The sequence below is a fragment of the Alkanindiges illinoisensis genome (assembly GCF_004377485.1).
In the GTDB taxonomy this organism is placed as follows: Bacteria; Pseudomonadota; Gammaproteobacteria; order Pseudomonadales; family Moraxellaceae; genus Alkanindiges; species Alkanindiges illinoisensis_A.
The window spans coordinates 115344-172607 of the sequence record NZ_SNTY01000025.1 but is presented as its reverse complement, the minus strand read 5'-3'; the positions used below and the strand labels follow the sequence as shown (position 1 = coordinate 172607).

Here is a 57264-nt window from a genome sequence, read left to right as displayed (position 1 = left end):
GCTATGGCGCACAATTTCCAGTTCTTCACCATCTTCTTCAATCACAACCCGTGAAATATGCGCGTTCTTGGGCTTGATGTCGTCTGGCAGTTCTACACTATCCAGCTTGGTACGGCCAAACACATCTTCCTGTGCGGTGGTGCGTAGCTGGTTCCATTTATCCAGATCATGCACAAAACGCTGGGCGAAAATAAAACTGCCTTCATAAAATTCGCCACTGGCTTCTGGCAACAATGCCACCTCAGCACGGTCATCGGCCATTTGCGGATTTTCTGTGCCATCAATAAAACCAGTTAAGTCGCGGTTGTCGATATAGCGGAAACTGGTGATTTCATCCACCACCTCGACGTCATTCCGAATGCCCTGCAAGGCAGCCTGCGCCAGAATAAAGCAAATGTCAGCACGCTCGCTGGCAATATGAATAAAAATATCCGCAGGAACAACCGGCATGTCAAAGGCCGCACCAGTAATGTCTTGCAACTGGCTAAAGTTGGGTGGCATTTTGTCATGCAGCTGTGCCCAAAGTTCAGGGCCAAAAGCAATGGCTGTTTTGATGTTCTGGTGAGTGTGCTGGGTCAGCAAGCGGTCACGGGTATCCAGAAAATGCTGGAGCTGGGCCTTAATACGTGCCACATCCAGTTGCTTGGTTTTAATCACCAGAAAGCGGGCATGAACCGAAGGTAAGGGTAAAATTACCGATTGTGCTGGCATGGCAGGCAGAGCTCCTGATGGCAAAAATAACAGCTTTAACGATCACAGTTTTAAAAATAGCAGGTGTTAAGCAAACCAGTAATTAAACGGGCTATCGTTGATCTGGTCTATTCTGGTTATTAGTCTATTCAGCTAAAGAACATAATAAAAGCTCTGTAGCAGCCTGCACTTAATAAAAGTTTGCTTTCCAAAAGAGTATGAAATAGTCCGGTTTTTGACTTAAAGCGGCTTTAGATAGCGCAGGGTTTTTTGTCCCAGAAAAATCAGGGCAAAGCAGGCTGCCATGCACAAAACAATGGCAAGGCCAGTTGAGCTATTGAGCCAGACACTACCCCATAATCCGCTGGCAATGCCGACTTGCGCCCAGACAAAGGCCCACAGCACCATTTGCCTGGGTGAATGCGCCAGCAGGCGGGCGGTCAGTGCCGGAATAATCAGCAAGGCGCCCATCAGTAGTGAACCCACAGCACGCAGCGCCAACACAGTAAACAGTGCCAGTAATAGCATAAAAATCAAGCGTTGCAGGCCAGCCCTGGCACCTTCACTGGTGGCAATATCAGCATCGGTAACCAGCCGCAATTGCACACGCCAATTATACAGCAGTATCACTACCCCAGCCACTACGGCAACTGTTAGCGCCGGAATGTCTGGCCAGTCCAGTGCCAGCAAGTCCCCAAATAAATAGCTGAGCAATTCTGGCCGTAGGGTAGGCAGGTACTGGATAAGCAGCAGGCCACCACACAGCAGCGCCGAGGAACAAAGCGCCAGCAGGGCATCACTGGGCAGGCGCGAATCATGCAGCACCCACAAAATGGCTACCAATAAAAGCGATAGGCAACCTACCCCAAACCATAGCGGCAAACCCAGTAAGGCAGCCATGGCAATCCCCAGTAAAGTGCCATGCGCCATGGTATCGGCAAAAAATGCCATGCGGCGCCACAACATCAAACAGCCCAGTGGTGCCGTTAGAAATGCCAGCAAGCTACCCATCACCCAGGCTGGTGCCAGTAAAATCAGCCAGTCCATTTAATGTTTGTCCATTTTATAGCTCAGGTTCCGGGTGGATATGTGGTGTATTGCCACACTGATTATGAGTAACTTCACCATGTACGCAGTGATCGTGGTGATGCTGGTAAATCATGCGCTGGCTACCAAACAGTTCCTGATAGGCCGGATGCTGCTGGATATCACTGGGCGTGCCACTACAGCAAATATGGTGATTTAGGCACACCACGCGCTGGGTGCCCTGCATCACCCACTGCAAATCATGCGACACCATCAGTACCGCACAGCCATAGCGCTCAGGCAGGGTGCGCACATAGGCATATAATTCGCTTTCCGACTGGATATCCAGACCCTGCATCGGTTCATCCAGCACCAGTAGCTGTGGGCTTTGCAGCAGGGCACGTGCCAGCAAGACCCGTTGCCGCTCACCGCCGGACAATTGTTGCACCTGACGCTTGAGTAAATGGACAATCCCGGTTTCGCCAATAATCTGCTGTAAAAAATCTGGTTGGCAATGGGAAACTTCCAGCAAATCCATCACCCGCAATGGCAGGCTGGTAGAAGGATTAAAGCGCTGCGGCACATAGCCAATTTTAAGTCCGGGCTTGCGCTGAAGCTGGCCTGCATTAATACGCTGAATACCCAAAATCACCTTCACCAGCGTCGACTTGCCTGCACCATTGGGACCAATCAGGCTCACAATTTCCTGTGGCGCAATCTCAAGGTCCACTTGTTTAAGTACTGAACGCTGCTCAAACTGCACTGAAATATGGCTAAGCTGGATGAGGAATGAGGTAGGGCTAGTCATGACTGGCAATTCTGGCATAGTCCAGCAATTTCAATCATGCTGTGCTGAGCGGTAAAACCACCACTGGCTGCCACCTGAGCCAGACTATCCATTAAAGGGCTGGCTGAGGTTTCCTGCACCTGATGGCAGTTCTGGCAAATCAGGAATGCCGCCTGATGCCCGGCACGCGGATGACAGCAGGGAATATAGGCATTAATGGATGCCAGCCGATGAATAAAGCCCTGTTCCAGCAAAAATTCCAGTGTACGGTAAACCGTAGGTGGTGCTGCCGGACGCTCATTATCACGCTTCATTTTGGCCAAAAGGTCATAAGCACCAATGGGGGCACTGGCCAGCAGGATCAGTTCCAGCACCTCACGCCGTAACGGGGTCAGGCGTGATCCTGAACTCACACAGGCCTGCTCAGCTTCCAGCAATCGTTGCGCAACAGCCTGCTGGCTATGGGCGGTCTGATGAACACCATGCAGTGCATCATCATGCGGATGGGAACAGCTGGTCATGGGTGCCTCCTTAAGGCAGCGCGGCAGATCAAAGCCAGTCATGAGGAAAAGCGTATGCGCATAAGCCGGTTGCAAGCATGAAGCCTCTATAAAAAGATTTCACGCGATCAAACGGCAGTTGCTTTTTTAGTAAACGTAATAGTATAACATGCTACCCTTTAATTCACTATGATTTCACAGCCTTATACCTGATGCACAGTCAGCAGGCCGCTTTGAGGAAGATATGCGCTTTTTTGTTATTGCCGCACTGGCTTTAGGGATACTGGTTTTAGGAATAACCACCCTAGGCTTAAATCACGCCAATGCGGCAAGTCGGCCACCTTCAGGGCAGGTTCATGCCGCTGCTGTCTCTGGCATGGTCGTGAGTACCCATCCATTATATCTGATTGCAAAGGCAGTTACCCAAGGTATTGAAGAGCCAGTATTACTCTTACCGCCCAACCAATCCGGCCATGATGTACAGTTGCGGCCTGCTGATCGTCAGCGCTTAAAGCAAGCCAATTTTGTGCTGTGGTTTGGCGCACAATATGAAACCCCGTTGGCAGCAGTGCTAAAAGATCAGCCTAATGCCATTGCGCTGTTTGACCTAAAAGCCTTTAAGCGCCTGCCACTTCGTGATCCACAGGGTAAGGTTTTTGCCAGTTCACTGGACCCGCATTTGTGGCTAGACCCTGCTAACGCCGTTGGAATTGCGCATGCCATTGCGACAGTACGTGCCCGGCAATTCCCGCAATATGCCAGCCGCTACCAGCACAATGCCCAGATGTTTAGCCAGCGTCTTATGGCTCAGGCCAGCCAGTATCAGTCATCAGACGCCAAGCCATACTGGGCTTACCACGATGCCTATCAGTATCTGGAACGCAGTTTGAACCTGAATTTCAAGGGTAGCCTGACGGTTGAACATGATTTGCCGCCCACCATTCGCCAGCTGGCGTGGCTGCAACAACAGCGTCCCAAGCCAAAAAATGGTGCAGCTTACCCCATGTGCCTGCTGGCAGAAGGTCATGCAGACCCGGCTACACTCAAGCGGCTGCAACCTGTTAAAGTGCAAACTATTGATGAAATTATGAGTGGAGAACAAGATTTTGTGGCTGGCTGGCAGAAACTGGCACAAGATATAGTAGCCTGTACCGAACCTTAAGCTAATCTTAAATCGGGAAATAAAAGCTGGTCTTTTCGCCTATCGGATTCATACTAAAATACAATGCTTGCTGGCATGGAACTGATTGCATGTTTGGGTTTGCACCACTATAATGCTCGCGCTTAAAAGTATTGTGGTCAAATTTTGACAGGTTCTGCTGCAATTTTGGGATGCAGAACAGGCCATTGCGTATTCAACCGTAGCCAGAAGATTCATTATGCATCAGCCAAAGCGCCTATCCAATATGCATAGTATGCTGGTTGATCGACGTCTGGCGCGCGGCCTGACCATCGCACAGGCGGTTGTAATACCCATTTCATCATTGCTGGCCTATTTTATTGCAGGCTGGGTTGCGGCCCGAAGTGCAGGACTGGGTGCCTTGCTTTGCTGGCTAGGCAGTGCCTATTTTGCCTGGCAGGCTTTCCGTCAGGGTGGCGCTCAGGCCTCCAAGCAGATACTAGGCGCAATGTATAAAGGAATGATAGGTAAGTTTGTTATTGTTATTGTTGGTTTTATTATCGTCTTTCGCAGTGTTTCACCTTTGTCAATGCCCGCCCTGTTCGGTGGCTTTGTGATGGTACAGGTTATGGCATGGCTGTATCCGTTGTGGACTGCACGGCAGCGGCCAAACAATTAGCCGAATCCTGATTCGGTAATCCTGTTCAGTCATCTGGACGGATTGTGGTTGAAGTGTAATGAGAGATTCTTTGATGGGTAACGGGATGAAAAGCAGCACGCGTCATCCGTTAACTACCTTAATCCAGCTTTGCTATTAGTAGTTTTTAGATATTGGTTCGTTTTTAATAATTGGGTGCGATTTATGGCTGAAGAACACGCCTTGACTTCGACAGAGTACATCAAGCATCACTTGACTAACTGGACCTATGGCAAAATGCCGGACGGTACATGGAAAGTGGCTGAAAATGGTACTGAAGCACAGCAAATGGGCTTTAATGCCATCCATCTGGATTCCATGCTGTGGTCTGTCACGCTTGGAATTATTTTTTGCCTGATGTTCTGGCTGGCTGCACGCCGTGCCAATACTGGTGTACCAGGCAAATTCCAGTCTGCCATTGAAATGGTCATCGAATTTGTGGATACCAGCGTGCGGGAAACCTTTCATGGTAAATCCCGTCTGATTGCACCACTGGCACTGACCATTTTCGTCTGGATTTTGCTGATGAACACCATGGACTTGATTCCAGTGGACTTCATTCCGCAACTGGCTGCCATGGTAGGTTCCAATGTATTTGGCATGGACCCGCACCATGTGTATTTCAAAGTGGTGCCAACCACTGATCCGAACATTACACTGGGTATGTCACTGTCTGTGTTTGCGCTGATTATCTTCTATAGCCTGCGCGAAAAAGGTATTGGTGGCTTTGTGGGTGAACTGGCATTAAACCCGTTCAATCCTAAAAACCCGGTATTAAAAGTGATCTTTATTCCAATCAACCTGATTCTGGAACTGGTGACTTTTCTGGCACGTCCGATATCACTGGCACTGCGACTGTTCGGTAACATGTATGCCGGCGAGCTGATCTTTATTCTGATCGCGCTGCTGCCATTCTGGATTCAGTGGGCGCTGTCTGTGCCCTGGGCAATTTTCCACATTCTGGTTATTACCCTGCAAGCCTTTATTTTTATGATGCTGACCATTGTTTACTTAAGCATGGCAAGCGAAAAGCATTAATGTTCAGTACCCGGTTCTAATGGGCCGGGTACTTTGTATGCTGTTTTAATGAATCATCTGTTTTTGTTATAAACCTAACCTTTGAGGTATTACACATGGAACTCGTAGTTGGTCTAACCGCTATCGCAGCAGCTCTTCTGATCGCTTTTGGTGCTTTAGGTACTGCTATTGGCTTTGGTCTGCTGGGCGGCCGTTTCCTGGAATCTGTTGCTCGTCAACCAGAACTGGCTCCACAATTACAAACTCGCATGTTCCTGATTGCTGGTTTGCTTGATGCGGTACCAATGATTGGTGTGGGTATTGGTCTGTTCCTGATTTTTGCTAATCCGTTCATCGATCAACTGAGAACTGCGGTTGGTGGTTAATTCTTAATTCCCAAATTCATCATTGAGGAATTGCAATGAATATCAACCTCACATTAATTGGCCAAGCCATTGCATTTGCGATGTTTGTCGCATTTTGCATGAAGTTTGTCTGGCCACCACTGATCGCAGCGATTAGTGACCGTCAGCGCAAGATTGCTGATGGATTAAATGCGGCTGAGCGTGCCAAAGCTGATCTTGCCAATGCACAGGCGCAGGTCAAGCAGGAACTGGACGCCGCAAAAGCACAGGCAGCTCAACTCATTGAGCAGGCTAACCGTCGTGCTGCCCAACTGGTTGAAGAAGCGCGTACTCAGGCAGCAGCCGAAGGTGAGCGTATTCGTCAGCAGTCACGTGAAGCAGTCGATCAGGAAATCAATCAGGCGCGTGAACAGCTTCGCGGGCAGGTTGCTGCCTTGGCAGTGGCTGGTGCCGAGAAGATTCTTAAAGCCCAGGTTGATGAACAAGCCCATGCTGCCATGTTAAATCAACTGGCTGCAGAACTATAAGCGAGAAGACTCATGGCTGAACTCTTGACGTTAGCACGGCCTTATGCCAAAGCGGCTTTTGGCTATGCATCTGAACAGGGTATGGCAGACAACTGGTCTACCGTGCTGCAACTGCTAAGTGCAATGGTTCAAGATGAAGCATTTTCCGCTTATTTGAATCGCCCTGAGCTGACCCCTGAACAACAGGTGAAGATCATTGTAGACACCAATACGGCGCTACAGGATCAATCAGTGTCCAACTTTATTACTTTGCTGGCACAAAATGATCGTTTAAACCTGTTGCCAGAAATTGCTCTTGAGTTTGAGCAGCTAAAGGCACAAAACCAGAATCAGACTGATGTTACCATCGAATCTGCATTTCCATTAACGGATGAGCAAAAGCAACTGCTGGTTGACCGTTTGTCAAAACGCTTTAACAGCAGCATTGATGCCACCGTAACTGTAAACCCTGCGTTGATTGCAGGGGTGGTGATTCGTGCCGGTGATCAGGTGATTGATGATTCTGCCCAGGCTAAGCTGGAAAAAATGCGAACTCGTTTAACCGCGTAATGGTGTAACCATAACGGTTAGGCAGAACTTAAAAAATATTGAGGTATAGCGCAAATGCAACAACTGAATCCATCCGAGATCAGTGCGCTCATTAAACAGCGTATCAGCGATCTGGACACCAGCGCGACCGCCAAGAATGAAGGTACCATCGTCATGGTATCCGATGGTATCGTGCGTATTCACGGTCTGGCTGATGCCATGTACGGTGAGATGATCGAATTTGACGGCGGCTTATACGGTATGGCACTGAACTTGGAACAAGATTCAGTCGGTGCTGTCGTATTGGGCAACTACTTAAGCCTGCAAGAAGGCCAGAAAGTTCGCTGTACCGGTCGTGTACTTGAAGTTCCAGTAGGCCCTGAATTATTGGGTCGCGTTGTCGATGCACTGGGTAACCCGATTGACGGCAAAGGCCCAATCAATGCCCAGGTTAATGATGCTGTTGAAAAGGTTGCACCTGGTGTAATCTGGCGTCAAAGCGTTGATCAGCCTGTACAAACTGGCTATAAGTCAGTCGATACCATGATTCCGGTAGGTCGTGGCCAGCGCGAGCTGATCATTGGTGACCGCCAGACTGGTAAAACTGCCATGGCGATTGACGCGATTATTGCCCAGAAAGATTCTGGCATTAAGTGCGTGTATGTGGCGATTGGTCAGAAGCAATCAACCATTGCTAACGTGGTACGCAAACTGGAAGAATCCGGTGCGCTGGCCTACACCACTGTAGTTGCGGCCTCTGCCTCTGAACCTGCTGCCATGCAGTTCCTGGCACCTTACTCTGGTTGTACCATGGGTGAGTACTTCCGTGACCGCGGTGAAGATGCACTGATTGTATATGATGACCTGTCCAAGCAGGCAGTGGCGTATCGCCAGATTTCCCTGCTGCTGCGTCGTCCACCAGGCCGTGAAGCATATCCAGGTGACGTATTCTATCTGCACTCCCGTCTGCTGGAGCGTGCATCCCGTGTTTCTGCTGCCTATGTTGAGAAATTCACCAATGGCGCAGTGACTGGCCAGACTGGTTCCCTGACTGCATTGCCAATCATCGAAACCCAGGCGGGTGACGTATCTGCATTCGTACCCACCAACGTGATTTCGATTACCGATGGTCAGATCTTCCTGGAATCCTCACTGTTTAACGCGGGCGTACGTCCTGCAGTAAACGCGGGTATTTCGGTATCCCGTGTGGGTGGTGCTGCACAAACCAAGATTATCAAAAAGCTGTCCGGTGGTATCCGTACCGCACTGGCACAGTATCGTGAACTGGCGGCATTCGCGCAGTTTGCATCAGATCTTGATGAAGCAACCCGCAAGCAGCTGGAGCATGGTCAGCGCGTCACCGAGCTGATGAAGCAAAAGCAGTATGCGCCGTTCTCCATTGCTGATCAGGCCGTTTCCATTTATGCCTCTAACGAAGGCTATCTGGCTGATGTTCCTGTCAACAAGATTGGTGACTTTGAAGAAGCCCTGCTGGCTTATATGCGCTCTCAACACAGTGCATTAATGGACGAGATTGATCGTACAGCCAACTTTAATGGCGACATTGAAGCAGGCTTGAAGCAAGGTATTGAAAGCTTCAAAGCAACTCAGGCTTATTAATCTTCAAGGTTTATCCTGAATGTTAATCCCTGATTCACGGATCACATTTGGAAGGTTTAGGGTTTGCCTGAATATTCCAAATAACAGGTTAAGCGTATGGCAAGTTTAAAAGAAATTCGCGCCAAGGTAGCCAGTATTAAAAGCACGCAAAAAATTACGCGTGCCATGCAACTCGTGGCTGCCAGTAAAATGCGTCGTGCGCAGGAGCGTATGTCGCAAGGCCGTCCTTATGCCGAAAATATGCGCCGTGTGATTGCCCATTTAGTGCAAGCAAATCCTGAATACAAGCATCATTATATGGTTGAGCGTCCGGTAAAACGCGTTGGCTATATTATTGTTTCCTCAGATCGTGGACTGGCAGGTGGTTTGAATATCAACCTGTTCAAGCGTGTGATCCAACACGTGAAGACCCAGCAGGAACAATCGATTGATGTTCAATTTGCATTAATTGGTCAAAAAGCGGTTACGTTTTTCAAGAATTATGGCGGCAAGGTGCTGGGTGCAACCACGCAAGTGGGCGATGCGCCAGGCATGGAACAGTTGACCGGGTCTGTGCAAGTGATGCTGGATGCCTTTGATCGCGGCGAAATCGACCGTGTTTATCTGGTTTCCAACAAGTTCATCAATGCCATGACCCAAAAGCCCCAGATTGATCAGTTGGTACCATTGGCCGCAAGCAGCGAAGGCGAACAGCTCAATCGCAGCTATGGCTGGGACTATCTGTATGAGCCAGAAGCCAATGTATTACTGAATGGCTTACTGGTGCGTTACATTGAGTCCATGGTGTATCAGGGCGTGGTAGAGAACATTGCTTCCGAGCAGGCTGCCCGTATGATTGCCATGAAGGCAGCAACTGATAATGCGGGCGAGCTGATCAAGAGCTTGCAACTTATTTATAACAAGCTGCGTCAAGCCGCGATTACCCGGGAAATTTCCGAAATCGTTGGCGGTGCCGCTGCCGTTTAACATTTTTAATTTGAATTGAGGAGACAGCAATGAGTAGCGGTCGTATCGTTCAGATCATCGGCGCGGTAATCGACGTCGAGTTCGAGCGCAATAGCGTTCCGAAGATCTATGACGCTTTGCATGTTGACAATACTGAAACAACGCTGGAAGTTCAGCAGCAGCTGGGTGACGGGATTGTTCGTACCATCGCCATGGGTTCTACTGAAGGCCTAAAGCGCGGTCTGCCTGTCACCAGCACCAATGGCCCAATCTCTGTACCAGTAGGTACAGGTACACTGGGTCGCATCATGGACGTGTTAGGCCGTCCCATTGATGAAGCCGGTCCGGTTGAAACCCAAACCACTTGGGCCATTCACCGTGAAGCGCCAAGCTATGCTGAACAAGCAGGTTCTACCGAACTACTGGCAACTGGTATCAAGGTCATTGACTTGCTTTGTCCATTTGCTAAAGGCGGTAAGGTTGGTCTGTTCGGTGGTGCGGGTGTCGGTAAAACCGTAAACATGATGGAACTGATTAATAACATCGCTAAAGTATACAGTGGTTACTCTGTATTCGCTGGTGTTGGTGAGCGTACCCGTGAAGGTAACGACTTCTATCACGAGATGAAAGATTCTAACGTGGTAGATAAAGTGGCAATGGTTTATGGCCAGATGAATGAGCCACCAGGCAACCGTCTGCGTGTTGCGCTGACTGGTCTGACCATGGCGGAATACTTCCGTGATGAAAAGGACGAAAACGGCAAGGGTCGTGACGTATTGCTGTTCGTAGACAATATTTACCGTTACACCTTAGCAGGGACTGAAGTATCTGCATTGCTGGGCCGTATGCCATCTGCGGTAGGTTACCAGCCAACACTGGCCGAAGAAATGGGCGTTCTGCAAGAGCGTATTACGTCGACCAAAACTGGTTCTATTACCTCAGTACAAGCCGTTTATGTACCAGCGGATGACTTGACCGATCCATCACCAGCCACCACCTTTGCTCACTTGGATGCAACTGTGGTACTGAGCCGTGATATTGCTTCCTTAGGTATTTACCCTGCGGTAGATCCACTGGATTCAACTTCACGTCAGCTGGATCCAAACGTGGTTGGTGAAGAGCACTATACAGTTGCCCGTGGTGTACAAACCGTACTGCAACGCTATAAAGAGCTGAAAGACATCATCGCGATTCTGGGTATGGACGAGTTGGCTGAAGAAGACAAGCTGGTTGTATACCGTGCGCGTAAGATTCAACGCTTCCTGTCACAGCCATTTAACGTGGCTGAAGTATTTACTGGCCAGAAAGGCAAAATCGTACCATTGAAAGACACCATTAGTGGCTTTAAAGGTATTCTGGCTGGTGAATACGATCACTTGCCAGAACAGGCGTTCTACATGGTTGGTGGTATTGAAGAAGCAATTGCCAAAGCCGAGAAACTCTAAGTAACGCTCAGTGAAGGAGATGATCTCATGGCAGTAATGCAATGTGATGTAGTAAGCGTGAAGGAATCCATCTACTCAGGTGCGGTGTCCATGCTTATTGCAAAAGGTGCAGGCGGCGAGCTGGGTATTTTGCCCGGTCACGCGCCACTGGTCACCTTGCTTCAACCAGGCCCAATTCGTGTTCAGCTGGAAAACGGTACAGAAGAAGTGATCTATGTATCGGGTGGTGTGCTTGAGGTACAACCGCATGTGGTAACCGTCTTGGCGGATACAGCAGTGCGTGCCGGTGACCTTGATGAAGCTGCCATTCTGGAAGCGCGTAAACAGGCTGAAACTCTGCTGGAAAACCAGCGTGGTGAGCTGGATACTGGTGCGGCAATGGCTGCACTGGCTGAAACCGCCGCCCAGCTGGAAACCCTGCGCAAGCTGAAAAACCGTGCTTAATGAGCAAGGGTTAGCAAGACATTGTCTTACCTGGGCGCAAGGCAAGCAGCTATGCTGCAAGTGGCGAGGATGAAACTAGATTTCATTTAGCAAGGTTCCAATAAAAAACCGTCTTTAATAAGGCGGTTTTTTTATATTTGTTTTTTATTAAAATCGACTCGGCCAGCCCATTAAGTCATTAGTATTTGGCGGCTTAGTGCAAGACAGTATGTTGTAAATTAAAAATTCTAGCTCAGGAGACTACTTATATCATGCATTCAAATTTACCATCAGGCATCAACCAGCAATGGCTGGCAAGCGAAGCCGGCCCTGCAATTGAAGTGTTAGTGATTAAAAATTCATGGTGTGATGCAGTGATTGCCTGTCAGGGTGCACAGGTGTTGCACTATCAGCCAAAACAAAAATTGCCTATCCTGTGGTTGTCCGACACTAACCAATTTCAGCGCGGGAAAGCCATTCGAGGTGGAATTCCATTGTGCTTTCCATGGTTTGGCAAGCATCCACATCAACCGGATTTGCCATCACATGGCTTTGCCCGCCAAATGGAATGGCAGTTGCAGCAAGCCAGTGAAAATATACAAGGCCATCACTTGAGCTTTGTACTCAAGGACAATGCGGCCACTAGGCTATTATGGGATTATGGCTTTGAAGCAACCATGGATATTCATCTGGGTAATCAGCTTGAAATCAACTTCCAGGTTCACAATACGGATTGTCAGCCGTTTGAGTTTGGGTTTGCCTGGCATAGTTATTTTGCGATTCAGGACATTAACCAGACTCAGGTACATGGCCTGGAGCAGCTTGCATTCCTCGATCAGCTGTCACCAGATGGGGGTTATAGCCATGTTGAAACTCAGCCCATCCGTTTTTCTTCAGAAACAGACCGGATTTATCAGCAGGCCGGTGGTCATTATGAAATTAGCTCAGGGCAGGAATCCCCCATTTACATTGATGCACCTGAGTGTAGCAGTGTGGTGGTGTGGAATCCGTGGGCAGAAAAAGCGCATCGTTTGGGGGATATACCGGGCGATAGCTGGAAACATATGCTTTGCGTCGAGTGCGGAAAGCTTGACAAGGCCAACGTGCTTTTAGAACCGGGTCAAACGGTGTCTTATCAGCTGGTTTTATCGCGCTAAAAAGCGGGCAGAGTGGTCTGACAGATTTAATTCAGTTCACAAACTCTTGTGTACAAGATAACGCAGCCTCACAAGTTTGTATCATAAGACGTTCAAATTGATTACTTGCAACAAACGCATTTATTTTAAACTTTAAGGCAATTTACACGCTAAAACGCTCAAGTGTTCATGTTTAAAATTTTATTGCTGGTAATCATTATGCTCACTAGTTCTTCACAGACAGCTATAGCCGAAGATAATGGCAACACCACGCTTTGCACAGCGCAAAAGCTACAGGAAGTTTTGCAGCCTGCCACCACAGAACAGCCCAGCGTTTATATTGATTGCTCACTCACGCTGCCAAAGAATGCAAAAATTACCAAGCAGCTTGTTTTTGCTGGTGGGCGTGCAGCCAATATTGTATTCGAGGGTAATGGTGCAGAAATTAGAGCGGCGTATGCCAAGCCCTCGGTACTTATTACTTCAAAACAAGATCAAAACACTTGGCAAGTACCAAATCATATCACCATTAAAAATATTCAAGTTATGGGCTCATTACGCATTCATGGTATGGCTGAAAATGGACAGGGAGAGTTGCTAAAGCAGTCTTCTCATCAGGCAGGACACACTGAGCGCGCACAGCAGGCAGCGCCCCATCACATTGTTTTAGACAACCTTAGCCTGATTGGTGGTCAACATAATATGATGTATCTTGCGCCTGGCGTGCATCATGTCACGTTAAAAAATAGCCAGTTTATGGGGCAAACAGCTGGCCTTGCATTGTATCTGGATGCGGAAAGTAGCCACAATACCATTGAGAACAACACATTTAAGGTGCAAACCAAAGCACGTGAACTGATTGCGGTGGATGGTTCTGCACATAATACAATTCGCCATAATCGTTTTATAGACCCTCATCACGGAGCCATTTATTTGTACCGCAACTGTGGGGAAGGGGGCACGGTACGTCATCAGGCTTCGCATCATAACCAGATTATCCAGAACCAGTTTGAGCTATCGATGAGCAGCAAACTGCCTCTAATTTGGCTGGCTTCCAGAAACGGAGAGCGCAATTATTGTAGTGCCGACAGCGGCTATGCGTTTGGCAGTAGTACTAATGATAAAGATTTAGCTAAAAATAATCAGGTGAGCCATAATCGTTTTAATTTAAAAAATATCCCTAAATTCTATCGGTGGGTAATGAAAGTTGATGACCGATTAATTAAGGTTAGTGCGCAGCCAAATGAAATCAGCTCAAACCAGATAGTTGATTAAAAAATAAAATCTTAAACATGCAAAATAGCCAGTGGAGCATCAGTTTCCACTGGCCAGTAGGCTTTATCAGTATTGCGCTAAAAGCAAATTACTTTGCCAGTTCAGCTTCTATTGCCTCAACAATACGCGGATCATCTGCTGTGATATCGGGTGCAAAACGCGCAACCACCTCACCTTGTTTATTCACTAAAAATTTCTCAAAATTCCATAGCACTTCAGGCGCTTCAGTGGTTTCAATCGATAAGCCTTTTAGCCGTTCACGCATAGAACCTTCACCAGTGGTCTGCGGCTGGGCTTTGGTGAGCTGGGCATATAGCGGATGCTGGTCGTCGCCCGTCACTGAAATTTTGGAAAACAGTGTAAAATGCACATCATAGTTCAGGCTGCAAAAGCTGCTGATTTCTTCATCAGTACCCGGTTCTTGGCCTTTAAAGTTATTGGCTGGAAAACCCAGAATTTCCAGACCATCATCTTTTTTAGCCTGATACAGTTTTTCCAGTCCTTCATACTGGGCTGTTAAGCCGCATTTGGATGCTGTGTTAACAATCAGCAGTACCTTGCCAGCATACTGGTTCAGGTTAATGGTTTCACCTTTAATAGTTTTTACCGGAATATCATAAATGGATTGAGACATCAGGGTTCCTTTTAAGAGTGTGGTGGGACATTAAAGTAAAGATTAAGATTGTTCAGGTTTTAAGGCATGTGACATGAGTGCCACCATGTGCTGAACCTGATGACGCAATTGATCAAGTTGTTTAACTGATAGTTGAAGCTGACTGGCCAGCGTTTCGGGAATAATAGCGGCTTGCTGCTTAAGGGCATGACCTTGTTGGGTGAGGGTAATGAGTACCCGGCGTTCATCCTGAGGATTACGCTGGCGGTCAACCAGCCCATTGGCCGCCAGCCGCTTGAGCAATGGGGTTAGTGTGCCACTGTCCAGAAATAGTTTTTGCCCCAGCTCGCCCACCGTGCAGGGCGAGGTTTCCCACAAAACCAGCATCACCAGATATTGTGGGTAGGTCAGGTTAAACTGTGTCAGCACCGGACGATAAAGCCGGTTCAGCAAATTTGATGCGGCATATAGCGGAAAACATACTTGCCGATCTAGTGATAACAAATCTTCACCTGCCAATGAGGGTTCAGTCTGATCAGATTTGCTATTCAAGGACGATGCAGGATTAGCCATGATAAAAGAATTTTTGAGTTTTAATGATTGTATTGCTAAAAATTAAATTTTGCACAATATAATTTTATTGTTTTGTAAAACGCTTTTTCAGTTTAAAAGTTAATTTATAAGATTAAAAATGCAAAGTGAAAAAATTTAGTTTGATTAATAATGCCTGCGTAACTGGCTGGGACTTTTTCCAGTCATGCGCTGGAACATGCCAATAAATGCCGACGATGATTGATAGCCCAGATAGCATGCAATGCTTTTTATGCTGTGCTGTTTGTCCAGCAGGTCAATGGCAAGCAGTAGTTTGGCCCGGCTGCGCCATTCGTTCAGGCTCATGCCCAGTTCCTGCTGGCTTAAACGCAACAAATGACGCTCGGAAAGCCCTGCAAGTTCAGCACATTGTTGCAGGGTAACCAGACTGGCTGGTTGTTGCTGGATTTGCTGTAACACAGGTTCTAGTTTGGCATGATAAGACCATGGCAGATAATGGTCATAGCAGCGCGCCTGCTGAATCTGGTCAATAAGCACCTGGGCAAGGCGCTGGTCAGCCGGGGTTTCGGGCCGACGAATGTCACGCCTGATAAATTCATGCACAATGCTGAGTAGTATTGGACTAATTTCAATGAGTTTGATGCCCGTTGGCAACACAGCACAATATTCCTGCGCAATCACCAGCGTGATATAGCAGGTATTGGCCTGACTATGTGCACTATGGGCTGTATTGGGCGGCAACCAGATGGCATATTGCGGCGGCGAAATATAATTAGTATTTTCAGCGTGTAGGTTGATTACACCATACAGGGCAAAATTCAGCTCACCCCACGGCACACAATGCGCTTCAATCACGGCATTTTGTGCATACTGGTGAATGATGCAATCGACATGAATGGGCGGCTGGCGGTTATAGCTCATGGCAGATGCCGTTCAAATAGTAGTGGTCAACCATAAGAATTTCCAAAAAGTGTTGCAATATACCTGATTAATAACTGCAATTTAAAACTACCTTTAAAACGTGAGCTTTAAGGCAAACTGTCCGAAATTCAGTATCAATGTCTGCTTTGAGGGATATTGTGAAAATATGACCTTCGCTAAACTATGAACAGGCGTTAATCACAGGAACAGCACCATGGCTTCATCACATTCCGCATCCAGCCAATCGCCAAACCAGCATGCTTATGTGTATTTGGTGCCGCTGGCTGCGGTAGTGATCTGGTCAGTGAATGTGATTGTCACCAAGCTGGCAGTAGGAGCAATTTCTGCACTGAGTATCAGTTTTTATCGCTGGGTGCTGGCGTTTGTGCTGCTGAGTCCATTTGTATTGCCAAAGGTGTGGCGGCAGCGGCAACTGATCTGGCCTTATCTGCCTAAACTGGCGATACTGGGTTTGCTGGGCATGCTGATGTATCAGGGTCTGGCTTATGAAGCAGCCCATACCACGTCTGCCACCAACATTGGCATTTTAAATGCCATGATTCCACTATTTACCATTGCCATTGCAGCAGTGTTGCTGCGTGAAAAACCCACGCTATTTGCCATTATGGGTGGGATTATTTCGCTAACCGGGATCATAGTGCTCATTGCCAAGGGCAACTTGCCGAACATCATTAGTGGGCATTTAAGCAGTTTCCATCTGGGCGATTTGCTCATGCTGCTGGCGGTGTTTTGCTATGCGGCTTACGGCGTATTTACCCGCTTATGGCAACTGCCGCTGGATTTGCTCACCAATATTTATCTGCAAATTGGCTTTGGCATGCTGTTTCATATTCCGTTTGTGCTGTATGACGGATTTTCACCCATTACTGCGCAAAATATCTGGCTAGTGCTGTACGCAGGAACTTTGCCATCGCTGGTAGCACCATTGGTCTGGGTAAAGTCTATCCAGCTCATTGGCCCAAGCCGCACCAGTATTTTTATTAACCTCACGCCCTTATTAACAGCAACCATTGCCGTGTTTTACCTAAATGAACACTGGTTTAGCTATCACAGCATGGGCGCGCTGATGATTCTTGGTGGGGTGATCATGGCGCAACTCGGCGCTGCCCGCAAGAACACGCCCTAAAGTTACTCACAAGAAGTAAAAGTTGATGAATAGGACAAATTCAGATGGCTATTGGCTTAAGCATTGCCAATGGGCTGCTGGCTTAAAAAATGGCAGGTTTAGACCACAACCAATTGCTGGCCTGCAAAACTAACAATTTGCCCGCGCGTAATTTTGCAACGCTTGCGGGTTTCGATCTGACCGTCTACGTTAACCAAACCTTGTTCAATGGCAGTTTTTGCCGCGCCGCCGCTGTCACACCAACCCTCTATTTTTAGCAGGTCACACAAGGCCACGTAGGGATGATCTTCAAGATTAAACTGGTTCATATGAGGTGCCTGAGAATAATAAAGGTGGCGCTGTCTGGTTGAGGCTTTTGAGCAGTGGACTGTACAATAACGCGCGGCGTGCCATCAGCATTGAGATAATATTTAGGCCCTAGAGAAGTCATAATCAGCCGGGCATCAAATTCTTCACCCTTTTGCGAGGCCGTATTGGAGCACTTGATAGTATAGCTCACTTCCACGGGATCAAGGTTATACACCACGCCTTCATAAAATGGATCATTCCAGCCGGGGCCATACCAGCCATTGCCATAATAAGGCCAGCGTGCACGGTGAGGGCCATGCCATAACGGGCCAGCCCAGCCGGGAAAGGCATTGGGATAAACCACTGCCCGACGACTAGGGGCTGACTTGCCTTGATCCAGAACCATAAAGTAGCGGTAACCCGCATCCATTGTGGTTTTGGCAGCCTTGAGCAGCGCAATTTCCTCAGCAGTGGCCGCACTCATGTCCGGGTCACCGGTAAAACGAACCCGGTAAATGGCCGTGTTCAGCTGATATTGCTCAAACTGACCTAGACTGGCAAAGCTGCGGGGCTGGGAAGGTGCCATGACACAACCGCTCAGCAGCAAGGCTGCCAAACCGGACACAGCAAGGTTAATGAAAATGGCACGCATAGGTAAGCTCCCAGCCAGTGAACAAGTTTTACCGCAGGCTTAATGTCCACAATAAGGGATGATGCGCCTGGCATCAGCACATTATAAAGCAACGCAGCGCAGCAGAGAAAACCAGGCTGTATAAGCAGTGTAGGAAATGCTTCACAATGGCTTCATTGTTGCATGCCCGGAAAAAATTGAGTTAAAACGAACTGTTAGGCTGTTTTAAAAACTCCAGTTCTTCAGGGGTAGAGGTTCTGCCCAGCACGGCGTTCCGATGCGGATAACGGCCAAAACGGTCAATAATGGCTTTATGCAGTTTTTCAAATTTTAGGTTGTTTTCAATGCCCAGTTGAGTAAACAAATCCAGTGCTTTTTCATGGATAAGCCGCGATTCACTGTGCATGAATGGCATATACAAAAATGAACGCTGCACCGGACTGAGCTGTTGGTCGGCACCGTGTGCAATGGCTTCCTGTGCCAGCGCCAGCGCCATGGGATCGCATGCAAAGGCAGCCGCCTGATCTCGATAGAGGTTACGGGAAAACTGATCAAGCACAATGATTTCAGCCAGACGGCCTTCGCTACTGCTGCGCCATGCATAAGCTTCTGCAGCGGCAACATGGGCATGCCATTTACCAAATTGCTGCTGAATTTGCTGGTCAAATCGCTCATCTTTTTCAAACCATTGAGCTGGGGTGCTCTGTTCAAACCAGAAGTTTAAAACCTGCTGCGGCGTCATGGAATATTCCCATTCATTCAATGAAGTCCTTACTGTAAAGGACAAAGCGGGCAAAAAACGAGCTTAAATCCGTATCCATGATGAAAAAGTCAAAAAAAAGCTATTTTTTTCATATCAAAAATCATGCGTTTTCAGCCAATAAAGGGCAAAATCGCTATGTCTTGCTTTGCAGCATCCTTGAGCCTGCAAAGTAATGTTGCTGGCCAAGTGAGTAAAATGAATGCGTAACCCGGACTTGTTAACCCAGTTTAAACTACCCGCGTGGTTAACACCTGATCACTTGTCAGGCATGCAACGTGGCATTGAAAAAGAATCGCTGCGTATGCAGGCCAATGGTTTTTTGTCGCAAACCGATCATCCTGCGGCACTGGGTTCGGCATTAACCCACCCGCATATCACCACTGATTATTCAGAAGCCCTGATTGAGCTGATTACGCCACCGGTAAGCCATCCGCAACAGGCACTGGATTTTTTGCGCCAGCTGCATGTGGTGGTACAGCAAAACCTGCCAGAAGGCGAAACCCTGTGGCCATTGTCCATGCCCTGTATGCTGGACAAGGATGAAAACAATATTCCACTGGCCCGATACGGGTCCTCGAATCTAGGTCAGTTTAAAACCCTGTACCGCCGTGGCCTTGGCATCCGTTATGGACGCCGCATGCAAACCATTGCCGGGGTCCATTACAATGTATCATTCCCTGACCAGCTTTTTACGGCATGGCAGCAACAGAGCAGTACCGCGCCTGAATTGCAGCAGTTGAGTTTGCAGGATTATCGCAGTGAGCGTTATTTTGGCCTGATCCGTAATTTCCTGCGGCTGGCGCCACTGGTGGTATATTTACTGGGTGCCAGCCCCTCGGTGTGTGCCTGCTTTTTATCAGGCCGCCAGCATCACCTGCAACCACTGGTGAGCGGCACCATGTACCTGCCAGAAGCCACGGCCCTGCGTATGGGGCGGCTAGGCTACCAGAACAGTGCACAGCGCGGCCTGGGCATTCACTATAACAACATGCAGGATTATATCCGCGGCATTGAACAGGCCATTCATACGCCGTATCAGGCCTTTAGTGAACTGGGGCTGGATGATGAAAACGGTGAGCCGCTGCAAATCAATGATCATGTGCTGCAAATTGAAAATGAATACTACAGCCCAATCCGGCCCAAGCAAATTCCCCAGTCTGGCGAAACACCCGCACAGGCCCTCAAAAACCGTGGTGTGGCCTATATTGAACTGCGCGCGGTGGATATTAACCCGTATAGCGACATTGGGATTGATTTAACCAGCGCCTGTTTCCTGGAAGTGGTGGCGTTATATGCTTTATTGCAGGAGAGCCCGGCGATTGATGACAGCGAGCAGGACTGTATTGATCATAACCTGATTAAAGTGGTGGATCAGGGCCGTAATGTGAACCTGAGCCTGAATACCCCGGATGGAGAATATCTGTTTAAGCCGTGGGCGCACCAGCAACTGGAACACATGCAGGCTATTGCCCGCATGCTGGATGAAGCAACGGCACAGCCTATTTATCAGGCAGCGCTACAGGTGATGAGCAAGCGCCTTGAGCATGTCGAACATACGCTATCTGCCCAGGTGCTTAGTGATACCGTGACTGCGGGCGGCTCATGGCGCTTTGGTCATGCACTGGCCAGCCGTTATGCCAGCCAGCAGCGTGAACAGCAATTGCAACCTGAACAACAGCAATATTTTGACCAGATTGCCGAGCAGTCGTGGCAGGCACAACAGACATTGGAACAGCAGGATCAGGGCGACTTTAAAACTTATCTTGCGCCTTATCGCCAGAATCATGCAGTATCAGCAACATCGCCCAAGGAGCATGTTTAATGAGGTTAACCTACCGTGTGGTCAGTCTGATCCTGTTTCTGGCCAGTGTGGCTGGTATGGCATTTGCCCTGTATTTGCAGCACTATCAAATGCTGGAGCCTTGCCCGCTGTGCATTTTTCAGCGCGTTGGCCTGATGGGCATGGGACTGGTTTCACTGATTGCCTTTATCCACAATCCGGCAAAACGCTGGGTACGCCGTAGCTATGCACTGTTATCCACGCTGTCGATTAGCTGGTCATTTGCGGTGGCAGCACGTCATGTCTGGCTGCAACACCTGCCCCCGGAAGATGTGCCTGCCTGTGGGCCGGGCCTTGATTACTGGCTCGATACCTTTCCATTACGGGATGTGGTGCAAAAGGTACTGCATGGTTCGGGCGAGTGTGCCGCCATTGACTGGACGTTTCTGGGGCAATCGCTGCCGACCTGGGCGCTGGTATTTTTTAGCGCATTATTATTGCTGAACCTGTGGCAATTGGTGCGTCGTTAATCACAGGCGCTGTTGCCGGACTAAGGGACACAAAACCCTGAAATTAAAAAGGACGCCTGATGCGTCCTTTTTTAGTGGTTTTTTAGCAAAAATTTAGCGTGTGCCTAGGCCACACCTAATCCACAATGGTTTCGATGCGCTGGCTTGGATCGCGCACCTGACTGGCATCCGGATACAGCCAGGCAATAATTTGCTCACGTACCCGCGGATGATGCTGAATTTCAAAATGGTTTAGACCATAAAATACCGCTTTATGATCTTCTGGCACTTTCAGGCGGAATTGCGGATGCGGATGGTCACCCAGTGCACTTTTCACGCTCACCAGATAATCACCAATGGCTTCTAGGGTCTTGGAGCTTGACGATTCACGTTCCAGCGTTCCGGCAATCAAATAAGTATTTACGCGGGAAGGTAGCGGTGCAGGCTTGCGGCAATCGTCCATCTGGCCGATCTTGGCATCCAGATGTTCCCAGTCATCATCACGCACACTGCCATGACGCAGGTCAATAATTCCGGCACTACGCATATTGGCGAGCTGCGCCAGTACACTGGCAAATGGCACCTTGCCGATTTTTTCCTGAAACATAAAGCCCAGGCGTTCCAGTACCGCACCCTGATGCGGTGAACCAATGCACACCAGATTTTCAACGTAGTTAATCCAGTTATAGGCACTTTGCTTGCCATAAAACAGCGCACTACGTGACACCAGACCACCCATGCTATGACCAATCAGGTCAATGGTGGTAATACGCGGATTACGTTTGATCAGGTCTTCCAGCACATTGGAAAACGAACGGCCATTGGAGGAAATACGGCGTCCGGTGTTGTAATTCAAATACAGCACATTGGCCTGCTGCTGGTGATACAGGATATGTTCACCCAGTCCGCTGCTTTCACCCGGTGCCCAGCTTAAGTGGTTCATGCACAGGCCATGTACCAGAATAATCACCCGTCCCGAAAGTTCGCCGCGCTGCAACTGGCCATAACGGTCATACAGCACCATGGGCAGAGCCAGCGGGTTATGGCTGTTCAGCATGTAATCGCCCAGCACACCATTGAGTGCATTCGCTACAAAATGCATGAGCGGGGTTAAGGGTTTTTCATGCAATACCGGGAAATAACGGTTCAGTCCGCGCAAGCTGATGGCAAGACCTTTACCATATTGTTGCATGACACGCTGGCTAAGGTTATACACCCGCTTGGTAATGCCGTTATCCCAGATAAAATTCGCTTGCCGTGTGGTTAAGGAAAAATATTGCAGGAAAATTTCACGGTGGATTTCTTGCACAAGCTCGGCCACACCACTCACACTTGACGTGGCCAGCTGTGACAAACCTTCCAGAAAATCGGCCTGTGACGGAGGACTACGGTCAAACTTGCAGTAGTTTTCATGAAGTGGGGTTAAGCTGGGCATGATGCGGCATCCTCCGTTTATTCGCTAAATCGACTTTATTCCTGTGCGATTAAGCAGTGGGTCACAGTTGGGTGACATAGCTATTACAAGCTGTTACATGATGTTTACTCTTGATTACTAAAGGTGTCAATATCTACTTTAGTACAATAATTGGCCAAAATGCTCATTCTGGCTTATTTTCAAAGCAGTTTAGCCAATTGCCTGTTTTTTACACTAAAATGTCTACTGCTACCTATATCCTGAAATAGTTGAGTAATGCGTTAAAAAATGTGTGAAAACCAAAGGACTTAGTGACGAAAAAGTAATTTTGTTACATAACTTAAGTGTAACTTAGGCAGAATAGCCTCTTGTTATACGCTTTACACAGAACGTATCAGACTTGCGCATAACTTTAACATGCGTACAATTTAGCCCCGATTTGATGTGATTGCCGGATAAGCCATTCTTATGCAACTGATTTATATTCATGGACTCAATAGCAATGCCGCATCTGCCAAGGGTCAAATGCTGGAAGACTGGTGCAGAACCCACCGACCAGAAATCAGGGTGGTTCGACCCGACCTGAATCTGCCCCCACAGCAGGTCATGCAACTGCTGGATGAGGCCATTGCTCAGGATCCCCACACCGGTTTGGTGGGCAGCAGCCTCGGTGGCTTTTATGCGACAGCTTGCGTCGCAAAGCATGCGGTGCGGGCTGTTCTTGTTAATCCATCTGTGCGACCATTTGAACGGTTCAAACGGTTCTTTGCGCAGGGTGAAACCGAGCACCATACTGAAACTGGCTGGGTCGTGACGCCAGACCAGCTGGAAGACCTAAAGGCACTGTATCAGCCTGTACCTGCCAGCCCGGATAGAATTCTGGTGCTGCTCAAGCAGGGGGATGAAGTACTGGATTACCGCGAGGCTGAAAGTTATTTCAGTCAGGATGAGGCCCAGAGTGCGCTGATTGTAGAGCCGGGCGGTGACCATTTTATGCATGATATGGACAGTAAAATTCCGCTCATTATTAATTTCTTGTTTGATCGCTGATGGCGTGATTCATTCTCAGGCGGCCCACCGCATGCAAGGCGCAAAGTACCAACTGGCTATTTTTGATTTTGATGGCACGCTGGCCAATTCATTTCCATTTTTTGCCAGTGTGTTTAACGAGCTGGCTGAGCAGTATCGTTTCAAAAAAATTGAAATGCACGAGATTGAAACTTTGCGTCATGCCACGCCACGCCAGATTATGCAGCATGTTGAAATGGCAGCCTGGAAATTGCCGCTGGTATCACGCGGCTTTATCCGGCGTATGCGGCGCAATGCGCACCAGATTGAACTGTTTGAACACATTAGTGACAGCTTGAAGTTTCTGGCTAGCTCAGGTGTGCGGCTGGCCATTGTGTCATCCAATTCGCGAGAAAACGTGGCTGCCATTTTAGGGGCTGAACTGTTTGCCCTGTTTGGTCAGGTGCATTGCGGTATGTCGATTTTCGGCAAGACTGCGCATTTGAAAAAGGTTTTAAGGAAAACCGGTATTGCAGCCCAGCATGCCATTTATATTGGTGATCAGGAAACCGATGCCGAGGCAGCAGCACAGGCCAACATGGCATTTGGTGCAGTGAGCTGGGGCTATGGCAGTATGCAGGCTCTGCGTCAGCATGACCGCGTGCTGGAGTTTGTGACGGGTCATGATTTGCGCCAGCTTGCTTGAGGCATAAACTGCCATACAGGCACTCATGTTCATTCAAATGTTTATCCAAAAGACAGCTTGCGCATTCATGAGCAGGCCTGAGCTTTGGATGTGTTATTAATTTAATGCTGTATGTTTTAGTTGATATTAATAGTTTTTTTCGTCATTTGTTTTTGCTTGAATCCTGTGCTTTGCGTCGATGGTTAAATAAGAAATAGACACACAGTGGCTATAGCATTTTAGTGGTCTGCCAGCGTAAAACCTTGGATGAAAGAAAACAGTTAATCAATGACTTTGTAATGGGAAGTGAATAACGTGAGTCAATATACTGCGCAGTCGCTAGAGGTATTGTCCGGCCTTGATCCGGTGCGCCGTCGCCCCGGCATGTACACCGATACTTCACGCCCCAATCATTTGGCGCAGGAAGTCATCGATAATGCGGTGGATGAAGCACTGGCGGGCCATGCCAATGAAGTAACCGTGGTGGTATACAAGGATGGCTCGCTGTCTGTACAGGACAATGGCCGTGGCATGCCGGTAGATATTCACCCGGAATATGGCCAGAGCGGCATTGAGATTATCCTGACCCGGCTACATGCGGGCGGCAAGTTTTCTACTGATAATTACCAGTTTTCCGGTGGCTTGCACGGTGTAGGTATTTCAGTGGTGAATGCTCTGTCCACGCGGGTGGAAGTACAGGTGCAACGGCAAGGCAATTTATATAGCATGGCGTTTGCACAGGGCGTGCCGCTGGACGGGCTTAAGGTACAGGAAAAAGCCGTGCCTAAGCGCCAAACGGGAACGATGGTGCGTTTCTGGCCAGAAGCCAAATATTTTGACACTCCCAAATTCTCGCTGCGCGCACTTAAGCATGCCTTAAAGGCCAAGGCTGTGCTGTCGGCTGGCTTAAAGGTGAGTTTTCATGATGAAGACAGCGGTGAAACCCTGGTCTGGCAGTTTGAAAATGGCCTGCTGGACTATTTAAAGGATGAGCTGGATGGCCGGGAAATTATTCCGGCTGATCCTTTTGTGGCTATAGCTAGCGTAGAGCGGGCACATTGTGAATTTGCCATTTGCTGGAATGCCGAGGGTGGCGACACCGTACAAGAAAGCTATGTCAACCTGATTCCCACGGCGCAAGGCGGCACGCATGTCAATGGCTTGCGCTCCGGCATTGCTGATGCACTACGCGAGTTTTGCGAGCTGCGCAACCTGTTACCGCGCAATTTAAAGCTGGCCGCTGATGACGTGTGGGACGGGGTGAATTTTATCCTGTCGCTCAAGTTTCAGGAGCCGCAGTTTTCCGGGCAAACCAAGGAGCGCCTGTCCAGCCGTGAAGCCGCAGGCATTGTGCAAAATATTTCCAAAGATGCCTTTTCATTATGGCTTAACCAGAATCCCGAAGTGGCAACACAACTGGCCGAGCTGGCGATTGACCGGGCAGGCCGCCGTTTAAAGGCCGCCAAAAAGGTTGAGCGCAAGAAAATTGCTTCCGGGCCTGCACTTCCCGGCAAACTGGCGGATTGTGCCGGGGCTACCCGTGAGGAAACCGAGCTGTTTCTGGTAGAAGGCGATTCGGCAGGCGGGAGTGCCAAGCAGGCACGTAACCGTAATTTTCAGGCCATCATGCCGCTACGGGGCAAGATTTTAAACACCTGGGAAGTATCGTCTGATGAGGTACTGGCCTCGCAGGAAGTGCATGATATTGCCATTGCCATTGGGGTTGATCCGGGCAGTGATGACCTGTCTGAGCTGCGCTATGGCAAAATTTGCATTCTGGCCGATGCAGATTCAGATGGCTTGCATATTGCCACGCTGCTGTGTGCCTTGTTTGTACGGCATTTTCCAGCACTGGTGGAAGAAGGACATTTGTTTGTGGCCATGCCTCCCTTGTACCGGATTGATGCGGGCAAAGAAGTGCATTATGCACTCGATGATGCAGAGCTTGAGCAAATCCTCAAGAAGATCAAGAGCCGCGGTACACCGCAAATTACCCGCTTTAAGGGTCTGGGTGAAATGAACCCGTTGCAACTGCGCGAAACCACCATGGATCCAAACACCCGCCGTCTGGTACAACTGGATCTGGATGATAGTCATCATACGGCCGGGCTACTGGACAAGCTGCTGGCCAAGAAACGGGCTGCGGATCGTAAGGTTTGGCTGGAAGAAAAAGGTAATCTGGCCGATGTGGCAGCCTTATAAGCTGTTTTAAATTGTCCGTAAAACCCCATTATCCCATTGTTGTGTCTGCTAGCCGGGTACAATAATGGGATGTATTAAACTTCAAGATATCATCATGTTTGCTCTTCATAATAACTCATCAAAATTTTGCTTAAGTTGGGACATTATTCTTAATTTTTCCTTAGTTCTGCCTCAATAAATTTTATATTTTATAAAGGTGTGCTTAATGTTCGTTAATTTGTTTCAAATGGTGAAATTCATCTAAATCCCGCTGGTGGTCCTGTTTTTCCATGCTATCTTCAAAGTGTTCTCGTATTAAAACGAACAAGGGCCTTGGTTATTGTCTGCTCAAAAAGAATGTGCGCGTGAATGCTTTCCAGCCGTTTTTATTAGGATGCTGGTATGTTCAGCAGTTCTTTGCCCATTATGGTGCAGGGCAGTCGAGCCAAAAACTTAGCGTCTTGATAGTCAGGCGTATAATGCAAGTGAGGAACCTTAGATTATGAATATTGAAGTTCGTACAGATAACCATATTGAAGGCACAGCACGAATGATTGATTATGTGCGTGACCAGCTTAAAAGCGAATTTAGTCGCTACAGTGAACGAGTAACCCATATTGAAGTGCATTTTAGTGATGAAAATGCCGACAAAGGGGGCGATCAGGACAAGCGTTGTGCTATTGAGGCACGTGCGGCTGGCCTAAAACCCATGGCAGTGACCAATAAGGCCTCCAGCCTTGATCTGGCACTCGATGGCGCCATTGAAAAACTGCATCACATGTTTGAGCATAGCCTGGACAAGCTCAACGACCATCGCCATGAAACCCGGCCAAACTGGGAAGAACTGGTGCCAGAGCAGGAATAAGCTGTACAAAAGCCCGTCAAATCATGTCGGGCTTTTTTGTCAGAGAGGCCCGAGCCTGTTAAGCTGTCGCTATAATATCTGGATCGAGAAACCATGTTAAATCCACAGCAAAAAGCATTATTACAAGCCATTGATGAACTGGACGTTGCCCAGGTGCAGCAATTGTTACAGCAGGTTGATCCCAATTTCGTTGATGAAGAAGCGGGGCCTCCTGTGTCCAAACTATGCGATCAGTTGTTTCGCTGGTGGGAAAATATCTGCGATGCACATGAGGCGAACCATCCGCTGAGCGAAGCAGAAAAACAGGCACAGCTAAAGCCGTATATTGATATTTTGCAGGCGCTAATTGCAGCAGGCGCTAATTTGCATTTGTGGGATAGCGAGGAGTTGTATGGCCCGCTATGGGATGCCGCCAGTGCCGCTTGTGAACCAGTGGTTAAAATCCTGCTGGCGCATGAGGTTGATCCAAACACCCGGGATGATGAAGGCCTGACCATTTTGTCATCCATCAGCGACCTGTTTTTTGACTGCGACTTTGACCAGATTGACTGGGCGGATGCGCTACCGGAAGAACGCGCTACGCTTGAGCTGTTACGCAGTCATGGTGCCAAAATGAGCAAGGAACTGGCCAGTTAAGGTTGCCATAGCCGTGCTATCCGTGCGAGAAACAGCATGAATAGTGCCTGGCTGGGTCTCATTATTCCCCTATGGTGCATTTTGCTGTTTATTGGCTACTTTGGAATTATGCGTGCGATATTTGAGTCCAGTGAGTTACCAAAAATATCGCCTGAATTAACTGAAATATATAAGAATTCCTTGATTGGAAGAAATGGCGACAACAGTGTGCAGTTTCTACTAATTCTGGTCGCTGTTCCAATTGTTTGCCTGGGATTTAGTGCCGGTTATTTTCAGTCTAAAACCACAGATCCGGGTTTGCGCTGGTTTGGCCATGTTCTCGGTGTTTTAAATCTAATCTTGCTCTGGGCGTTATTTCGATATCTAACGTCCAGCAAGCTTGTTTGACAGATACAGGATAAGGCAAATAGGAAAGCTTAATTTCATTTGCTAACTGTCCTTAATCTTAAGGTTATCAATAAACTATGACTAGTTTTGTGCAAAACGCGACAGAAAACCGTTCAGTTGCCGAGTTTACTGAACAGGCGTATCTCAATTATGCCATGTACGTGATTATGGATCGCGCACTGCCGCATATTTCTGATGGCCTAAAGCCAGTGCAGCGCCGCATTGTGTATGCCATGAGCGAACTTGGCTTAAAAAGCAGTGGCAAGCCCAAAAAATCAGCACGCACGGTTGGCGATGTACTGGGCAAGTATCACCCGCATGGCGACAGTGCCTGCTATGAAGCCATGGTGCTGATGGCACAGCCGTTTAGCTATCGCTATCCATTAATTAGCGGGCAGGGTAACTGGGGTTCGCCGGATGATCCAAAATCCTTTGCAGCCATGCGTTATACCGAAGCCAAGCTGTCGGCTTACAGCGAAGTATTGCTCAGTGAACTGGGCCAGGGTACCGTAGAGTGGCAGGACAATTTTGATGGTTCAATGAAAGAACCAGTCACCCTGCCAGCGCGTTTGCCGAATATTTTATTGAATGGTACCACTGGTATTGCAGTAGGCATGGCCACTGACATCCCGCCGCACAACCTGCGTGAAGTGGTTAAAGGCACCATTGCCTTACTCAAGAATCCTGAATTGACCGATAAAAAGCTGGCTGGGTTTATTCCGGGGCCGGACTTGCCCACACAGGCTGAAATTGTGTCCAGTCCGGATGAGTTGCTTAAAATTCAAACCACAGGCCGTGGCAGCTATCGCATGCGTGCTGTATACCACGTGGATAAAGGCGAGATCATTATTACGGCACTGCCTTATCAGGTGTCCGGCAACAAGATTCTGACCCAGATTGCCGACCAGATGCAGGCCAAAAAACTGCCATTGGTCACCGATTTACGTGATGAATCTGACCATGAAAACCCAACCCGGCTGTTGATTGAGCTGCGCTCCAACCGCGTGGATGCCGATGCGGTGATGAACCATTTGTTTGCGACTACCGATCTGGAAAGCAGCTACCGGGTAAACCTGAACATGATCGGGCAGGATGGTCGCCCGCAGGTGAAGTCCATTCGTGAAATTCTGCTGGAGTGGCTGGCAATCCGGCAGGATACGGTGAAGCGCCGTCTGCGTTTCCAGCTGGATAAAATTGAGCGCCGCCTGCACATTCTGGCTGGTCTTTTAATTGCCTATCTGGATATTGATACAGTAATCAAGATTATCCGTGAAGAAGACAAGCCCAAGCCGGTACTGATGCAGCATTTTGGGATTGATGAAATTCAGGCCGAAGCCATTCTGGAGCTGAAGCTGCGCCATTTGGCCCGTCTTGAGGAAATGGAAATCCGCCGCGAGCAGGATGAGCTGTCTGCTCAGGCCAGCAAAATCCGTGAGCAACTGGAAAACCCGGAATCGTTGAAATTACTGATTATTGACGAATTGCAGGCCGATGCCAAAATGCATGGGGATGAGCGCTGTTCACCGATTGTGCAACGTGAGGAAGCTACCGCTCTCAAGGAAAGTGACCTGATTCCTGCCGAAGCCATTACCGTGGTGTTGTCGCAAGCCGGCTGGATTCGTGCCGCCAAAGGTGACATTGATGCAACGAACCTGAATTACCGTGCTGGTGACCAGTATCTGGCGCACTGTGCAGGCAAGTCCAACCAGCGGGTATTTTTGCTGGACAGTACCGGACGTAGCTATGCAGTGGCTGCCAGCACCTTGCCATCAGCGCGCAGTCTGGGTGAACCGCTCACCACGCGGCTAAATCCACCCGCAGGTAGCCGTTTTATAGACCTGATCATGGGTGAGGAAACGCAATCCATTATTCTGGCCAGCAGTCAGGGCTACGGATTTGCCAGCAGCATTGCCAATCTGGACACCAATGCCAAGGCCGGCAAGGCGCTGGTGAACCTGAGTGATGACAGTGAACTGTTGCCATTACTTGAGGTACCTGCGCAGGCAGACCAGCTGGCCGTGCTGTCATCCAGTGGCCGTCTGCTGATTTTTGCACTGGCGGATTTACCTGTCATGAGCAAGGGCAAAGGCAATAAACTGATTGCACTGGAGGCCGGAGAGCGCGTACAAACCATGGTGGTCTTGAATGCCCAAAGCAGCCTTGCCATTGAAGCCGGTTCACGCACCCTGACGCTAAAGGGAGCAGATTTGGCGCACTATGTGGGCAAGCGTGGTTTGCGTGGTCATTTGCTGCCGCGAGGCTACCAAAAAGTTGCTGGCATGCGTACAATTTGGCCGTAAGAGGGGTAAGGGGCGCAGGCCCCTTTAATCTGTTGAAACAGGAAAATATTAACAGGAGCTTAAGCCAGCCAGTTGTGGTCAAAACATTTCTTGACTAATTGGCACTAACTTGGTTTAACCCTAATTAAATATCTTATGATAACCTTAGCCTAAGCTAGTGATAACCGATGCATACAGGAGCGTTTTTCAACATGGATCATATTTGGTACAAGACGTACAAAACGGCAGGTATTCCAGAACAAATCGTTATGCCGGCAAATAACACCTCAATGGTTGACGTGTTTGAACGAAACTTTCAGAAATTCGGTTCACGCGATGCCTTTATCTGTATGGATAAAGCCATGAGCTTTTCTGAACTTGATAATGCCAGTCGCAAGTTTGCGGCCTACCTGCAATCCCTGAACCTGAGCAAGGGTGCACGTGTGGCAGTGATGATGCCCAACGTGCTGCAATATCCGGTAGCTGCCATTGGCATCCTGCGTGCCGGTTATGTGCTGGTCAATGTTAACCCGTTATATACCGCGCGTGAGCTTGAACATCAGCTTAAGGATTCCGGTTCAGAAGTCCTGATTATTGTTGAAAACTTTGCGCATATTTTCTCGGAAATCCAGAATAATACCCCGGTAAAACATACCATTGTGACTGGTGTGGGTGATTTGCTGGGCACGGTCAAAGGCCTGATTGTCAACATGGTCCTGCGCCATGTACGCAAACAGGTTCCAGCATGGAACATCAAGGGACATGTGCCATTTAAAGCTGCTTTAAACAAATTTAGCGCCAGCCGTTACAAGCGTCCGGTCATGAACTTGAATGACACCGCTGTGCTGCAATACACAGGTGGAACCACTGGCGTATCCAAAGGCGCGGAACTGACTCACAGCAATCTGGTCGCCAACCTGCTGCAAGTGGAAGCCATTTTCAAGAGTGCCTTTGATGAAGGGGCAACTGCTGAGCAAAACAATATCCTGTGTGCGCTGCCGCTGTACCATATTTTTGCTTTCATGGTCTGTGCCATGTTTGGTATGTATACCGGCGCCACCAATATTCTGGTGCCAAACCCGCGTGACATTCCGGGGCTGGTAAAAGAGCTGGCCAAATATCCACCGGCCTTCTTCCCTGCGGTTAACACCCTGTTTAACGCACTGGTTAATAATGCCGACTTCCAGAAACTGGATTTTAGCAAGCTGAAAGTGGCAATGGGTGGTGGTATGGCCGTATTGCCATCAACGGCTGAAGCCTGGCAGCAAATTACTGGCCGTCCCATTGTAGAAGGCTATGGCCTGTCTGAAACCTCACCGGTGGCAACTGCTAACCCGCCTTCCATTACCAAGTATACCGGCACCATTGGTATTCCCTTGTCCTCAACCGATGTTGCAATTCTGGATGACGATGGTAAGGCGGTTGCGCTAGGTGAGCAGGGTGAAATTTCCATTCGTGGCCCACAGGTCATGAAAGGCTACTGGAACCGTGCCGATGAAACTGCCAAGGTGATGACTGCCGATGGTTATTTCCGCACTGGTGACATTGGTTTCATGGACGAAAACGGCTACGTTAAAATTGTAGACCGTAAAAAAGACATGATTCTGGTGTCTGGTTTTAACGTTTACCCTAGCGAAATTGAAGAAGTGGTGACCAAGCATCCCAAGGTGCTGGAAGCTGCGGCCATTGGTGTGGCCGACGCCAAGAGCGGTGAAGTGCCCAAGCTGTTCATTGTGAAAAAAGACCCAAGCCTTACCGTTGATGAAGTACTGGCTTACACCAAGCAAAACCTGACTGGCTATAAGCAGCCAAAATACGTTGAATTCATGGACGAGTTGCCAAAATCCAACGTGGGCAAAATCTTGCGTAAAGACCTGCGCAAATAAGATTTTTGCAGTCATGTAACTAAAAAAGCAGTCCTGATGGGCTGCTTTTTTATACCTAAATGTTGAAAAACAAACGCTAAAAAAACTTTTAAAAAGTTAATAATTGTTAAAATTTCTGCATCATTTTAATTAAATAAGGCCGGGACAAGCGAAACAGCGCAGTAAAACTACCCATGGCACCCAACTGCAGGAACAAATGCGCGTAATCCAGCTGCAACTGATGGCTTAGCAGGTTATCCGTCAGGCAAAAAACTAGCACCAATGGCAACAACAATAACAGTGAGCGTTGATAAACACTGGCTAAAATCAAAAACACGCCAGTAACCATAAAGGTTGCCAGCAGTGAATATAAATTCTGGTTAGCCGCCATAACATTAACGATCAATGCCAGAATAATAGCTATAACGATACTAATTTTATTCAGGCGTTTGTCATACTGCTGTTGCTGTGCCAGTGCAGTATGAAGCGAATTCTGGGCTACTGGATCAGAATCCGGAGTTTGCAGGTGAGCAGGATCAGGCATACAAAGGCAACCCATACAATAAAATAAGAAGTAAGCAGACAAAAAGTCATCTGGAAATCTGCAGTTAAAAATTGAGCCGATTGGCTAAAAAATCACATTATTATAGAAATTCTTATGCTAAGGTTGTGCTGTTTTTTTAAATTTTAACAACAGCCAATGAGTTCAATCAATTCCCTTATTTATGTCATTTTGGCAGCGTGTTTGCTGCCTTATGTATTTTCATGGATTGCCAAGCTAAGTGGCGGGTTTACCCTTAAGGATAACCAGCAGCCACGCGAATTTATGGCGCGCACCACAGGGCTGGCCGCGCGGGCCAATGCAGTGCAGCTCAACAGCTTTGAAAGCTTGCCGCTGTTTTTAACCAGTGTGCTGCTGGCAGAGTATCTGGTGGTGCCTACCGCTATTACCTTTAATCTAAGTATTGCGTATCTGGTGCTACGACTATTGTATGGCTGTGCCTATCTGGCCAACTGGGCCACACTACGCAGTATCCTCTGGTTGCTGTCGATGGCGTGTCCGGTACTTTTACTGTTATTAATTGCATGGCTTTGAACCACAAGTGCTAGTCTGGCCTATAGCTATCTATCCTGTCAGGCATTTTTAGCATGATCCGTCACAATGTCTGCTGCAATGGATGCCGGATGAGCCAACTTAGGGCTATAATGTGCCACGTTTTTTAAACCACCCTTTTGCAGTAGAGTGATCCTATGAGCTACAACAACATTCCTCCCGGTAAAGATGCACCCAATGATATCTATGTGATCATTGAAATTCCTGCCAATCATGATCCGATCAAGTATGAAATTGACAAGGATTCTGATGCGCTGTTTGTTGACCGCTTCATGGGCACGCCCATGTTTTATCCGGCCAATTATGGCTATGTGCCAAACACCCTGTCCGAAGATGGCGACCCGCTGGATGTGCTGGTGGTCACGCCTTATCCGGTCGTTGCTGGCTCTGTAATTCGCTGCCGTCCGGTTGGCAAGCTGAAAATGGAAGATGACGGTGGGATTGATGCCAAGCTGGTTGCTGTACCGCATGAAAAACTGACCCCGCTGTACAAAAACGTGCAGGAATATACTGATCTGCCAGAACTGCTGATCAAGCAAATTGAACATTTCTTTAGCCACTACAAAGATCTTGAACCTGGCAAGTGGGTAAAAATCAGTGGCTGGGAAGGCAGTGATGTTGCCAAGGCTGAAGTATTAAAAGCCATTGAAGCCGCTAAAAATTAAGCTGCACTGGCTTTAAAAGGCTATTGCCCAAAAATCCGTTCCTTGTTTAACGAGAGGACGGATTTTTTTATGGCTATTCCCACAAGATGATAAAAATAAACCAGATTAAAAAATGCCCTGTTTTAAGGCGTTCTTTTTTGTATTCTTTAAAAACGCACCAAAATGACCGACTAACTTGTAACCAGATTTTTGTTGGTTAAAAATTAAAATCTCAAGAATAAATTATTAATATCAATAGCTTGAGTATAAAAATAAATATTGGCACGCCAATTGTATTAAGGAAATATGACAGCGTCGTCATTTAAAACACAGATCGTTCTTGGGGAGCGTGCACAATGAAATTTGGTTTAAAAACTCTGGTAGCTTCAGTAACCCTGATGGGTGCAATTAATGGTGCATTTGCAGCGGATGTGATCAGCATTCCAAATGTAACTACCACGGGCAGTGTTGCCATGACCACCGACTACCGTTTTCGTGGCATTTCCCAGACCAGCAATAATCCCGCTGTGCAAGGTGGCCTGGCTTTTACCCATGCTTCAGGCTTGTATCTGGGTTTATGGGGTTCCAATATTAGTAGCGTAGGCCATTCCAACTCGGCAGAAATGGACGCCACCATTGGCTATGCTACAGCACTCCCTTTAAGTGCAACCCTGACACCAACTCTGGATGTTGGCTATATCCGCTATGGTTATTTTGGTACTGGTGATTCAGCCCCTGGCAATGAGCAGCCTGATTATAATGAAGTGTATGGCAAGCTGACCTTTGCCGATAGTCTGGTAAAAGGCGATAGCCTTAGTGGTAGTGTGACGTATTCCAATGAGTATTTTAACCAGTCGGATGAATTCTGGAACTTTAACGCCAGCTATAGTGCGCCTATTGCCGACACTGGTTTTGGCTTTGTGGGCAGCGTGGGCTACAACAAGTTTAAAAACAAGGCCATGATGGCGCAAGCTGTTGGCGGTGATGGCAGCGACGACAACTACGTTGATTATAAGGTCGGTGTTAATTTTGGTATTCAGGGCGTAACGGCTGAGCTGGCGGCCATTGGTACGAATGTGAGTACTAGCGGCTTTAGTAGCGGTGCTGAAAAACCCTATACCACTTCGGCGGTATTTAGCTTAAGCAAGTCATTCTAATGGCTTAGAATTGAATGGCTGCAATTTATTTTGCACCCGCAGATAAAGCTAAAAAAGAGCTGATGATTCAGCTCTTTTTTATTGCAGGCGTCATATAGCGAATGTTAGTTTTTGCAGTTTTAGCCTTGACCCCGGTAGCTTAAGGCTTCGGTCAGATGACTAGTAGTAATTACCTCACTGTCTGCCAGATCTGCAATGGTGCGTGCCACCCGTAAAATCCGGTGATAGGCCCGCGCTGACAGGTTCAGGCGCTGCTGTGCCAGCTGGATAATTTTTTGCTCAGGCTCACCCAGTACTGCAAACTGGTCCAGCAGTTGCGGATTCAAGGCTGCATTACTCAGGCCTTGCCGTTTAATCTGGCGCTGGCGTGCTGCAATCACCCGGGTGCGCACACTGGCTGAGCTTTCACCTGCTGTTCGTGACTGCAAATCACTGGCGGGCAGGGCAGGCACTTCAATATGCAAATCAATGCGATCCAGCAATGGCCCGGACAAACGACCCCGATAACGCTTGACCATATCCGGTGTACATTTGCAGCGCTGGCTGCTATCAGACGCATAACCGCAGGGACAGGGATTCATGGCGGCCACCAGTTGAAAATTGGCCGGAAAGGTAATTTGCCGCGCTGCCCGTGAAATCACCACTTCCTTGGATTCCAGCGGCTGGCGCAATACTTCCAGCACCTTGCGGTCAAACTCCGGCAGCTCATCCAGAAACAGGACGCCATAATGGGCCAGACTGATTTCACCGGGGCGTGGTTGTGAGCCACCACCCACTAGTGCAGCGGCTGATGCGGTATGATGCGGCGCACGAAAAGGCCGTTCGCCAAAATTTAACCCATGATTGGCAATCGAATACACGCTGGCCACTTCCAGGCTTTCTTCATCATTCAGTGGCGGCAGAATACCGGGCAAACGGGATGCCAGCAGGGTTTTTCCAGTACCGGGTGGTCCACAAAACAACAGTGAATGGCCACCTGCTGCTGCAATTTCCAGCGCGCGGCGTGCCCGATGCTGGCCTTTCACATCGGCCATATCCGGCAGGTTAATTTGCTGGGCAAGTGGCTGGTGCTGAACAAGAGCTAAGTGTTCCACCTGTTGCAAGTGTGCGCAAATCTGCTTGAGCGTGCCTGCCGCATAAATCCGTGCCTCTGGAATTTTGGCGGCTTCATTGCCATTACCGTGAGGCACCAGCAATGGTCGTTTGGCCAGATGCGCGGCGCGGGCCACAGCCAGCACACCCATTACTGGACGCAGTTCGCCATTTAAGGCCAGTTCGCCCACAAATTCCTTGTCATGCAGGGTATCAGCATCCAGTTGGCCACTGGCCGCCAGAATACCCAGCGCAATCGGTAAATCCAGTCTGGCGCCTTCTTTGGGCAGGTCGGCAGGCGCCAGATTAATGGTCAGACGACGGCTGGGAAATTCAAACCCGCTATTGATAATGGCAGAACGCACCCGATCCTTGCTTTCACGCACGGCAGCTTCGGGCAGTCCAACAATGGTGAGGGCAGGTAATCCCTGACTTAAATGCACTTCAACCTGAACTTCAGGTGCATGCAGGCCGAGCGCTGCCCGGGACGTTACAACAGCAAATGACATAAAAAAACCTAAATTATTGTTTTAAAGATTTAATGATTTTAAATAAACAATGATTAAAAAGTACGCAGCTTGGATTGTACAGTTACTTAAATTGTACAGGTAAAAATGCGCGGTTAGGGTGCGGCTGGGCTCTCCAGTAATGCAACTTTTTCAGTTAATGTTTCAATCTCGACTAACAAGTTAGCAATATTTTTCTGAGCATTCAGTAATGCAGTTTGCTGGCGCAGGAATTCTTCCTGACTAACCAGATCCATACGGGTAATCATCTCGGATAACAGGGCGCGCAGGTTTTTTTCCAGATCGGCTCTGGGTTCTTGAAGCTGTTCCAGAATGGCTTGAAGCAATTGCTCTATCATGGTGAATTAATGCTCCATTTTGAGGCGTAAAATCAGTATATGGAAAATAAGAATAAAAAAACCGCATAAAATCTTGAGGTTTTTATTGATTAAGTAAAAGTGTAATCGCAAAAGTCTAAAGTAAAAATACAGAATTAAGTTTTCTTGTAGCATTTGGAAACAATTTTATGCATGATCAATCAATAATGATGTCGAACATGGAAAAATCTGCATAAGGCCATGCCTGCCAGAAACCATGTAGCGACACTAATTGCCAGCGAATTTGGCAAATTGAAAGTATTTATTTAGGGTTAACTATTTTAAGGGTGATGTGATGAAAGGATTAAAACAAATTGCAGTTACAGGCTGTGTCTTGGCCCTGATGAGCCATGTTCAGGCCGCCGATGTGATTACTGTTCCGGGTGTAACCACCACTGGCAATGTAACACTGTCTACGGATTACCGTTTCCGTGGTATTTCGCAAACCAGTAATAATCCTGCCATTCAGGGTGCCGTTAACTTTAACCATGAATCAGGCACCTATGCCAGCCTGTGGGCCTCAAATGTCAGCGGCAACAGCACTGCCGAAATTGACGGCGTGCTGGGCTATGCCACCAAGCTCAATCTGATTCCAAACCGTGATACCACACTGGATGTGGGCTATATCCGCTATATGTATGCAGGCTCAGGCGATTCTGCGCCGGGCAGCAAACAGCCCGACTATAATGAGCTGTTTGGCCGTTTAAGCCTTGCTGGTAGCGTGATCAAGGAAGATAACCTGATGGTTGGGGCAAATTATTCCAATGATTATTTTAACCAGTCCGACAACTTCTGGTATTTCAGTGCCAATTATACCGCACCCATCAAGGATACCGGTTTTGGACTGGTGGCTGGTATTGGCTATAACCTGTTCAAGAATAGCCACATGATGAACCGCGCGCTGGGCACAACCAGTAATGATGATAGCTATATCGACTATAAGCTGGGCACCAGCTTTGGTGTGCAGGGCCTGACTACCGAACTGGCTTGGGTAGAAACCAGCCTAAAAGACAGTGAATGCGTTGATAAAAAAGCCTGCGATGGTACGGTACAACTGAGCATCAGTAAAACATTCTAGGTACAACTTGACAGTCAAATACGTTATAAAGAGGGTCGCGTCAGCGGCCTTTTTTGTTTCCCCCACAATTGATGCTGTTGGCACGTTTTTTGAACATGCAAATTACTGGTTATTTACCTGAGGTCTTTTGAAATGAAACTTGTAACCGCTGTGGTTAAGCCTTTTAAACTTGACGATGTTCGCGAGGCATTATCGGAAATAGGTGTGCAGGGTATTACTGTCACTGAAGTCAAGGGGTTTGGTCGTCAGAAAGGCCATACCGAACTGTATCGTGGCGCTGAATATGTGGTTGATTTTTTGCCAAAAGTAAAAATTGATATTGCCGTGCGTGATGACATGGTCGATGCCGTGATTGAAGCCATTACCCGGGTTGCCAGCACTGGCAAGATTGGTGACGGCAAGATTTTTGTCAGCAATCTGGAACAAGTAATCCGTATTCGTACTGGCGAAACTGGACCAGATGCAGTTTAACACCGACGATAATCATGGCATGGACTTTGCTGTAACCAAAATAACGCATTGATCCTGTGTTGGGGGAAGACACAATGAAACACATGTTACTTGCGCTGGGCTTATCCAGTGCACTTCTAACATCAGCAAGTGTATGGGCAGAAGCGCCTGCAACGATGCCAGAAGCTGCTACACAAGATGCAACGACAGCAACTGCAACCACAGAAACTGCTGTACCTGCCACCAGTGACAATACCGCCATGGCCACAGCACCGGACAATGCAAATGTCCCGGTGGCTGCGGCGGCTGAACAAACCGCGCCAGCCACTGAAGCGCCTGCGCCTGCGGCAGAAGCAACGCCTAAAGTGGATACTGGCGATACAGCATGGATTCTGACCTCAACTGCGCTGGTCCTGCTGATGACCATTCCGGGTCTGGCATTATTTTACGGCGGTATGGTGCGCAAGAAAAACGTACTCAGCACCATGATGTACAGCCTGTCTGCCACCATTGTGGTGAGCTTGTTGTGGGTAATTGTGGGTTATTCGCTGGCATTTTCCGGTGACGGTGCCTATATCGGTAACCTGGGCAAGGTCTTACTCAACGGCGTTGCATTTGATGCCTTAAGCGGCACAATTCCTGAAAGCCTGTTTGTGATTTTCCAGATGACTTTTGCCATCATTACCGTGGCCATTTTAAGTGGTTCGGTGGCTGACCGCATGAAGTACTCTGCTTTTATGCTGTTTATTGCATTGTGGGTGGTTGCCGTGTATGCACCGATTACCCACTGGGTCTGGGCGGCTGGCGGCTGGTTATTTGATGCGGGTGCACTGGATTTTGCCGGTGGTACCGTGGTTCACATCAACTCGGGTGTGGCTGGTTTGGTTGCGGCCTATGTCCTTGGCAAGCGTATTGGTTTTGGTAAGGAAGCCATGGCTCCCCATAACCTGACCTTAACTGTAATTGGTGCAAGCTTGCTGTGGGTGGGCTGGTTTGGCTTTAACGGTGGTAGCGCGCTGGGTGCGGGCAGTCGTGCCAGCATGGCAATTCTGGTAACTCAGGTTGCTGCTGCTGCTGCAGCATTTGCCTGGCTGCTTGCCGAGCGCTTTGTGCGTGGCAAGGCATCAGTACTGGGTGGTGCATCCGGTGCGGTGGCTGGTCTGGTGGTAATTACCCCTGCTGCTGGTTTTGTCGGTGTAGGTGGTGCACTGGTGATGGGTCTGATTGGTGGCGTAGTATGCTTCTGGGGAACGACTTCTCTCAAGCGTATGCTTAAAGCAGACGATGCACTGGATGCCTTTGGTCTGCATGCAGTTGGCGGTATTGTGGGTGCCATGCTGACAGCCGTGTGTGTGAACAGTGAAGTGGTTGCTGCAGCTGGCCTTGAGCTGCCATCACTGGGCAAGCAATTGTGGATTCAGGCAGAAGGCGTACTGGCTACGATCATTTATAGTGGTGTCGTGACCTTTATCCTGCTGAAGATTGTAGATGTCATCATTGGCCTGCGTGTAAATGAAGAACAGGAACGCGAAGGTCTGGATATTACCCAGCATGGCGAACGGGTTGAGTAATAGCCTAAGCGCATAAAACAGCACGCTAATCCGACAGGGTCACTAAAATAGTGGCCCTGTTTTTTATGGCTTTGATTTTAATGCTTAATACAATTGGTTTAAATCGGCATAGCACACCGGTGAGCTGGCTTCCTGCCATTTTTCCAGCTCATCTTCCAGAAATTCAGCCAGTAATTCCAGATAAACCAAATGATGCGACGAGGTACCCAATAAGGTTAAATTCCCTTGCCGAAGATAATCCAGCAGGATTAGCCAGTATTCGGTTTGAGCCTTGAGTTGTCCGATATAAGACTGGCGAAATCCATCAGGCTGGTCTGGATGCTGCGCTGCCCAGTGTATAAGTTCGCTTGAGGGCGCTAACGCCTCCAGCCCTAAATTCATGACTATTGCATCGGGCGATGTTTCTGGATGCACAGGCATTTGCGGCAACGGTGGGCCAATCAGCACACGTTTTCCATCCTGCAGGCGGGCAGGTTCAGTCCAGACTTTGCAATAAATCATGGCATCACCTGATCAGGATACGTGCAGCAAGGCACCTCAACAGCCTCACTATAGCAATCGCTGCCTTACAGCTGCTGTACTTATTTTGATACCAGATTTTTGCTACACTGCCCTATCAATTTTTTAAATGCTAGCGCCATGCACTGTCCGTTTTGCAATGCTCCCGATAGTAAGGTGATTGATTCACGGCTGGCCGCCGAGGGTCGGCAAATCCGTCGTCGCCGTGAATGTGTGGCCTGTGGTGACCGCTTTACCACTTTTGAATCCTACGATGTGGTGATGCCGCGGGTCATTAAGTCGAACGGGCGTAATGAACCTTTTAATGAAGAAAAACTCCGCCATTCACTGACACTGGCCCTGCAAAAACGCCCGGTGAGTCAGGACCAGATTGAAGCCACCCTGCTGGATATTGGCCAGCATTTGCGCCGTCTGGGCGAGCGTGACGTGACCTCGCGCAAGATTGGCGAAATTGTCATGCAATCACTGTATGACCTGGATCATGTGGCCTATGTGCGGTTTGCCTCGGTATACCGGGATTTTCAGGATGTCGATGCCTTTAAGCGTGAAATTGAGCAAATGGGCATGGAGCAAACCGGCATTGCCAGAAACATGCTTGAGCAAACTAGCGTGGAAAAACCGGTACTAGAAAAGCCAGTATCAGAAAAGCTTAGTAAAGACAGCCAGAAGCCATGATTAGCCCCCTTTATATGCAGCGTGCCATTGAGCTGGCCAAACAGGGGCAGTACAGCACCCGGCCTAATCCCAATGTGGGCTGTGTGATTGTTAAAGATAACCAGATTGTGGGTGAGGGCTTTCATCCGCAAGCAGGCCAGCCACATGCCGAAGTGTTTGCCTTAAGACAGGCTGGTGAACAGGCACGGGGCGCAATAGCGTATGTGACGCTGGAACCCTGTGCGCATTTTGGCCGCACGCCACCGTGTGCCAATGCATTGGTAGAGGCAGGGGTTAGTCATGTAGTGATGGCAAGCCTTGATCCCAATCCACTGGTGGCAGGCAAAGGACAGGCTATTCTGGAAGCCGCAGGGATTGGCACAACGGTGGGCGTACTGGAAGCTGAAGCACGTGCCTTAAACAAAGGCTTCCTGCAAGTTATGGCTGGGGGGCGACCCTATGTGCGCCTGAAAATGGCCGCCAGTCTGGATGGTCGGACTGCCATGGCATCGGGTGAATCCAAATGGATTACTGGTGAGGCCGCGCGGCTGGATGTGCAGCATTGGCGCGCGATCAGTGGCGCAGTGATTACGGGCATTAACACCGTACTGGCGGATGATCCGGGCTTGAATGTACGCCAGTTATCCGGTGATTTTTCCATTGAAAACGTGGTGCAGCCCTTACGGGTGGTATTGGATCGGCAAGGCCGTTTTCCGCAGCAGACCCAGCTGTTAAACCATCCTGAAAAGTTGCTTCTTGTTGGCACCCAGCCGACTGTGGCACCAGCGGTTGAACACTGGCCGAACATGGCTTTGGCACAATTGCTGAATGAGTTAAAACAGCAAAAACAAATTTATGACGTGCTGGTAGAAGCCGGGCCAACGCTGGCGGGCGAATTTTTGCGGCAGGGTCTGGTGGATGAACTGATTGTATATCTGGCGCCGACCTTGCTGGGCTGTGATGCGCGTGCCATGTTTAATGTATCTTTGTCGCAAATGCGCGAGCAATATCGGCTACAATTGCAGGAGCTGACCCAGGTCGGGCAGGATGTGCGCCTGATCTTGACACCTGTTGCCCCTTAACCAGTTTATGTTTCAATGAGACGTTCTAACCCAATAGCGTAGAGTGATGAATACTGAAGCCAATGTGTATCACAAGCGTCGCCACGCTGCGCGAACCACCGATGATTACCTGTTTCATCAGCTGGTGCCTTATCTGGGCAACAAGCGTCGTCTGCTGCACCTGATTCTGGCAGCACTGGAACAAACCGGCACCCTGAATAGTAAAAGTAGTAAGAACGGCAAGCCGCCTATTTTTGCAGATCTGTTTGCCGGCAGTGGTGTGGTGTCTCGACTGGCGCGGCAAAATGGCTACCGCGTAATTGCCAATGACTGGGAACCTTACAGCCATGCGCTGAACCATGCCTTGCTGGCCTGTGTGGAAGCACCGGACTTTGCAGGTTTGGGTGGCTATCAGGCCGCCATTGACCAGCTCAACAGCTTGCCGGAACAGGCTGGCTGGGTTACCCGAAACCTGTCCCCGCGCGATGATGATTTTTATGATCCGGCGCGTGACCGATTGTTCTTCAAGCGCCGTAATGGCATGCGCATTGATGCCATCCGTAACCAGATTATGCAATGGCAGCATCAGGGCCTGATTACGCCGCTGGAAATGAGTGCATTGCTGGCGCCATTACTGTATTCGGCCAGTTTTGTCAGCAATACCAGTGGTGTCTTTAAAAGCTTCCATCAGGGCTGGGGTGGTAAAACCCAGACCGCGCTGGAACGCATTGATTCCCTTCTTTGGCTCACACCCAGCCGCTTTTGTCCCATTGGTACGCCCGGCCAGCTGGCTGCTGAAATGTGGTGTGTGGATGCCCAGTATCTGGCCAGACAAATGTCGTCGTTTAAGGTCGATATTGCCTATCTGGATCCGCCGTATAACCAGCATGCCTATAGCAGCAACTATCATGTGCTCAATGCACTTACCTTGTGGGATCAGGTGGATTTACCCACACCTGATACACCCGGCTTTAAAAGTGGCATTGACCGCGCATGGCGTAAGGAACGCCCCAGCCCCTACAACTCGGCCAAGTATGCCACCGAAGCCTATCAGGAACTGGTGGCGACCTTAAATTCCCGTTTTATCCTGACCAGCTACAGCACCGATGGCAATATCGCACCCAAGGATTTGCTCAAGGCCAATCTGGATCGCGGCCGTGTTACCTTGCTCACACAGGATGTACCGCGTTACCGTGTGAGCAAGCAACGCCAGTCCGAGCGCGCGCGTACCCTTGAGTTTATTGTGATTACCGATACACAGGCCAAGTCAGGGCCACCACTCAATCAATTGCTGGGTCAGCTTTATCATTTTGCCGAGCTTGGTGGCGTAGACACCTCTGGGCCAAGCACGCAATTGGCACTGTGGTAAGCATTTTTGATGACACCTGCATCATTAAAATAATTGCTCACATTTTAAAATATTAAACAGCTTTAAGCTGCATTAGGATGTCAGAGATCCGCCTGTTTAAGCAAAAGTCGGGTTAATTCATACTAAGCATGACAATAAGGAAAAATGATGCAAACACGTCTCAAAAAAATTGCGCTAACCACCAGCCTGCTATTGCTGGCACCCTTAAGCTTTGCCACCACCTGGACAGCCGGCAGTAACCATCAGGGTAAAGTGACAGTTCCCATTGAGGGCGGTCCGGTCATTACCTGGCAATGCAATGGCAAAAGCTGCAGCCTGACTGGGCCATGGGGCAATGAGTTGTCCATGGATTCTTGCCAGAATCTGGTGACCCGGGTCGGCAAGATTAGCTATTACAGGAATAGTGCCGGCAAGGCATGGAATGCCAATTCAGATGAACTGGCTGAATGCAATCGGGTAGCTCGCTAAACTATCTGACCTGCGTTTTTCAGAGTAATAGACTGGTGTAGGAAAAGTGACCCGATGTTTTGTGGCGATATTTTTGAGGATAGTTTGTGACATGGCTTTTGCCCCATGATTGGGTATAATCAGCACCAGTTTAATTGCAGTGAAAGATAGCGCGCCATGTTTACAGGCATCATTGAAGCCGTAGGAAAAGTATTATCGTCCAGCCAGACGGCGGGTGATGTGCGTCTGGTGATTGATGCTGCCGGGCTGGACATGGGCGATGTCAAACTGGGTGATTCAATTGCCACCAGCGGTGTTTGCCTGACCGTGATTGATTTTGGCAAGAACTGGTATGCGGCTGATGTCTCACTGGAAACCATTCGCCGCACCACCTTGCTGCAATGGAAAACGGGCACATTGGTTAACCTTGAAAAAGCCCTGCTACCGACAACACGGCTGGGTGGTCATCTGGTCAGTGGGCATGTGGATGGACTGGGTGAAATTACCCTGGTGCGTAAAGATGCCCGCTCCCTGTATTTTGAAGTGAAAGCACCGGATGACCTGGCCAAATACCTGGCCGAAAAAGGCTCCATTACCGTAGATGGTATTAGCCTGACCATTAATCATCTAAATGGCGCTTTACTGAGCCTCAATTTAGTGCCGCATACAGCTGAGCAAACTACGATCAAGGAATGGAAAGTCGGCAGCAAGGTCAATCTAGAGGTTGATGTACTAGCACGTTATCTGGAGCGCTTGCTGCTGGGTGATAAGGCTGCACAGGCCACGGCCAAAAGTACCATTGATATGAGTTTTCTAGCGGAAAATGGATTTTTACGTTAAGTGAAAGCGCTAATGTTAAAAAAGCCTCATCATGAGGCTTTTTTAACATTAAAGAACCAAGTCATGATTTTTGATTCTCTTGCGCACTCATCATCTGCTCAATTTCAATTTTGGCCTGCTGTTTTAAGCGCTCACTCAATTGCTGCAAGGTTTCTTCAATATAAATTTCTGCTTCCAGCCACAGTGCATCCTTAAGCGCCTGCACCTGACTGGTATGTTGTTGTAATACCTGTGCAGCCTGTTCCTGTTCACGCTGTTCCTGCCTGAGTTTGGCAGCTTGTTGTTCGGCAAGGCGCTGTTCTTCCAGCAGGCGTTGTTCCTGCTCTAGCCGTTGCAGCTCAGCTTGTTGTTGTCTGGCTTGCTCAGCCAGTCGTTGCTGCTCTTGTGCTTTACGCTCGGCAGCTTCTTTGGCCAGCCGTTCACGTTCAGTGTCTTCCGCCTGCTGGCGCGCCAGTTGTTCTTCGGCAAGGCGTTGCTGTTCACGCTGTTGCTCTAACTCACGCTGTTCTTGTTCCAGCCTTAAGCGTTCAGCTTCTGCCTGTTCGCGCGCCAACTGTTCCTGCCGCTGGCGCTCTTTTTCTTCGGCTTCGGCTTTTTCACGGGCCAGTTGCTCGGCACGCTGACGTTCCAGTTCCTGCTGGCGTTGCTGTTCTTCCAGCGCGGCTTTAACCAGTGCCTGATGCCGTTGCTCACGCTGTGCATCGGCAATTTGCCACTGGTTAAAGTCAGTTCCCACTTCCAGCAACTGGCAAATGCTGTACAGTTCACTAAAAACCTGCTGGCGCACCGCTTCTGGCGCTGCCAACCAACGCGTCTGAAAGTCACGGCCCACATTTAACGCCATAATTTTTCCCAAAAACTAACCAATTTTAAATACATCAATTGCAATGGATTAGAATACTTGACTGCATTTTCATCCGTGTCAGCAATAAGCTACACCTGATAAGTCACCGGTTCAATGCCTAATGCACGGTAAGCCTTAAAACGTTCACGGCCTGCGGCTTTGGCAGCGTCTGTATTTTCAATTATTTCCAGCACACGACCAAATCGCTGTGGATCAATAATTGCCTGACCAAGATTCAGGCAGTCGCCTTTAAACTGTTCCGGCAAAGTCAGGCTCAAGCAAATGGGTGAGTGCAAGCTGTCGATGTCATGGGCCACAAAGCTGGCCGGGTCAAACTGCCACAGCAAGGCATCAAACTGTTGCAGGGCATCCAGATCATCAAACTTGACCAGCAGGGGCTGCTGGGCCGTCTGGATGCTTTTGCGGCAAATCCGGCAGGCCAGATCCACCTGCAGGATCTGACTCTGGATCAGATAAAACCCAACATCAGCCATGTGTGATCACTTACTGTACGTTCTGGCCTTGACTGGCTTGACTACGCGTACGCAGGAACTCCATCAGCAACGGCACCGGACGACCTGTTGCCCCTTTATTGCTACCCGACAGCCATGCTACCCCGGCAATATCCAGATGTGCCCAGCGATATTCCTTGGTAAAGCGTTGCAGGAAGCAGGCTGCAGTAATGGCACCACCGTAAGGCCCACCAATGTTGCCCATATCGGCAATCGGGGAGTCCAGCAGTTCCTGATAGTCATCAATCACTGGCATGCGCCATACCCGGTCATGTGCCGTCTGCCCGGCTTCCAGCAATTCACTGGCCAGTGCATCGTCCGGACTAAACAAGCCAGCCAGTACTTTGCCCAGTGCCACCACGCAGGCGCCGGTTAAGGTGGCAATATCAATCACGGTATCCGGATTAAAGCGCTTGATATAGGTTAGGGCGTCGCACAGCACCAAACGGCCTTCAGCATCGGTATTTAAGATTTCAACCGTTTGCCCGCTCATGGTGGTGACAATGTCACCCGGACGGGTGGCACGACCAGATGGCATGTTTTCGGCACATACCAGTGTTCCTACCACATTAATGGGCAGTCTGGCTTCACACAGGGCTTGCAGCGTACCCAGTACTGATGCTGCGCCACACATGTCAAACTTCATTTCATCCATGCCAGCAGCAGGCTTAATAGAAATACCACCGGTATCAAAGGTAATACCTTTGCCCACCAGCACCACAGGTTTACCTGACTCAGACTGAAAATCATCCGGCTTGCCTTTGTATTCCAGAATCACCAGACGCGCTTCACGCTCGGAACCTTTGCTCACGGCCAGCAATGCATTCATGCCCAGTTCCTGCATGGCTGCTTCATCCAGCACGGAAACACTCAGCAAATCGGGGTATTGCTGCGCCAGTTGCAAGGCTTGCTCTGCCATATATTCAGGATGGCACACATTGGCAGGCTGATTGCCTACATCCCTGGCCAGTGACTGACCCTTTGCCACAGCTTGCAGGTAATCAATACGGGATTGCAGTTCATCAGCACGGGTACTGTGCAAGACAATGCTGTCCAGAATGGCTTCAGATTTTTTACTCTTATAAGTATCAAAGCGGTAGGCAGCATTGCTCAACGCCAGTACAAATGGCTCAAGGGTCTGGTCAGCCAATGCATCCAGTGAAATCACTGCTTGCGCCGTCCGGTTGGCCAATGCCTTATAAATACTAGTAGCCAGTGTTTGCGCCTGACCGGCAGTCATTTTTTCCAGTTCACCAGCACCCACCAGCAAAACCTGTGAAAAATCAGCATTGTTTAACTGATAAACTGGCAGGGTTTCACCCAGCTTGGCCTTGAACTGGGCACGCTCAATCTGGGTGGTGAGTTGCTGTTGCACATCACTGGGCAGCTGGTCATGTGACTGTACCAGTGTTTCCTGATCCAGAATTAATACCAGTGTGGCATTACTATTGGCGGTACTGGCAGCGGTTGTGTCTGAGGTTGGTAAAAGTTTGTTCTGTAAATTCAGTTTCATGTATTGACCTTGCATCATCGTGGCGAAGCAGTATTCCATTAAAACACTGTCCTGCTAGACTTGAACAGCCTAAATTGATACGCCACGTACTATTTTTTTAAGGTATAAGTACTTAAACTTGGCATTTTGTAATAGCCCTTTGTCATCACCCTTTTGGGTTTACTGTGGATAGCCCTTTTGATCATTCGTCGTTATTTGGTTCGTCAGGTTCTTAGCACCAGTGCTGTTGTGGTTGGCTTGCTCACGCTGATTATGCTGGGTGGTCGCCTGATCAAGTATTTTGGTGTGGCGGCGCAGGGACGTCTGGATGCCAGTGTACTGTTTACTATTATTGCCTTTCGCTTACCCGAATTTTTAACCCTCATATTACCGCTGGGCTTTTTTGTAGGCTTGATGCTGGTGTTTGGCCGCCTGTATGTTGACCATGAAATGGCTGTGCTTAACAGCAGCGGTGTGAGCCGCGATAGTTTGGGTATTTTATTGATTCCTATGACATTGCTGCTGATTATTGCTGAAGCTGCACTGGTTATTCAGCTTACACCATGGGGTAATCGCAAGTTTGATCAGGTGACGGCAACACAGGCAGTACGTAGTGGTTTTGATCTGGTAAGGCCGCGTGAGTTTGTGTCCAGTGGACGCTACACCATTTATGCGGGTTCCCTGTCGGAAGACCGGCGCGATTTACAGGATATTTTCTTTTACGAACGCAGTGAGCAACCGAATAAACCGGACATGCTGATCATGGCTGAACGGGCAACCCGTGTGGTTGATCCAACGAATCGTGCCAGCGTTGTCGACCTGATTCGTGGCCGTCGTTATGAAATTTATCCTGGCAAACCCGAATATACCCATGCTGAATTTGCCACTTACCGTTTACGTATTGAGCACGCAAGCGATCCTGAGCTGGGTACCCAGCGGGTAGAAGCCATGAGTATGACGGCGCTAGCCAAGCGACTGAATGAACCGGTCATTCGTAGTGAATTCGGCTGGCGCTTGAGTGCACCGTGGGTGATGGCACTGGCACTGATTCTGGCGCTTCCCTTGTCGCAGGTCAATCCACGGCAGGGTCGTTATTATCGATTGTTTCCTGCTGTGATGATTTTTGCCAGCCTGATTGTGGCATTAATGGCCGTTAAAACTCGCATATCCAAAGACAAGCTTGGTCTGTGGGGTTATCCGCTGGTACTGGTTATTTATCTGGTGGTAGGTTTGCTTCTGTCACGGCGGCAGCGTTTGTCACCGCAGGCTGCCAAACGCATTAAGGAGGCCGCCCAGTCATGACATCAATTCTGCTGTTAGCACGGCATGTGATTAAAACGTCTGGTCTGGCTATGCTGGGCGCGGCTCTATTGCTACTGCTATTGCAAATGCTGTTTTCCTATATTGCCGAGTTGGGTGAACTGAAGGAAGGTTACAGTGCCTTAAATGCGTTTACTTATATTTTATGGCAGGCTCCCAAGTTTTTATATGACATCCTGCCCATTGCCGGGCTAATGGGCGCAGTTATTGGTTTAGGGTCCTTAGCGTCCAGTAGTGAACTGATTGTTATGCGCTCAATAGGGATTAGCCTGTGGCGTATTGTAAGCTGGGTGCTATGGCCTGCCTTAGTGCTAGTGATTGTCTCATTTGCCTTAAGCCAATGGATTTTGCCCTACACCAACGAACAGGCACGTGCTATCCAGAAGCAGGGCGGCCAATTAGTCAAAATTGGCGAGGTACATGGCTACTGGACGCGTGAAGGCAATCGCTATATCTATGTGAACTATGCCAATTCAATGGGCCAGCTTAAGCAGGTTGAAGTGATTGACCTGAACGAAAAATACCGTATTACGCAAACGCTGACTGCCCAAACGGGTGAATTTATGCAAAACCAGCAGTGGCAACTGGAAAGCGTAAATCAAATCCAGATTCGGCCGGATGGCAGTGCCAAACCGATTCATAACGATCATCTAAACCTGCCACTGGGTTTGCAACCGCGCTTTGTCCAGACCGTTACAGTCGCACCGGAAGATCTGGCACCGACCCAGCTGATTGAGTACATGCGCTATCTGTCGACCAGCGCGCAAGTGCCAAAACCCTATGTGCTCGCGCTATGGCAAAAAATTGCCGCGCCTTTTGCGCTGATTTCGCTGGTAGTGATTGCCTGCTCATTTATATTCGGCCCGCTACGCCAGCAGTCTATCGGTTTTCGGTTAGTAATAGCCTTGTTTATTGGTTTGGGCTTTCGCTATTTGCAAGACTTTTTAAGCTATGCCAGTTTGGTGTATTCCCCGTCCCCGGCATGGTTTGTATTGCTGCCGATTGTGATTTGTTTTGGTCTGGGTGCTTACCTGCTCAACCGTGCCAAATAGTCCTTAACCGATCAAAAAGCCGCTGCCACTTACTCATATCCCAGCAGGAGCAGGATTATGCCAACAGTCATGACGCGTGACCAGCAACCATTGTATGTGCGTGTGGTTGGGCAGGGCCAGCCAGTATTGATGCTGCATGGACTGGGGATGAAAAGCAGCCAGTGGCTACCCTTCATTTTGCCTTTTATCCGGCATTTTAAATTTTACATGCCGGATTTTCGCGGTTTTGGCAAGTCAAAGGCACTGCGCCTGAATCAACCGGATGTGTTTGAAAACCATGCGCAGGACGTGCTGAATGTTATCCATCACTTTGACTTAAAAGACTTTTATTTGGTGGGTTATTCGCTAGGCGCCAGTACGGCACTGCATTTGCAGCATAGCCCGGAGTTTGCACGGGTACGCCGTTATTTGCACATTGACCAGTCACCTTGTGTGAGAAATCGGCCAGACTGGAATTATGGATTATTTGGTACGCAGCAAGCGCAATTGTTTAGTCAGTTTCAGCACATGCTGGATATTATTGCCCCGTTTGAAAACCATTTGTTATTACACCAGTTGCCCTACGCTACCCGGCGTCAGGCAGTGGCTGTGCTGGGTGAAATTTTTGAAACCATGCTGGGCAAGTCGCTCATCAAGTATCTGTTTAATCTGTCTGCACAATTGCCTGTACTGATGCCGCATGTTATTGCGCTATCAAGGCTGGAAGATATTCGTTTGTATTTGAATGCTTATATGGCTGGGCAACACGACTACCGTGAAATTCTGGGGCGCTGGCAAATTCCAACTACTGTAATGATTGGGATGCAGTCACCTTTGTACCATGCCTGTGGTCAGCGTGTAGTTAGCGACAAAATGCAGCCAGCCCATGTGGTGGAGTTTCAAAAATCCGGCCATACCCCGTTATTAGATGAACCCATCAAGTTTATTCGTGAGTTAGGACGCTTCTTAAACTAAACCGCATTTATAGTAAAAAGAGGCAAATGCATCACGTTAACTTTGCAAGATTGTGGTAAAAAACCAGCAAACGATAAATAAGAATGTTTTATTTAGATTAACTTAAAATTAATAAAAAATATTATAGAAAACAAATGATAACCTATATAAATTTAGTAAAATAAAAAGCGAATACAAAAAGCTACAATACATAGACCGAGTGGTCTATTAGAATTCGCAAAATTTTACAAAGCACCATAATAATTTCAATGATGAGCCTATTTAATGCACTGGTTCAGTGGACTTTAGATCCGCAGCATCGTGCGCTTCGAATCCAATTTTCCAATGCTGGACTCAATCCACAGGTATTTTTGCAGCGTATAGAAGGCCGTCATGTGATCAATGAAGGCTTAAATGCTGAACTCTTATGCCTTTCACATAACCCTTATATTGCCTTAAAACAATTTATTGGCAGTCAGGTCGTGGTCGCGCAATTAACGGATACCGGATTGTGGCACCGTACCTCGGGCATTATTACCGGGGTTAGCGCTGGCGATAGTGATGGCGCATTAACGCCTTATAAGCTCACCCTGCAAGACGCGACCAGTCTTTGGCACAAACGCCGCAATAGCCGGGTGTTCATGAACAAAAGTGTGGTCGAGATTAGTCAGATTTTATGTGCTGAGTGGCAAGCCAAAAGCCCACTATTTGCTGCCAGCCTGACGCTTGATGTGCAGGGATTAAGTCAAAATTATGATACCCGGCCCTTTGTCATGCAGTCCAATGAATCGGATTATGACTTTCTAACCCGGCTATGGCGCAGTGAAGGCATTAACTGGCTAATTGATGAAACCAGCTATTTGTCCAGTGATGCCAGTGTGATAGAACCACAACGCCTGCGCCTGATTGATGACAATCGGCATTATTCTGCCTTACAGCGTCATGCCATCGATTATCACCAGAGCAGTGCCACGGAACAGTATGATCATATTACCCACCTGACTGCGATACGTACGTTACAACCCAACACAGTACAGGTACAACACTGGCAGGCACAGCATCTGGAAACAGAAACAGGCGGTGGCAGTGTTGTCAGTCCGCATCAGCATAGTGAAAATCAGGCTAGCGCCAGCTTGAGTCTGGAACAGGCCTGGGCGATTAGTCCAGCCTGGGTACAGGATTTGAAGGGTGAAGATGGTGCCACCCCGTCAGGTAATGCCCAACTGGAAAAGCTCAACCGCAACCTGCGTGAGCAACATGACAGCCAGGCCAAGCAATTTACTGCATTGAGTAGTGTACGTGATAGTCAAACAGGTTACTGGTTTACGCTAAACCGTCATCCTGAAATTGATGGGCATCCAGACAGTGAGCGGGAATTTTTAATTACGGCAAGACAGTTTTATAACCAGAATAATTTACCCAAGGATCTTAAACAGCAAATCACCTCGCTACTGCTGCACAATCACTGGCAATACCCTGGAAAGCAGGAAGGTGAACGGCAGGGCAATCAGCTGACCCTGATCCGCCGTAGTATTGCTGTCAAACCCGAGTACAACCCGTTACAGCACCGCCCGGCAGCCTACCCACAACGCGCCCGGGTGGTTGGCCCGGAATCTGAAACTATTCATGTGGATGCATGGGGCCGTATCAAAGTTCAGTTCCTGTTTACCCGCATGGAAGACCATCAGCACAGTGGCGGCGCAGGCAGTAGCAATAGCGATCAGGATTCTGCCTGGGTTGATGTGTTAACCCCGTGGGCTGGCGAAGGCTATGGCGCGCGGTTTCTGCCGCGTATTGGTGAAATGGTGGTGGTGGATTTCTTTGATGGCAATATTGACCGGCCTTTCGTTACTGGCCGTATCCATGAAGCACAGCGCCATCCCACCCGATTTGATGTTAAAGGCCAGTTGCCCGATACCAAGCGTTTAAGTGGCATTCGCTCACAGGAAGTGGGCGGTAGTGGCTTTAACCAGTTGCGGTTTGACGATACTACTGGGCAAATTAGTGCCCAGTTGCATAGCAGTCATGGCGCCAGTCAGCTGAATCTGGGCAATTTAAGCCATCCGAAGGAATCTGAAACCAGTGCAGGCCGGGGCGAAGGCTTTGAATTAAGAACCGATGCCTGGGGTGCAGTACGGGCAGGCAAGGGCATGCTGATCTCCACCTATGCGCAGGAGCAGGCCATTGCTGATCATCTGGCCGCAGCAGAAGCGCAGTCTTTACTGGCACAAGGCCATGAAAGCATGAAAATGCTTAGTGAAATTGCCTTAAAACAGCAAGCTGATGCACTGGATGTCATTCAGCGCCTGCCACGTTTTATTGAATCACTGGAACTTAAAAGCAGCAACCATGCTTTAAACACCACCCTGAATTTATTTAAAAATGGCTTAAACAATGACCCTTTAATGGCGCTCAAAGATTGCGGCGGCTTTATTAACGATATTGGTGCCATTCAGGATAATGTGAGTGGTATTGTCGACGAATTTAACCAGTATTTTAATAATGCCGCAGAAGCCGTTGAAAACCTCAAAAGCTTTATTGAAACCCTTGAAAATCATGGCACAGAAAGCATTAGCGCACGGCTAGCCAGCTTAAAGCAAAATATCAAAACTAATCCCTTACAAACCCTTAAAGAGGTTGGCGCTGTTTTAAGGGATATTGATGTCAATTCAGAAGATTTTATTAATGTCTGCGGCAGCTTTGGCGGTGGCAGTAATGATATCACCCCAACCAAAGCACTTGGTCAGCTTCAGAATTTTATGGAAAGCCATACCCAAAAGCTGGAACAAAGTGCAGATGCCAGTCAGCAGGAACAGGGTAAAATTTTCAGACAGGCATTGATGCTGTTGGCCTCACCCAATGGCATTGCCTTGACCACCCCTGAAAATATCATCTTGCAGGCATCTGAGGATATTTCCAGCAGTGCCAATGGCTCAATTAATCTCAGTGCCCAGAAAAATATCATCAGTCATGCCCAGGATAAAATCAGCCTTTTTGCTGCCCAGAAAGGCATCAAAGCGTTCGCTGCCAAAGGCAAAGTTGAACTGCAAGCACAGGATGATGCGCTAGAAGCCATTGCCCGCAAAGTGATTAAACTTATTTCTACCGAAGAAAAAATAGAGCTGACTAGTCCCAAGGAAATTGTACTCACGGCTGGTGGTTCGCAGCTTATTATTAATGGTAGCGGCGTTTTTATAAAAACAGGTGGCAAGTTTGAATGTAAAGCCGGGCAGCATGTGTTTGAGGGTGGAGCGAAGATTTCATATGAAGTGCCTGAATTGCCTGGTAGTGGGCCGTTTACTAAAGCATTTCATTTTGTGTCATTAGAAGGTAATAAAATAGAAAACGCAGTGATACAAGTTTATGAAAAGTTAAATGAAAATTATAGTTTCAAAATAGATTCAAAAATTGATAAATCATTTTTTAAATTAGAAAATGATGAGAAAAATATTGAATATAAGGCATTAGTTGGTTTTGATGAATGGGTTTCATGGTTTGAAGAAGAAAAAGAAGATGAATTAGAAGAAGAAATAGATTTAGGTGAACACCATAATCCATTTGATATTGAAGAAGGAAGTGAGCATGAGTAATATGCATATAGTAAAAAAAGGAGATACTTTGTGGGGTATCTCGAATAAATATCATGTTACTATTAATGAGTTGGTTAAAATAAATGATCTCTATGGTAAAAAGAAAAACTTATTACAAATTGGACAGAAAATATATCTGCAAAAAAATAGCAATAAAAATCCAGATACAGTTTTAATAATTAAAATTTATGATTTAAAGTGGGAGCCAATTTCCAAAGCTAAATTATTAGTCGAATATGATGGAAAAGCACAATTAATAATGACTAATAATGCTGGAGTGGTAAAAGATATTCAAATTGAAGATGCCTTGAAAGGTGTAAAAATAAGTTTATATACGATCAGAAATAAATATGAAGTTATTGCTCATCATAAAATATTACCAATGGGGGAAAAAGTTTTAAAACTAAGTTCTCGTGCAATGATCTTAAAAGGTAAGACTTATCAAGCCGAAGGTGTACCTAGAACAGATACAAAAGCAATCGAAAATGAGTTGAAAGTTAAGGCTAAGAAAAACCAAACTACATCGGGAGCATCGGGAGCATCGGGAGCATCGGGAGCATCGGGAGCATCGGGAGCATCGGGAGCATCGGGAGCATCGGGAGCATCGGGAGCATCGGGAGCATCTGAAACGAGAATAGAAAGTGGACTGCCAGCAGTTAGTGTTGCGGTAGTTTATTCAGAAGCAAACCTGTATTTGCATCCCGATAATGAAAAATATCGAAAAATCATCATTGAAGCTGCAAAAAAATACAATATGGCTCCTCAAGCCTTAGCAGCAAAAATTAATGCAGAGGCTGGAAGAAAGAAAGGAAGCCAAGAGTGGAATGCAGAGGCTCGTGCGTCTACTTCATCTGCGGTAGGGTTAACCCAATTTTTGAGCGGCACCTGGTACGAAATATGCACCAAAGAAACTTTTAGTAACACTCTACTGCAACAGCATGTGGTCAAACAAAAATTAATTTCCAATTTTAAACAGGACATGAAAATTGAATTAATTTCATCAGCAGATAAAGCTAAGCTCAAAGCCCTGGGAACCAACCCCACATTTTCTGTAGACTCCGCTGCAGCTTATGCCAGAGCCAATATTGATGCCATCAAAGAAATATACAGTCAAATTGCCAGCTTAGAGCCTGCTGATCTAGCAAAGGTAGGCTATGTTGCGCACCATGAGGGGTTAAATGGTTTTAAGAAAATAGTTGAGGCAAAAAATGTAGAGTCGTGGTCTAAATTGCAAGGGCAAGTGTGTTCAAAAGATGATGAAGACTGCGCCACACTAATAAAATATAAGCAGAGATTTAGTAATGGACGAGATGCTTATCGCTGGTGGTTATGCACTGAATACACTGACGCAAAAATTAACGTCAACCGCTTTACCTTAAGTCCCACTGATGGAAAAAAGTTTAAAGATGCCCGCACCATGGAAGAAATTATTGTCTTTTTGGGGGGTAAACCGCTGGTTAAGCCTAGTAAAGACTTTGATAAAAAAACAGCCAGTCCAGCGTCACCCACCGATAACATCAGCATTATTATTATTTCCAGCGTCAATCATAAAATACAACCCAATGTTCAGTATTTTGTTAAATCCAAATATGGTCTAAAACCCCATACTACCAATGCCAGTGGTCATGAAGTGTTACAGGTTAAACAGAGTGACCAGCTTGATATTGTTTTTGATGGGCGCGTGTTAACCTCAATCACGGCAACCCAGAACAAACAGGAATTTAATGTTGATTTTCCAGCAGCCAAAGCAAAACACAATCAGTCAACGCAAGCCCAAGACGCTAAAGATGCCAAAGACACCGATAAAGAATCAGGCCTAAGCTTTAACGGCTGGCGTAATCCGTTAAATGGCACCTGTCAAGTCAGGCGCTTTGGCTATCGCTCATTACCGCTAAAAGCCAATGCGGCAGAGTACAACGCCAAACATTTACAACAAGCCACTGCAGTTGCCTCACGATTCAACCGCACTACCTACAGGGCGAGCGGAGTACATCAGGGAGTTGATCTTGAGGCTGAC

At 48.2% G+C, this 57264-nt stretch carries 55 protein-coding genes and 2 pseudogenes (2 of these 57 running past the window's edge); 39 read left to right on the top strand and 18 right to left on the bottom strand.

What is annotated here, in order from left to right; all coding sequences use genetic code 11:
* The 4 genes from E2B99_RS07870 to E2B99_RS07855 form a co-directional block, all read right to left on the bottom strand.
* Positions 1-711, bottom strand: partial view of a Dyp-type peroxidase gene (locus E2B99_RS07870; protein WP_134244354.1) — the 5' portion only. Its footprint begins 210 nt before the window's first position; the window shows 711 of its 921 coding nt (coding positions 1-711); the start codon lies at positions 709-711; its stop codon lies off the left edge, out of view.
* A 219-nt stretch (positions 712-930) separates the two neighbouring features.
* Positions 931-1701 carry a metal ABC transporter permease gene (locus E2B99_RS07865; protein ID WP_430981462.1) on the bottom strand — a complete coding sequence of 257 codons (771 nt, stop codon included), beginning with the start codon at positions 1699-1701 and terminating at the stop codon, positions 931-933.
* 52 nt (positions 1702-1753) lie between these two features.
* Positions 1754-2542, bottom strand: a complete 789-nt coding sequence (locus E2B99_RS07860) for a metal ABC transporter ATP-binding protein (protein ID WP_134244350.1) — start codon at positions 2540-2542, stop codon at positions 1754-1756.
* Positions 2521-3024 carry a transcriptional repressor gene (locus E2B99_RS07855; RefSeq protein WP_134244349.1) on the bottom strand — a complete coding sequence of 168 codons (504 nt, stop codon included), beginning with the start codon at positions 3022-3024 and terminating at the stop codon, positions 2521-2523. The genes E2B99_RS07860 and E2B99_RS07855 overlap by 22 nt, the downstream gene beginning before the upstream one ends.
* Before the next feature lie 223 nt (positions 3025-3247).
* Here E2B99_RS07855 and E2B99_RS07850 point away from each other — a divergent pair, with 223 nt between their 5' ends.
* The 12 genes from E2B99_RS07850 (at position 3248) to E2B99_RS07795 (ending at position 14101) form a co-directional block, all read left to right on the top strand.
* Entirely contained in the window at positions 3248-4165 is a 918-nt protein-coding gene (locus tag E2B99_RS07850; protein WP_205669650.1) for a metal ABC transporter solute-binding protein, Zn/Mn family, read from the top strand.
* A 217-nt stretch (positions 4166-4382) separates the two neighbouring features.
* Positions 4383-4802, top strand: coding sequence for an ATP synthase subunit I (locus E2B99_RS07845; RefSeq protein WP_240687769.1), 420 nt, complete (start codon positions 4383-4385; stop codon positions 4800-4802).
* A gap of 183 nt (positions 4803-4985) precedes the next feature.
* A complete protein-coding gene (gene atpB / locus E2B99_RS07840) occupies positions 4986-5858 on the top strand; it encodes a F0F1 ATP synthase subunit A (protein WP_134244348.1) in 873 nt (290 codons plus the stop codon).
* A 95-nt stretch (positions 5859-5953) separates the two neighbouring features.
* Positions 5954-6223, top strand: coding sequence for a F0F1 ATP synthase subunit C (atpE, locus tag E2B99_RS07835; RefSeq protein ID WP_026471668.1), 270 nt, complete (start codon positions 5954-5956; stop codon positions 6221-6223).
* Between the two features lie 35 nt (positions 6224-6258).
* Positions 6259-6729 carry a F0F1 ATP synthase subunit B gene (locus E2B99_RS07830; RefSeq protein ID WP_026471669.1) on the top strand — a complete coding sequence of 157 codons (471 nt, stop codon included), beginning with the start codon at positions 6259-6261 and terminating at the stop codon, positions 6727-6729.
* A 12-nt stretch (positions 6730-6741) separates the two neighbouring features.
* Positions 6742-7278, top strand: a complete 537-nt coding sequence (locus E2B99_RS07825; RefSeq protein ID WP_134244347.1) for a F0F1 ATP synthase subunit delta — start codon at positions 6742-6744, stop codon at positions 7276-7278.
* Between the two features lie 54 nt (positions 7279-7332).
* Positions 7333-8877, top strand: coding sequence for a F0F1 ATP synthase subunit alpha (gene atpA, locus E2B99_RS07820; protein ID WP_026471671.1), 1545 nt, complete (start codon positions 7333-7335; stop codon positions 8875-8877).
* Positions 8878-8973: 96 nt separating this feature from the next.
* The gene (atpG, locus tag E2B99_RS07815; protein ID WP_134244346.1) at positions 8974-9843 is read left to right on the top strand and encodes a F0F1 ATP synthase subunit gamma; all 870 of its coding nucleotides are present in this window, start codon (positions 8974-8976) and stop codon (positions 9841-9843) included.
* Positions 9844-9872: 29 nt separating this feature from the next.
* Positions 9873-11267 carry a F0F1 ATP synthase subunit beta gene (gene atpD, locus E2B99_RS07810; RefSeq protein ID WP_026471673.1) on the top strand — a complete coding sequence of 465 codons (1395 nt, stop codon included), beginning with the start codon at positions 9873-9875 and terminating at the stop codon, positions 11265-11267.
* Positions 11268-11294: 27 nt separating this feature from the next.
* On the top strand, positions 11295-11711 hold the full coding sequence (locus E2B99_RS07805; RefSeq protein ID WP_026471674.1) for a F0F1 ATP synthase subunit epsilon: 417 nt from the start codon (positions 11295-11297) through the stop codon (positions 11709-11711).
* A gap of 251 nt (positions 11712-11962) precedes the next feature.
* The gene (locus tag E2B99_RS07800) at positions 11963-12847 is read left to right on the top strand and encodes a D-hexose-6-phosphate mutarotase (protein ID WP_134244345.1); all 885 of its coding nucleotides are present in this window, start codon (positions 11963-11965) and stop codon (positions 12845-12847) included.
* 198 nt (positions 12848-13045) lie between these two features.
* Positions 13046-14101: a NosD domain-containing protein gene (locus E2B99_RS07795; protein WP_166739006.1), complete on the top strand. Its 1056-nt coding sequence runs from the start codon at positions 13046-13048 to the stop codon at positions 14099-14101.
* 88 nt (positions 14102-14189) lie between these two features.
* Here E2B99_RS07795 and E2B99_RS07790 read toward each other — a convergent pair whose 3' ends face one another.
* The 3 genes from E2B99_RS07790 to E2B99_RS07780 all read right to left on the bottom strand — a co-directional run bounded on the left by E2B99_RS07790 (position 14190) and on the right by E2B99_RS07780 (position 16187).
* On the bottom strand, positions 14190-14735 hold the full coding sequence (locus E2B99_RS07790; protein ID WP_134244343.1) for a glutathione peroxidase: 546 nt from the start codon (positions 14733-14735) through the stop codon (positions 14190-14192).
* Positions 14736-14777: 42 nt separating this feature from the next.
* Positions 14778-15266, bottom strand: a complete 489-nt coding sequence (locus E2B99_RS07785) for a MarR family winged helix-turn-helix transcriptional regulator (protein WP_240687768.1) — start codon at positions 15264-15266, stop codon at positions 14778-14780.
* Between the two features lie 165 nt (positions 15267-15431).
* A complete protein-coding gene (locus E2B99_RS07780; RefSeq protein ID WP_134244342.1) occupies positions 15432-16187 on the bottom strand; it encodes an AraC family transcriptional regulator in 756 nt (251 codons plus the stop codon).
* Between the two features lie 214 nt (positions 16188-16401).
* Here E2B99_RS07780 and E2B99_RS07775 point away from each other — a divergent pair, with 214 nt between their 5' ends.
* On the top strand, positions 16402-17334 hold the full coding sequence (locus E2B99_RS07775; RefSeq protein ID WP_134244341.1) for a DMT family transporter: 933 nt from the start codon (positions 16402-16404) through the stop codon (positions 17332-17334).
* A gap of 98 nt (positions 17335-17432) precedes the next feature.
* On the opposite strand, the gene ybcJ is transcribed toward E2B99_RS07775, so the two are convergent.
* The 3 genes from ybcJ to E2B99_RS07760 form a co-directional block, all read right to left on the bottom strand.
* Entirely contained in the window at positions 17433-17642 is a 210-nt protein-coding gene (gene ybcJ, locus E2B99_RS07770; protein WP_134244340.1) for a ribosome-associated protein YbcJ, read from the bottom strand.
* Positions 17639-18274, bottom strand: a complete 636-nt coding sequence (locus E2B99_RS07765; RefSeq protein ID WP_240687767.1) for a CC0125/CC1285 family lipoprotein — start codon at positions 18272-18274, stop codon at positions 17639-17641. The genes ybcJ and E2B99_RS07765 overlap by 4 nt, the downstream gene beginning before the upstream one ends.
* A 181-nt stretch (positions 18275-18455) precedes the next feature.
* Complete coding sequence (locus E2B99_RS07760) at positions 18456-18995, bottom strand: DUF924 family protein (protein WP_134244339.1); 540 nt, start codon at positions 18993-18995, stop codon at positions 18456-18458.
* A 220-nt stretch (positions 18996-19215) separates the two neighbouring features.
* Here E2B99_RS07760 and gshA point away from each other — a divergent pair, with 220 nt between their 5' ends.
* Together gshA and E2B99_RS07750 are read left to right on the top strand one after the other, a co-directional pair.
* Positions 19216-20838: a glutamate--cysteine ligase gene (gene gshA, locus E2B99_RS07755; RefSeq protein WP_134244338.1), complete on the top strand. Its 1623-nt coding sequence runs from the start codon at positions 19216-19218 to the stop codon at positions 20836-20838.
* Positions 20838-21326: a disulfide bond formation protein B gene (locus E2B99_RS07750; protein ID WP_134244337.1), complete on the top strand. Its 489-nt coding sequence runs from the start codon at positions 20838-20840 to the stop codon at positions 21324-21326. Before gshA ends, E2B99_RS07750 begins: the two co-directional genes overlap by 1 nt.
* 160 nt (positions 21327-21486) lie before the next feature.
* Here E2B99_RS07750 and E2B99_RS07745 read toward each other — a convergent pair.
* Positions 21487-22740 (bottom strand): annotated as a pseudogene (locus E2B99_RS07745) (alpha/beta fold hydrolase); the annotation flags it as partial.
* Positions 22741-23187: 447 nt separating this feature from the next.
* Here E2B99_RS07745 and E2B99_RS07740 point away from each other — a divergent pair.
* The 8 genes from E2B99_RS07740 (at position 23188) to E2B99_RS07705 (ending at position 32646) form a co-directional block, all read left to right on the top strand.
* Positions 23188-23769, top strand: a complete 582-nt coding sequence (locus E2B99_RS07740) for a YqiA/YcfP family alpha/beta fold hydrolase (RefSeq protein WP_134244335.1) — start codon at positions 23188-23190, stop codon at positions 23767-23769.
* Positions 23770-23800: 31 nt separating this feature from the next.
* Entirely contained in the window at positions 23801-24433 is a 633-nt protein-coding gene (locus E2B99_RS07735) for an HAD hydrolase-like protein (protein ID WP_134244334.1), read from the top strand.
* 294 nt (positions 24434-24727) lie between these two features.
* Positions 24728-26614 carry a DNA topoisomerase IV subunit B gene (gene parE, locus E2B99_RS07730; protein ID WP_134244333.1) on the top strand — a complete coding sequence of 629 codons (1887 nt, stop codon included), beginning with the start codon at positions 24728-24730 and terminating at the stop codon, positions 26612-26614.
* Between the two features lie 481 nt (positions 26615-27095).
* Complete coding sequence (locus E2B99_RS07725; protein WP_026471687.1) at positions 27096-27458, top strand: HPF/RaiA family ribosome-associated protein; 363 nt, start codon at positions 27096-27098, stop codon at positions 27456-27458.
* Between the two features lie 93 nt (positions 27459-27551).
* The gene (locus tag E2B99_RS07720; RefSeq protein ID WP_134244332.1) at positions 27552-28094 is read left to right on the top strand and encodes an ankyrin repeat domain-containing protein; all 543 of its coding nucleotides are present in this window, start codon (positions 27552-27554) and stop codon (positions 28092-28094) included.
* A 36-nt stretch (positions 28095-28130) separates the two neighbouring features.
* Entirely contained in the window at positions 28131-28481 is a 351-nt protein-coding gene (locus E2B99_RS07715) for a hypothetical protein (protein WP_134244331.1), read from the top strand.
* 77 nt (positions 28482-28558) lie between these two features.
* Positions 28559-30781, top strand: a complete 2223-nt coding sequence (gene parC / locus E2B99_RS07710) for a DNA topoisomerase IV subunit A (RefSeq protein ID WP_134244330.1) — start codon at positions 28559-28561, stop codon at positions 30779-30781.
* Positions 30782-30972: 191 nt separating this feature from the next.
* A complete protein-coding gene (locus tag E2B99_RS07705; RefSeq protein ID WP_134244329.1) occupies positions 30973-32646 on the top strand; it encodes a long-chain-fatty-acid--CoA ligase in 1674 nt (557 codons plus the stop codon).
* Between the two features lie 106 nt (positions 32647-32752).
* Here the strand turns inward: E2B99_RS07705 and E2B99_RS07700 are convergent, their stop codons facing one another.
* Positions 32753-33169 carry a hypothetical protein gene (locus E2B99_RS07700; protein WP_134244328.1) on the bottom strand — a complete coding sequence of 139 codons (417 nt, stop codon included), beginning with the start codon at positions 33167-33169 and terminating at the stop codon, positions 32753-32755.
* 156 nt (positions 33170-33325) lie between these two features.
* Between E2B99_RS07700 and E2B99_RS07695 the strand changes: the two genes are divergently transcribed.
* From E2B99_RS07695 to E2B99_RS07685, 3 genes are all read left to right on the top strand, one after another.
* Positions 33326-33721, top strand: a complete 396-nt coding sequence (locus tag E2B99_RS07695) for an MAPEG family protein (protein ID WP_134244327.1) — start codon at positions 33326-33328, stop codon at positions 33719-33721.
* Positions 33722-33876: 155 nt separating this feature from the next.
* Entirely contained in the window at positions 33877-34404 is a 528-nt protein-coding gene (gene ppa, locus E2B99_RS07690; RefSeq protein ID WP_134244326.1) for an inorganic diphosphatase, read from the top strand.
* Positions 34405-34739: 335 nt separating this feature from the next.
* Complete coding sequence (locus E2B99_RS07685; RefSeq protein WP_134244325.1) at positions 34740-35540, top strand: TorF family putative porin; 801 nt, start codon at positions 34740-34742, stop codon at positions 35538-35540.
* 119 nt (positions 35541-35659) lie between these two features.
* Here E2B99_RS07685 and E2B99_RS07680 read toward each other — a convergent pair whose 3' ends face one another.
* The gene (locus tag E2B99_RS07680) at positions 35660-37141 is read right to left on the bottom strand and encodes a YifB family Mg chelatase-like AAA ATPase (RefSeq protein ID WP_134244324.1); all 1482 of its coding nucleotides are present in this window, start codon (positions 37139-37141) and stop codon (positions 35660-35662) included.
* Between the two features lie 113 nt (positions 37142-37254).
* Positions 37255-37497 (bottom strand): accessory factor UbiK family protein, encoded by a 243-nt coding sequence (locus tag E2B99_RS07675; protein ID WP_134244323.1) that lies wholly within the window; start codon positions 37495-37497, stop codon positions 37255-37257.
* Between the two features lie 313 nt (positions 37498-37810).
* Between E2B99_RS07675 and E2B99_RS07670 the strand changes: the two genes are divergently transcribed.
* The 3 genes from E2B99_RS07670 to E2B99_RS07660 all read left to right on the top strand — a co-directional run bounded on the left by E2B99_RS07670 (position 37811) and on the right by E2B99_RS07660 (position 40614).
* Complete coding sequence (locus E2B99_RS07670; RefSeq protein ID WP_134244322.1) at positions 37811-38593, top strand: TorF family putative porin; 783 nt, start codon at positions 37811-37813, stop codon at positions 38591-38593.
* A gap of 132 nt (positions 38594-38725) precedes the next feature.
* Positions 38726-39064, top strand: coding sequence for a P-II family nitrogen regulator (gene glnK, locus E2B99_RS07665; protein WP_026471699.1), 339 nt, complete (start codon positions 38726-38728; stop codon positions 39062-39064).
* A 74-nt stretch (positions 39065-39138) separates the two neighbouring features.
* The gene (locus E2B99_RS07660; protein WP_134244321.1) at positions 39139-40614 is read left to right on the top strand and encodes an ammonium transporter; all 1476 of its coding nucleotides are present in this window, start codon (positions 39139-39141) and stop codon (positions 40612-40614) included.
* An 84-nt stretch (positions 40615-40698) separates the two neighbouring features.
* Here the strand turns inward: E2B99_RS07660 and E2B99_RS07655 are convergent, their stop codons facing one another.
* On the bottom strand, positions 40699-41115 hold the full coding sequence (locus E2B99_RS07655; RefSeq protein ID WP_134244320.1) for a DUF488 family protein, N3 subclade: 417 nt from the start codon (positions 41113-41115) through the stop codon (positions 40699-40701).
* 138 nt (positions 41116-41253) lie between these two features.
* On the opposite strand from E2B99_RS07655, the pseudogene nrdR reads away from it, so the two are divergent.
* The 5 genes and pseudogenes from nrdR to E2B99_RS07630 all read left to right on the top strand — a co-directional run bounded on the left by nrdR (position 41254) and on the right by E2B99_RS07630 (position 45504).
* Positions 41254-41732 (top strand): annotated as a pseudogene (nrdR, locus tag E2B99_RS07650) (transcriptional regulator NrdR).
* A 72-nt stretch (positions 41733-41804) separates the two neighbouring features.
* Positions 41805-42869 (top strand): bifunctional diaminohydroxyphosphoribosylaminopyrimidine deaminase/5-amino-6-(5-phosphoribosylamino)uracil reductase RibD, encoded by a 1065-nt coding sequence (gene ribD / locus E2B99_RS07645; RefSeq protein ID WP_134244318.1) that lies wholly within the window; start codon positions 41805-41807, stop codon positions 42867-42869.
* A 46-nt stretch (positions 42870-42915) separates the two neighbouring features.
* Complete coding sequence (locus E2B99_RS07640) at positions 42916-44217, top strand: DNA adenine methylase (RefSeq protein WP_134244317.1); 1302 nt, start codon at positions 42916-42918, stop codon at positions 44215-44217.
* Between the two features lie 144 nt (positions 44218-44361).
* Complete coding sequence (locus E2B99_RS07635; protein WP_430981459.1) at positions 44362-44685, top strand: hypothetical protein; 324 nt, start codon at positions 44362-44364, stop codon at positions 44683-44685.
* 156 nt (positions 44686-44841) lie between these two features.
* Positions 44842-45504, top strand: a complete 663-nt coding sequence (locus E2B99_RS07630; RefSeq protein WP_134244316.1) for a riboflavin synthase — start codon at positions 44842-44844, stop codon at positions 45502-45504.
* A 61-nt stretch (positions 45505-45565) separates the two neighbouring features.
* Here the strand turns inward: E2B99_RS07630 and E2B99_RS07625 are convergent, their stop codons facing one another.
* The 3 genes from E2B99_RS07625 to E2B99_RS07615 all read right to left on the bottom strand — a co-directional run bounded on the left by E2B99_RS07625 (position 45566) and on the right by E2B99_RS07615 (position 48373).
* Complete coding sequence (locus E2B99_RS07625; protein ID WP_134244315.1) at positions 45566-46348, bottom strand: hypothetical protein; 783 nt, start codon at positions 46346-46348, stop codon at positions 45566-45568.
* Between the two features lie 89 nt (positions 46349-46437).
* Complete coding sequence (locus E2B99_RS07620) at positions 46438-46842, bottom strand: DNA polymerase III subunit chi (RefSeq protein WP_134244314.1); 405 nt, start codon at positions 46840-46842, stop codon at positions 46438-46440.
* Between the two features lie 10 nt (positions 46843-46852).
* Positions 46853-48373, bottom strand: a complete 1521-nt coding sequence (locus E2B99_RS07615; protein WP_134244313.1) for a leucyl aminopeptidase — start codon at positions 48371-48373, stop codon at positions 46853-46855.
* A gap of 177 nt (positions 48374-48550) precedes the next feature.
* Here E2B99_RS07615 and lptF point away from each other — a divergent pair, with 177 nt between their 5' ends.
* The 5 genes from lptF to E2B99_RS07590 all read left to right on the top strand — a co-directional run.
* The gene (gene lptF, locus E2B99_RS07610; RefSeq protein WP_134244312.1) at positions 48551-49654 is read left to right on the top strand and encodes an LPS export ABC transporter permease LptF; all 1104 of its coding nucleotides are present in this window, start codon (positions 48551-48553) and stop codon (positions 49652-49654) included.
* Positions 49651-50724: an LPS export ABC transporter permease LptG gene (gene lptG / locus E2B99_RS07605; protein WP_134244311.1), complete on the top strand. Its 1074-nt coding sequence runs from the start codon at positions 49651-49653 to the stop codon at positions 50722-50724. Before lptF ends, lptG begins: the two co-directional genes overlap by 4 nt.
* A 57-nt stretch (positions 50725-50781) precedes the next feature.
* The gene (locus tag E2B99_RS07600) at positions 50782-51678 is read left to right on the top strand and encodes an alpha/beta fold hydrolase (protein ID WP_134244310.1); all 897 of its coding nucleotides are present in this window, start codon (positions 50782-50784) and stop codon (positions 51676-51678) included.
* 248 nt (positions 51679-51926) lie between these two features.
* Positions 51927-55247 (top strand): type VI secretion system Vgr family protein, encoded by a 3321-nt coding sequence (locus E2B99_RS07595; RefSeq protein WP_134244309.1) that lies wholly within the window; start codon positions 51927-51929, stop codon positions 55245-55247.
* Positions 55240-57264 carry the 5' portion of a peptidoglycan DD-metalloendopeptidase family protein gene (locus E2B99_RS07590; protein ID WP_134244308.1) on the top strand. It continues 414 nt past the right edge of the window, so 2025 of the gene's 2439 nt are visible here — the first part of the coding sequence; its start codon is at positions 55240-55242; its stop codon lies beyond the right edge, outside the window. The genes E2B99_RS07595 and E2B99_RS07590 overlap by 8 nt, the downstream gene beginning before the upstream one ends.

What these genes read in the sequence shown, in the direction of transcription:
- E2B99_RS07655 (WP_134244320.1), bottom strand. Translation starts at nt 41,115, where the DNA reads ATGATTTATTGCAAAGTCTGGACTGAACCTGCCCGCCTGCAGGATGGA.
- atpA (WP_026471671.1), top strand. Translation starts at nt 7,333, where the DNA reads ATGCAACAACTGAATCCATCCGAGATCAGTGCGCTCATTAAACAGCGT.
- E2B99_RS07630 (WP_134244316.1), top strand. Translation starts at nt 44,842, where the DNA reads ATGTTTACAGGCATCATTGAAGCCGTAGGAAAAGTATTATCGTCCAGC.
- E2B99_RS07595 (WP_134244309.1), top strand. Translation starts at nt 51,927, where the DNA reads ATGATGAGCCTATTTAATGCACTGGTTCAGTGGACTTTAGATCCGCAG.
- E2B99_RS07830 (WP_026471669.1), top strand. Translation starts at nt 6,259, where the DNA reads ATGAATATCAACCTCACATTAATTGGCCAAGCCATTGCATTTGCGATG.
- E2B99_RS07685 (WP_134244325.1), top strand. Translation starts at nt 34,740, where the DNA reads ATGAAATTTGGTTTAAAAACTCTGGTAGCTTCAGTAACCCTGATGGGT.
- E2B99_RS07695 (WP_134244327.1), top strand. Translation starts at nt 33,326, where the DNA reads ATGAGTTCAATCAATTCCCTTATTTATGTCATTTTGGCAGCGTGTTTG.
- E2B99_RS07760 (WP_134244339.1), bottom strand. Translation starts at nt 18,995, where the DNA reads ATGACGCCGCAGCAGGTTTTAAACTTCTGGTTTGAACAGAGCACCCCA.
- E2B99_RS07705 (WP_134244329.1), top strand. Translation starts at nt 30,973, where the DNA reads ATGGATCATATTTGGTACAAGACGTACAAAACGGCAGGTATTCCAGAA.
- E2B99_RS07675 (WP_134244323.1), bottom strand. Translation starts at nt 37,497, where the DNA reads ATGATAGAGCAATTGCTTCAAGCCATTCTGGAACAGCTTCAAGAACCC.
- E2B99_RS07850 (WP_205669650.1), top strand. Translation starts at nt 3,248, where the DNA reads ATGCGCTTTTTTGTTATTGCCGCACTGGCTTTAGGGATACTGGTTTTA.
- lptG (WP_134244311.1), top strand. Translation starts at nt 49,651, where the DNA reads ATGACATCAATTCTGCTGTTAGCACGGCATGTGATTAAAACGTCTGGT.
- E2B99_RS07740 (WP_134244335.1), top strand. Translation starts at nt 23,188, where the DNA reads ATGCAACTGATTTATATTCATGGACTCAATAGCAATGCCGCATCTGCC.
- atpB (WP_134244348.1), top strand. Translation starts at nt 4,986, where the DNA reads ATGGCTGAAGAACACGCCTTGACTTCGACAGAGTACATCAAGCATCAC.
- E2B99_RS07775 (WP_134244341.1), top strand. Translation starts at nt 16,402, where the DNA reads ATGGCTTCATCACATTCCGCATCCAGCCAATCGCCAAACCAGCATGCT.
- E2B99_RS07600 (WP_134244310.1), top strand. Translation starts at nt 50,782, where the DNA reads ATGCCAACAGTCATGACGCGTGACCAGCAACCATTGTATGTGCGTGTG.
- E2B99_RS07680 (WP_134244324.1), bottom strand. Translation starts at nt 37,141, where the DNA reads ATGTCATTTGCTGTTGTAACGTCCCGGGCAGCGCTCGGCCTGCATGCA.
- E2B99_RS07660 (WP_134244321.1), top strand. Translation starts at nt 39,139, where the DNA reads ATGAAACACATGTTACTTGCGCTGGGCTTATCCAGTGCACTTCTAACA.
- glnK (WP_026471699.1), top strand. Translation starts at nt 38,726, where the DNA reads ATGAAACTTGTAACCGCTGTGGTTAAGCCTTTTAAACTTGACGATGTT.
- E2B99_RS07735 (WP_134244334.1), top strand. Translation starts at nt 23,801, where the DNA reads ATGCAAGGCGCAAAGTACCAACTGGCTATTTTTGATTTTGATGGCACG.
- E2B99_RS07620 (WP_134244314.1), bottom strand. Translation starts at nt 46,842, where the DNA reads ATGGCTGATGTTGGGTTTTATCTGATCCAGAGTCAGATCCTGCAGGTG.
- atpG (WP_134244346.1), top strand. Translation starts at nt 8,974, where the DNA reads ATGGCAAGTTTAAAAGAAATTCGCGCCAAGGTAGCCAGTATTAAAAGC.
- atpD (WP_026471673.1), top strand. Translation starts at nt 9,873, where the DNA reads ATGAGTAGCGGTCGTATCGTTCAGATCATCGGCGCGGTAATCGACGTC.
- E2B99_RS07780 (WP_134244342.1), bottom strand. Translation starts at nt 16,187, where the DNA reads ATGAGCTATAACCGCCAGCCGCCCATTCATGTCGATTGCATCATTCAC.
- E2B99_RS07845 (WP_240687769.1), top strand. Translation starts at nt 4,383, where the DNA reads ATGCATCAGCCAAAGCGCCTATCCAATATGCATAGTATGCTGGTTGAT.
- E2B99_RS07855 (WP_134244349.1), bottom strand. Translation starts at nt 3,024, where the DNA reads ATGACCAGCTGTTCCCATCCGCATGATGATGCACTGCATGGTGTTCAT.
- ppa (WP_134244326.1), top strand. Translation starts at nt 33,877, where the DNA reads ATGAGCTACAACAACATTCCTCCCGGTAAAGATGCACCCAATGATATC.
- E2B99_RS07865 (WP_430981462.1), bottom strand. Translation starts at nt 1,701, where the DNA reads ATGGGTAGCTTGCTGGCATTTCTAACGGCACCACTGGGCTGTTTGATG.
- E2B99_RS07625 (WP_134244315.1), bottom strand. Translation starts at nt 46,348, where the DNA reads ATGGCGTTAAATGTGGGCCGTGACTTTCAGACGCGTTGGTTGGCAGCG.
- parC (WP_134244330.1), top strand. Translation starts at nt 28,559, where the DNA reads ATGACTAGTTTTGTGCAAAACGCGACAGAAAACCGTTCAGTTGCCGAG.
- E2B99_RS07635 (WP_430981459.1), top strand. Translation starts at nt 44,362, where the DNA reads ATGATGCAAACACGTCTCAAAAAAATTGCGCTAACCACCAGCCTGCTA.
- E2B99_RS07800 (WP_134244345.1), top strand. Translation starts at nt 11,963, where the DNA reads ATGCATTCAAATTTACCATCAGGCATCAACCAGCAATGGCTGGCAAGC.
- E2B99_RS07725 (WP_026471687.1), top strand. Translation starts at nt 27,096, where the DNA reads ATGAATATTGAAGTTCGTACAGATAACCATATTGAAGGCACAGCACGA.
- atpE (WP_026471668.1), top strand. Translation starts at nt 5,954, where the DNA reads ATGGAACTCGTAGTTGGTCTAACCGCTATCGCAGCAGCTCTTCTGATC.
- ybcJ (WP_134244340.1), bottom strand. Translation starts at nt 17,642, where the DNA reads ATGAACCAGTTTAATCTTGAAGATCATCCCTACGTGGCCTTGTGTGAC.
- E2B99_RS07790 (WP_134244343.1), bottom strand. Translation starts at nt 14,735, where the DNA reads ATGTCTCAATCCATTTATGATATTCCGGTAAAAACTATTAAAGGTGAA.
- E2B99_RS07805 (WP_026471674.1), top strand. Translation starts at nt 11,295, where the DNA reads ATGGCAGTAATGCAATGTGATGTAGTAAGCGTGAAGGAATCCATCTAC.
- E2B99_RS07750 (WP_134244337.1), top strand. Translation starts at nt 20,838, where the DNA reads ATGAGGTTAACCTACCGTGTGGTCAGTCTGATCCTGTTTCTGGCCAGT.
- E2B99_RS07765 (WP_240687767.1), bottom strand. Translation starts at nt 18,274, where the DNA reads ATGCGTGCCATTTTCATTAACCTTGCTGTGTCCGGTTTGGCAGCCTTG.
- E2B99_RS07670 (WP_134244322.1), top strand. Translation starts at nt 37,811, where the DNA reads ATGAAAGGATTAAAACAAATTGCAGTTACAGGCTGTGTCTTGGCCCTG.
- E2B99_RS07715 (WP_134244331.1), top strand. Translation starts at nt 28,131, where the DNA reads ATGAATAGTGCCTGGCTGGGTCTCATTATTCCCCTATGGTGCATTTTG.
- ribD (WP_134244318.1), top strand. Translation starts at nt 41,805, where the DNA reads ATGATTAGCCCCCTTTATATGCAGCGTGCCATTGAGCTGGCCAAACAG.
- E2B99_RS07700 (WP_134244328.1), bottom strand. Translation starts at nt 33,169, where the DNA reads ATGCCTGATCCTGCTCACCTGCAAACTCCGGATTCTGATCCAGTAGCC.
- E2B99_RS07795 (WP_166739006.1), top strand. Translation starts at nt 13,046, where the DNA reads ATGCTCACTAGTTCTTCACAGACAGCTATAGCCGAAGATAATGGCAAC.
- gshA (WP_134244338.1), top strand. Translation starts at nt 19,216, where the DNA reads ATGCGTAACCCGGACTTGTTAACCCAGTTTAAACTACCCGCGTGGTTA.
- E2B99_RS07640 (WP_134244317.1), top strand. Translation starts at nt 42,916, where the DNA reads ATGAATACTGAAGCCAATGTGTATCACAAGCGTCGCCACGCTGCGCGA.
- E2B99_RS07825 (WP_134244347.1), top strand. Translation starts at nt 6,742, where the DNA reads ATGGCTGAACTCTTGACGTTAGCACGGCCTTATGCCAAAGCGGCTTTT.
- E2B99_RS07720 (WP_134244332.1), top strand. Translation starts at nt 27,552, where the DNA reads ATGTTAAATCCACAGCAAAAAGCATTATTACAAGCCATTGATGAACTG.
- E2B99_RS07860 (WP_134244350.1), bottom strand. Translation starts at nt 2,542, where the DNA reads ATGCCAGAATTGCCAGTCATGACTAGCCCTACCTCATTCCTCATCCAG.
- E2B99_RS07615 (WP_134244313.1), bottom strand. Translation starts at nt 48,373, where the DNA reads ATGAAACTGAATTTACAGAACAAACTTTTACCAACCTCAGACACAACC.